The sequence below is a fragment of the Streptomyces showdoensis genome (assembly GCF_039535475.1).
In the GTDB taxonomy this organism is placed as follows: Bacteria; Actinomycetota; Actinomycetes; order Streptomycetales; family Streptomycetaceae; genus Streptomyces; species Streptomyces showdoensis.
Genome location: NZ_BAAAXG010000024.1, coordinates 1 through 56,523 on the forward strand (window position 1 = coordinate 1; position 56,523 = coordinate 56,523).

47 protein-coding genes and 7 pseudogenes (1 of these 54 only partly in view) are annotated in these 56,523 nt (G+C 73.6%); 25 read left to right on the forward strand and 29 right to left on the reverse strand.

The annotated features are described in order from the left end of the window. Positions 1–3,408 precede the first annotated feature (3,408 nt). Positions 3,409–3,603, forward strand: a pseudogene (locus ABD981_RS11920) (MFS transporter); the annotation flags it as partial. Between the two features lie 119 nt (positions 3,604–3,722). Here ABD981_RS11920 and ABD981_RS11925 read toward each other — a convergent pair. The 5 genes and pseudogenes from ABD981_RS11925 to ABD981_RS11945 all read right to left on the reverse strand — a co-directional run bounded on the left by ABD981_RS11925 (position 3,723) and on the right by ABD981_RS11945 (position 10,185). After that, positions 3,723–5,160: pseudogene (locus ABD981_RS11925) on the reverse strand (cellulose binding domain-containing protein). Between the two features lie 123 nt (positions 5,161–5,283). Then, positions 5,284–6,928 (reverse strand): annotated as a pseudogene (locus tag ABD981_RS11930) (beta-N-acetylhexosaminidase). A 121-nt stretch (positions 6,929–7,049) separates the two neighbouring features. Beyond that, complete coding sequence (locus tag ABD981_RS11935) at positions 7,050–7,916, reverse strand: carbohydrate ABC transporter permease (protein ID WP_046910999.1); 867 nt, start codon at positions 7,914–7,916, stop codon at positions 7,050–7,052. Next, on the reverse strand, positions 7,913–8,872 hold the full coding sequence (locus ABD981_RS11940) for a carbohydrate ABC transporter permease (protein ID WP_046911025.1): 960 nt from the start codon (positions 8,870–8,872) through the stop codon (positions 7,913–7,915). The genes ABD981_RS11935 and ABD981_RS11940 overlap by 4 nt, the downstream gene beginning before the upstream one ends. Positions 8,873–8,913: 41 nt before the next feature. After that, positions 8,914–10,185 (reverse strand): extracellular solute-binding protein, encoded by a 1,272-nt coding sequence (locus tag ABD981_RS11945; RefSeq protein WP_046911000.1) that lies wholly within the window; start codon positions 10,183–10,185, stop codon positions 8,914–8,916. A 320-nt stretch (positions 10,186–10,505) separates the two neighbouring features. Here ABD981_RS11945 and ABD981_RS11950 point away from each other — a divergent pair, with 320 nt between their 5' ends. Beyond that, positions 10,506–11,348, forward strand: a complete 843-nt coding sequence (locus ABD981_RS11950) for a GntR family transcriptional regulator (protein ID WP_046911001.1) — start codon at positions 10,506–10,508, stop codon at positions 11,346–11,348. 105 nt (positions 11,349–11,453) lie between these two features. Here the strand turns inward: ABD981_RS11950 and ABD981_RS11955 are convergent, their stop codons facing one another. After that, the gene (locus ABD981_RS11955) at positions 11,454–12,101 is read right to left on the reverse strand and encodes a TetR/AcrR family transcriptional regulator (protein ID WP_046911002.1); all 648 of its coding nucleotides are present in this window, start codon (positions 12,099–12,101) and stop codon (positions 11,454–11,456) included. A 160-nt stretch (positions 12,102–12,261) separates the two neighbouring features. Here ABD981_RS11955 and ABD981_RS11960 point away from each other — a divergent pair, with 160 nt between their 5' ends. After that, complete coding sequence (locus ABD981_RS11960; RefSeq protein ID WP_046911003.1) at positions 12,262–13,761, forward strand: MFS transporter; 1,500 nt, start codon at positions 12,262–12,264, stop codon at positions 13,759–13,761. A gap of 41 nt (positions 13,762–13,802) precedes the next feature. Here ABD981_RS11960 and ABD981_RS11965 read toward each other — a convergent pair whose 3' ends face one another. From ABD981_RS11965 to ABD981_RS11980, 4 genes are all read right to left on the reverse strand, one after another. Continuing rightward, positions 13,803–15,254 (reverse strand): MFS transporter, encoded by a 1,452-nt coding sequence (locus tag ABD981_RS11965; protein WP_046911004.1) that lies wholly within the window; start codon positions 15,252–15,254, stop codon positions 13,803–13,805. Between the two features lie 338 nt (positions 15,255–15,592). Then, entirely contained in the window at positions 15,593–15,976 is a 384-nt protein-coding gene (locus tag ABD981_RS11970; RefSeq protein WP_046911005.1) for a DUF6479 family protein, read from the reverse strand. A 16-nt stretch (positions 15,977–15,992) separates the two neighbouring features. Next, a complete protein-coding gene (locus ABD981_RS11975) occupies positions 15,993–16,172 on the reverse strand; it encodes a DUF6480 family protein (protein WP_046911006.1) in 180 nt (59 codons plus the stop codon). A gap of 127 nt (positions 16,173–16,299) precedes the next feature. Then, positions 16,300–16,917 carry a hypothetical protein gene (locus ABD981_RS11980; RefSeq protein ID WP_046911007.1) on the reverse strand — a complete coding sequence of 206 codons (618 nt, stop codon included), beginning with the start codon at positions 16,915–16,917 and terminating at the stop codon, positions 16,300–16,302. Positions 16,918–17,313: 396 nt separating this feature from the next. On the opposite strand from ABD981_RS11980, the gene ABD981_RS11985 reads away from it, so the two are divergent. Continuing rightward, positions 17,314–18,147: an SAM-dependent methyltransferase gene (locus ABD981_RS11985; RefSeq protein ID WP_046911008.1), complete on the forward strand. Its 834-nt coding sequence runs from the start codon at positions 17,314–17,316 to the stop codon at positions 18,145–18,147. A gap of 191 nt (positions 18,148–18,338) precedes the next feature. Beyond that, positions 18,339–18,605: a GlsB/YeaQ/YmgE family stress response membrane protein gene (locus ABD981_RS11990; protein WP_046911009.1), complete on the forward strand. Its 267-nt coding sequence runs from the start codon at positions 18,339–18,341 to the stop codon at positions 18,603–18,605. A 94-nt stretch (positions 18,606–18,699) separates the two neighbouring features. Here ABD981_RS11990 and ABD981_RS11995 read toward each other — a convergent pair whose 3' ends face one another. The 3 genes from ABD981_RS11995 to ABD981_RS12005 form a co-directional block, all read right to left on the reverse strand. Next, on the reverse strand, positions 18,700–19,086 hold the full coding sequence (locus ABD981_RS11995) for an STAS domain-containing protein (protein WP_123955051.1): 387 nt from the start codon (positions 19,084–19,086) through the stop codon (positions 18,700–18,702). A 120-nt stretch (positions 19,087–19,206) separates the two neighbouring features. Then, a complete protein-coding gene (locus tag ABD981_RS12000; RefSeq protein ID WP_046911010.1) occupies positions 19,207–19,572 on the reverse strand; it encodes a helix-turn-helix transcriptional regulator in 366 nt (121 codons plus the stop codon). A 577-nt stretch (positions 19,573–20,149) separates the two neighbouring features. Continuing rightward, positions 20,150–20,278: a hypothetical protein gene (locus ABD981_RS12005; RefSeq protein ID WP_276205608.1), complete on the reverse strand. Its 129-nt coding sequence runs from the start codon at positions 20,276–20,278 to the stop codon at positions 20,150–20,152. Positions 20,279–20,365: 87 nt separating this feature from the next. On the opposite strand from ABD981_RS12005, the gene ABD981_RS12010 reads away from it, so the two are divergent. Next, positions 20,366–21,013 carry a fasciclin domain-containing protein gene (locus tag ABD981_RS12010; protein WP_046911027.1) on the forward strand — a complete coding sequence of 216 codons (648 nt, stop codon included), beginning with the start codon at positions 20,366–20,368 and terminating at the stop codon, positions 21,011–21,013. Between the two features lie 97 nt (positions 21,014–21,110). On the opposite strand, the gene ABD981_RS12015 is transcribed toward ABD981_RS12010, so the two are convergent. Beyond that, positions 21,111–22,610: a cryptochrome/photolyase family protein gene (locus tag ABD981_RS12015; protein WP_046911011.1), complete on the reverse strand. Its 1,500-nt coding sequence runs from the start codon at positions 22,608–22,610 to the stop codon at positions 21,111–21,113. Positions 22,611–22,906: 296 nt separating this feature from the next. Between ABD981_RS12015 and ABD981_RS12020 the strand changes: the two genes are divergently transcribed. Further along, positions 22,907–23,824, forward strand: a complete 918-nt coding sequence (locus tag ABD981_RS12020) for an SDR family oxidoreductase (protein WP_046911012.1) — start codon at positions 22,907–22,909, stop codon at positions 23,822–23,824. Positions 23,825–23,940: 116 nt separating this feature from the next. Here the strand turns inward: ABD981_RS12020 and ABD981_RS12025 are convergent, their stop codons facing one another. Further along, a complete protein-coding gene (locus ABD981_RS12025) occupies positions 23,941–24,696 on the reverse strand; it encodes an anti-sigma factor (protein ID WP_046911013.1) in 756 nt (251 codons plus the stop codon). Continuing rightward, positions 24,693–25,217, reverse strand: a complete 525-nt coding sequence (gene sigK / locus ABD981_RS12030; RefSeq protein WP_046911028.1) for an ECF RNA polymerase sigma factor SigK — start codon at positions 25,215–25,217, stop codon at positions 24,693–24,695. Before sigK ends, ABD981_RS12025 begins: the two co-directional genes overlap by 4 nt. A 486-nt stretch (positions 25,218–25,703) precedes the next feature. Here sigK and ABD981_RS12035 point away from each other — a divergent pair, with 486 nt between their 5' ends. The 5 genes and pseudogenes from ABD981_RS12035 (at position 25,704) to ABD981_RS12055 (ending at position 30,812) form a co-directional block, all read left to right on the forward strand. Further along, positions 25,704–26,366 (forward strand): RNA polymerase sigma factor, encoded by a 663-nt coding sequence (locus tag ABD981_RS12035; RefSeq protein WP_046911014.1) that lies wholly within the window; start codon positions 25,704–25,706, stop codon positions 26,364–26,366. Positions 26,367–26,614: 248 nt separating this feature from the next. After that, on the forward strand, positions 26,615–27,871 hold the full coding sequence (locus ABD981_RS12040) for an NAD(P)/FAD-dependent oxidoreductase (protein ID WP_046911015.1): 1,257 nt from the start codon (positions 26,615–26,617) through the stop codon (positions 27,869–27,871). Beyond that, positions 27,868–28,624 (forward strand): annotated as a pseudogene (locus ABD981_RS12045) (DUF1365 domain-containing protein). The gene ABD981_RS12040 and the pseudogene ABD981_RS12045 overlap by 4 nt, the downstream one beginning before the upstream one ends. Then, positions 28,621–29,982: a class I SAM-dependent methyltransferase gene (locus ABD981_RS12050; protein WP_046911017.1), complete on the forward strand. Its 1,362-nt coding sequence runs from the start codon at positions 28,621–28,623 to the stop codon at positions 29,980–29,982. Before ABD981_RS12045 ends, ABD981_RS12050 begins: the two are co-directional and overlap by 4 nt. 65 nt (positions 29,983–30,047) lie before the next feature. Next, positions 30,048–30,812: a DUF1295 domain-containing protein gene (locus ABD981_RS12055; protein ID WP_123955055.1), complete on the forward strand. Its 765-nt coding sequence runs from the start codon at positions 30,048–30,050 to the stop codon at positions 30,810–30,812. A 17-nt stretch (positions 30,813–30,829) separates the two neighbouring features. On the opposite strand, the gene ABD981_RS12060 is transcribed toward ABD981_RS12055, so the two are convergent. The 3 genes from ABD981_RS12060 to ABD981_RS12070 all read right to left on the reverse strand — a co-directional run bounded on the left by ABD981_RS12060 (position 30,830) and on the right by ABD981_RS12070 (position 33,067). Next, positions 30,830–31,927: a MerR family transcriptional regulator gene (locus tag ABD981_RS12060; RefSeq protein WP_046911029.1), complete on the reverse strand. Its 1,098-nt coding sequence runs from the start codon at positions 31,925–31,927 to the stop codon at positions 30,830–30,832. A 61-nt stretch (positions 31,928–31,988) separates the two neighbouring features. After that, entirely contained in the window at positions 31,989–32,426 is a 438-nt protein-coding gene (locus tag ABD981_RS12065) for an SRPBCC family protein (protein WP_046911019.1), read from the reverse strand. Positions 32,427–32,545: 119 nt separating this feature from the next. Beyond that, positions 32,546–33,067, reverse strand: coding sequence for a DUF427 domain-containing protein (locus ABD981_RS12070; RefSeq protein WP_205628285.1), 522 nt, complete (start codon positions 33,065–33,067; stop codon positions 32,546–32,548). A gap of 267 nt (positions 33,068–33,334) precedes the next feature. On the opposite strand from ABD981_RS12070, the gene ABD981_RS12075 reads away from it, so the two are divergent. Continuing rightward, positions 33,335–33,928 (forward strand): DUF4383 domain-containing protein, encoded by a 594-nt coding sequence (locus tag ABD981_RS12075; protein ID WP_046911020.1) that lies wholly within the window; start codon positions 33,335–33,337, stop codon positions 33,926–33,928. Continuing rightward, positions 33,925–34,614, forward strand: a complete 690-nt coding sequence (locus ABD981_RS12080) for an SDR family NAD(P)-dependent oxidoreductase (protein ID WP_240495427.1) — start codon at positions 33,925–33,927, stop codon at positions 34,612–34,614. The genes ABD981_RS12075 and ABD981_RS12080 overlap by 4 nt, the downstream gene beginning before the upstream one ends. A 26-nt stretch (positions 34,615–34,640) precedes the next feature. Here the strand turns inward: ABD981_RS12080 and ABD981_RS12085 are convergent, their stop codons facing one another. Continuing rightward, positions 34,641–35,768: a ferrochelatase gene (locus ABD981_RS12085; RefSeq protein WP_345529068.1), complete on the reverse strand. Its 1,128-nt coding sequence runs from the start codon at positions 35,766–35,768 to the stop codon at positions 34,641–34,643. A gap of 222 nt (positions 35,769–35,990) precedes the next feature. Here ABD981_RS12085 and ABD981_RS12090 point away from each other — a divergent pair, with 222 nt between their 5' ends. From ABD981_RS12090 to ABD981_RS12100, 3 genes are all read left to right on the forward strand, one after another. Then, positions 35,991–36,593, forward strand: coding sequence for a lipocalin family protein (locus tag ABD981_RS12090; protein ID WP_046910412.1), 603 nt, complete (start codon positions 35,991–35,993; stop codon positions 36,591–36,593). A gap of 151 nt (positions 36,594–36,744) precedes the next feature. Next, on the forward strand, positions 36,745–37,914 hold the full coding sequence (locus ABD981_RS12095; RefSeq protein WP_046910411.1) for a lycopene cyclase family protein: 1,170 nt from the start codon (positions 36,745–36,747) through the stop codon (positions 37,912–37,914). Between the two features lie 34 nt (positions 37,915–37,948). After that, entirely contained in the window at positions 37,949–39,520 is a 1,572-nt protein-coding gene (locus ABD981_RS12100; RefSeq protein ID WP_046910410.1) for an FAD-dependent oxidoreductase, read from the forward strand. A 24-nt stretch (positions 39,521–39,544) separates the two neighbouring features. On the opposite strand, the gene ABD981_RS12105 is transcribed toward ABD981_RS12100, so the two are convergent. From ABD981_RS12105 to ABD981_RS12120, 4 genes and pseudogenes are all read right to left on the reverse strand, one after another. Next, entirely contained in the window at positions 39,545–40,564 is a 1,020-nt protein-coding gene (locus ABD981_RS12105) for a DUF5914 domain-containing protein (protein WP_240495389.1), read from the reverse strand. Next, positions 40,561–41,602: pseudogene (locus ABD981_RS12110) on the reverse strand (phytoene/squalene synthase family protein). The gene ABD981_RS12105 and the pseudogene ABD981_RS12110 overlap by 4 nt, the downstream one beginning before the upstream one ends. Continuing rightward, a complete protein-coding gene (gene crtI / locus ABD981_RS12115) occupies positions 41,599–43,131 on the reverse strand; it encodes a phytoene desaturase family protein (RefSeq protein WP_046910408.1) in 1,533 nt (510 codons plus the stop codon). Before crtI ends, ABD981_RS12110 begins: the two are co-directional and overlap by 4 nt. Next, a complete protein-coding gene (locus ABD981_RS12120) occupies positions 43,128–44,372 on the reverse strand; it encodes a polyprenyl synthetase family protein (RefSeq protein ID WP_046910407.1) in 1,245 nt (414 codons plus the stop codon). Before ABD981_RS12120 ends, crtI begins: the two co-directional genes overlap by 4 nt. Positions 44,373–44,581: 209 nt before the next feature. Between ABD981_RS12120 and ABD981_RS12125 the strand changes: the two genes are divergently transcribed. From ABD981_RS12125 to ABD981_RS12130, 3 genes and pseudogenes are all read left to right on the forward strand, one after another. Beyond that, entirely contained in the window at positions 44,582–45,283 is a 702-nt protein-coding gene (locus ABD981_RS12125) for a class I SAM-dependent methyltransferase (RefSeq protein ID WP_046910406.1), read from the forward strand. A 316-nt stretch (positions 45,284–45,599) separates the two neighbouring features. Next, positions 45,600–45,797, forward strand: a pseudogene (locus tag ABD981_RS38890) (RNA polymerase sigma factor); the annotation flags it as partial. A 127-nt stretch (positions 45,798–45,924) separates the two neighbouring features. Next, on the forward strand, positions 45,925–46,143 hold the full coding sequence (locus ABD981_RS12130) for a sigma factor-like helix-turn-helix DNA-binding protein (protein ID WP_345529092.1): 219 nt from the start codon (positions 45,925–45,927) through the stop codon (positions 46,141–46,143). Here ABD981_RS12130 and ABD981_RS12135 read toward each other — a convergent pair. Continuing rightward, a complete protein-coding gene (locus tag ABD981_RS12135) occupies positions 46,076–47,479 on the reverse strand; it encodes a glycosyltransferase (RefSeq protein WP_046910405.1) in 1,404 nt (467 codons plus the stop codon). The two genes, ABD981_RS12130 and ABD981_RS12135, sit on opposite strands and share 68 nt — an antisense overlap. Before the next feature lie 208 nt (positions 47,480–47,687). On the opposite strand from ABD981_RS12135, the gene ABD981_RS12140 reads away from it, so the two are divergent. After that, complete coding sequence (locus tag ABD981_RS12140) at positions 47,688–49,805, forward strand: glycosyltransferase (protein WP_123954940.1); 2,118 nt, start codon at positions 47,688–47,690, stop codon at positions 49,803–49,805. Positions 49,806–50,003: 198 nt separating this feature from the next. On the opposite strand, the gene ABD981_RS12145 is transcribed toward ABD981_RS12140, so the two are convergent. Continuing rightward, on the reverse strand, positions 50,004–50,894 hold the full coding sequence (locus tag ABD981_RS12145; protein ID WP_131723918.1) for a hypothetical protein: 891 nt from the start codon (positions 50,892–50,894) through the stop codon (positions 50,004–50,006). A gap of 205 nt (positions 50,895–51,099) precedes the next feature. Between ABD981_RS12145 and ABD981_RS12150 the strand changes: the two genes are divergently transcribed. Together ABD981_RS12150 and ABD981_RS12155 are read left to right on the forward strand one after the other, a co-directional pair. Then, a complete protein-coding gene (locus ABD981_RS12150) occupies positions 51,100–51,291 on the forward strand; it encodes a hypothetical protein (RefSeq protein WP_123954947.1) in 192 nt (63 codons plus the stop codon). Positions 51,292–51,293: 2 nt separating this feature from the next. After that, positions 51,294–52,322 (forward strand): DNA topoisomerase IB, encoded by a 1,029-nt coding sequence (locus tag ABD981_RS12155; RefSeq protein ID WP_046910403.1) that lies wholly within the window; start codon positions 51,294–51,296, stop codon positions 52,320–52,322. Between the two features lie 38 nt (positions 52,323–52,360). Here ABD981_RS12155 and ABD981_RS12160 read toward each other — a convergent pair whose 3' ends face one another. From ABD981_RS12160 to ABD981_RS12175, 3 genes and pseudogenes are all read right to left on the reverse strand, one after another. Next, a complete protein-coding gene (locus tag ABD981_RS12160; RefSeq protein ID WP_046910402.1) occupies positions 52,361–53,167 on the reverse strand; it encodes a metallophosphoesterase family protein in 807 nt (268 codons plus the stop codon). Next, a complete protein-coding gene (locus ABD981_RS12165) occupies positions 53,164–53,409 on the reverse strand; it encodes a hypothetical protein (RefSeq protein WP_046910401.1) in 246 nt (81 codons plus the stop codon). The genes ABD981_RS12160 and ABD981_RS12165 overlap by 4 nt, the downstream gene beginning before the upstream one ends. Further along, a pseudogene (locus ABD981_RS12175) lies at positions 53,406–54,031 on the reverse strand (nucleotidyltransferase family protein). Before ABD981_RS12175 ends, ABD981_RS12165 begins: the two are co-directional and overlap by 4 nt. 540 nt (positions 54,032–54,571) lie before the next feature. Between ABD981_RS12175 and ABD981_RS12180 the strand changes: the two are divergent. Together ABD981_RS12180 and ABD981_RS12185 are read left to right on the forward strand one after the other, a co-directional pair. Next, positions 54,572–55,756, forward strand: a complete 1,185-nt coding sequence (locus ABD981_RS12180) for a zinc-dependent alcohol dehydrogenase (RefSeq protein ID WP_046910400.1) — start codon at positions 54,572–54,574, stop codon at positions 55,754–55,756. A 32-nt stretch (positions 55,757–55,788) separates the two neighbouring features. Further along, positions 55,789–56,523 carry the 5' portion of an SDR family NAD(P)-dependent oxidoreductase gene (locus ABD981_RS12185; RefSeq protein ID WP_046910399.1) on the forward strand. Its footprint extends 243 nt past the window's final position, so the window shows 735 of its 978 coding nt (coding positions 1–735); the start codon lies at positions 55,789–55,791; the stop codon falls past the right edge of the window.

A 56,523-nucleotide genomic window follows, 5' to 3' on the forward strand; every position in this document is an offset into this window, starting at 1 on the left:
TGCACATAGTGCAAAAGGATGGGAGGAACTCAAAAAACAAACAGCACGCGAAAACCGACAGGAGCAAACAATGTCCTCTGTCGCCTGGGTGACCAAAACGGAGTGGAAGGGGGAAGGTCGAGCCTTGCGCCCCCCTTACCCCCTTTCTCAAAAAACAGGAACAACCAACACACCCCCGTAAAGGCACGACACCAGGCGGATAACCGGAGAGACCTCCGTGAGGGCGGAGTGTGCCGCAATAAGGAGGGAAGCTGGCAAAAACGAGTTGTGATCGAAAGGGACTCAAAGGCCGGAAGAGCCACAAACGAGCCACGGGACCAAACGAAAGCCACATATCCCTGATAAACTATAGACCCTCAAAAAGCGACAAAACAACAAGATAGACAAAAAAGGGAACAAAGAACAATACAACCGCCCGAACGAAACACAACGTGAGGTAGGAAGGAAGAGGAGAGACACTCACGTGTGATATCCCTTCGTTTCGTGTCGCGGCAAGAGGTGTCCTTGTGGGGCACCAATACTCACAATATCTTATTTGCGACCGGCAGGGGCGTTACTGATCACATCAACTTGTCAGGTAACCTACAGGCCTAACAAGGACATTAGATCATCAAAAGGAACATTTCGGACTCCTCGTGAGTAGGATCCGGCGGAGCGGCAGCCGGAACTGCCCTGACTCCGTCCGAGGAATCTCCTCGCCGTGGAACGATCACGCCCCGGCGGGACGAAAGGTCCACGCCGCCCAGCGTCCCGGGTGGAACTGAGCGCCGCCAGGGCCGAAAGACCAATCCAGGGGCGCGTCGGGAACGTGGTGCACCTGCGGTCGGTCGGCGACTCCTCGGATATCTCGGGGGCGTGTATCGACGCGCGGACATCGCCGCGACTCCGACCGTTCTGGACACGACTGCGTGATCCGCGACCCCCCCGCGTTCTCGGATTCTCGCCGACGTGAGAGGGGAACGAGGTCGCTGAGCACTACGACATGGGCGAGACGCCTGATGCCCACCTCGAACCTCAGGCCACCGCACGCGTTGACGGCTGCCACCACACGCTGGGCCGTAACCAACGACGGGCCGCGGAATACGCCCGCACTCACCGCTCCGCGCGCCGAACGTGCGCAGACACCACGGCGGATCAGACTGAACAGAGTGACCAGCTGACGAGACACCGGTCCCAGCCGCGCCCGCCGGCAGAAGGCTCGGCCGGCTCCCAACCAGACTGTGGGCGGGGCTGCTCGCGGCATGATTTCGCTGGTGGCGATGACCTTGGATCGACCATACCATCGTCTCCATCGCCTCTCCCGCATCCGTGGCCGAAACTGGGCGCTCTCCAGCTCGGAGCATGCAGTGGTGGTATCAACGCCTACCTGCTCGCCCTTCGCCGCGGTTCTTCCGCCCTCGAGCGGCCGGGGCCCCCCCTGGCCGACCTGTACGGGCCACGCCGCGTCGTCGTCGTCGGGACGCTCGTCCACCTCGTCCATCGACTCGGGCTCCTCTGCGGGTGCGTCCCTCGCGAAACTACGCCATTCCTGGCTCATCGCCTTCGGCCGTACCGGGGCTCGGCGCGGGCGCTGCTCTTCCCGGCGCGCTGACATGCACGCGTTGGTCCAGTCAGGCGGCAGATGGTCTTCATGTCACTTCCCCGGTCGAAGTACGGACGGCGCGAGAGCGCAGGGCGACAAGTCGGGTGTGGGGCCCTGGAACGCGCCGGCGAACCATCGCCTGGTCTTGGGTTTACCCGATCTCCGGGCGCTGTCACCGGAACACCCAGGACCCGCTCCGGGGGGCCTGGTGGGCGTGGGGGCGGGGGGTCCCTCGTGCAGCGGCAAGGCGTGACGACATTCGTGGAATCGCTCGTGGGCGCCGGGACAGGAGCCTATGTGGCCCTGCTCACGGCCACCTCCGGATTGCAGGGGGAAACACTTAATCGAGTAGGCCGATCCGCCGCTAGCTTAACGGAGCCTGCGGGGCGTAGCTTATATCTGTTCTTGGCCGGGTCGCCGATCATCGGAGCCCTTGATACCTGCCGGCCTCCCTCTTCGCTCCGCACCCAGGCGCGCAAGGGCGCCCGCGCTCGCCGCCCGCCGCTCTCGCTTCCTGCGTGCCCGCGGGACGGTACGGGGCCGGGCACAGACAAGAGAAAGCCCCTCGGCTTCCCAGCGCTGGGACCGTCCCAGGCACGCCCCACGGGAAGAAGCAAGGCTCCCGACCGAGAAAAAGTCAGGCCGCCGCGGCCTCGCGGCCCGGGCGGCTCGTGGCGATCGCGTTCGGTACGTGGCATGGAGGGCGTTGGTACGAGCGAGTCCCCTCGGGCTTCCTAGCAGGCGTGGGGGGGACGTGGGGCTGGGGGAGCCTGGGCCGCACCTGGCTGTGTCGTCGTCGTGCGGCCTGGCGAATCCTGTTACGCCTGTTTCCTCCGCGCGTCAACGCTCCCCCGCCTCCACCGTGGTCGCGGGGGCGAGCGGGACCTCCGGCCACCGCGCGTGATCGAGCCTGCCGGTTCTTCCGGGGACAAGGCGTGATCGCGGTCGGAGGCGGCGCGGGGACCCGGGTGGCGGTCTCTTTCGCCCGACTCCGTCGGGCCCTCTGCGTCGCGTCTGCGCGGTTAGCTGCTCTTGCCTGTGCTCGTCCGTCTACGGCCCAGGTTCCCTCAGCGCCTCACGCAACCAGGACGGGTCCGGCTTCTTCCTGGCTGCTACTGTGCGTTCGTTGGCGAAGTTCGCCAGGATCGCATGCGCGGTCCGCCGTGGGGCCGGCAGGGATCCTCGACAAGCGGGTGGCCAGCGGCCGCGCCGCCGGCCTGCGAAAAGCGGGGAACCGGATCACGGCTGGGGGGCGCGGCGTGGTGGGGGCGGCTTCGGGGCGTACCAACTCCATACAGGCCGTGCGGCTCAGCCTGCCCTGCTGACTGCTGGGGTGGAGCCTGGGCCCCACCCTGAGCCTCACAGCTTCGCACTAGCGGGGAGCTGCGTGGCCTTTGACCGAATCCGGCCATGCACGCCCTGGCATCACATAACCAAGCCGCGACGACTCAGGAGTCCCGACCTCCGTGCACCGTGGTCGCGGCAGGCAGGCTGTGCCACCTGCGCGCCTCCGGCACCGAGTTCCGGGCCGGCCCGGAGCTGCTCCCGGGAGACACGTCGGTCTGGACCGGGTATGCTCCCAGTGACTGGCCGGTAAGTGTCGCACCGGCTTGCTGTCACCGGTCTAATGACTGAGAGAACTGGAGCGACAGAAACAACAAAAGCTCCTTGACGGGGGGGGGAACCGCACGCGCGGACCAGGTCCGCCGACGGACTCGCAAACGAGCAGCATAACACAACACCCGACTTCCGTCCTCAGAGGCGACGACCAGCTAGCGACGCCAACCGAATAGACAAAAAAAAAACGCAAACGAACACCAAACCCAACAAAGCCGCCGACCGGCACCGGCCAGGTCGCCGAAGCCACCCGCGACGCCATGTCGGCCATCCAGATGGACTTCGCCCAGGCCAACCAGTGGGTCTTCTACGGCATGGCCGTCGCCCTCGCCCTGGGCTTCCTGTGCGCCGTCCGCCATCCGGGCGACCGCGCCACCGCCAAGGCTCCGACACCTTCGGAGTGACCGCGCGGAGGGGGCCCGGGCCGAGGGGACGACCGACGTCCCGCCCGCTCGCCCTGACGGCCCCTCCGCGGGGCGCGCCGCCAGGGTGAGCGGCGGGGTCGGCCGTGCGCCTCGGACGCCTAGGAGGCCGGGACCTCGTCGACGAACGACGTTCCGGCGCCCGCGCAGGGCGGCGACCTTCGCGGCCACCTGGGCCGGGGTGAGCACCTGGTCCTTGACGTGCAGGACGTAGTCGACGCGCTGGTCGTAGGCGCGCGCGGCCGTCGACGTCTGGCCGTTGAGGTCGATCAGCCACTGGTTGAAGTTGATCGACATCGGGCGTTCGGGCAGGTACTGGGCGCCGTGGGTGCCGAACAGCGCGCCGTCGATGTAGTACGTGACGGCGGTGTCGTCGATGGTGACGACCAGGTCGTGCCAGCCGGCGAAGCTCTGCCGGCTCTCGCTGTGCTGGTTGACGGCCTGCCAGGGGTCGGGGTTGTAGGTCTCCCAGGAGGTCGTGTAGAGGATGTTCGCCGGCTCGCCCCAGCCGCCGTTGGGCAGGTACTCGAAGTCGTACTCCGCGTAGTCGTCGGCCATCGGGGCCTTGAGGTCGTTGATGGTGAAGAACGTCTGGACGATGTGGTCGCCGTCGGGTCCGTACGTGGGCGCGTCGGAGAACTTCACGCGCGCGGCGTAGGTGCCGTTCCTGAACTTGGTGCTCTTGGTGAGGACTTCGGTGTGGGTGGTGCTGGAGCCGGTTCCGGCGCTGGAGGTCTGCAGGTTCATCACCGAGCTGCCGCCCTCGGTGGTGAACGTGACCTTGGACGGGTCCCAGGTCGCGCCCGGCACTCCGGGGCCTCCGGCGTTGGACCGGACGTTCCAGCCGTGCGCCGAGAGGGCGGGGTCGGTGGAGGAGGCGTAGCCGAAGTCGTCGAAGAGGGTGGCGCCGGACGGCCCCGGGTCGGTCGGTGTGGGCGTGGGGGTCGGGGTCGGGTCGGGGGTGTTGCCGCCGGGTGCGGTGCCCCAGAGTGTGGTGCCCGCGAGGCGGGCGGTGACCTTGGTCCAGTCGGCGTAGGAGGTCTGGGCGCCGCCGAAGGAGTAGTCGTCGCTCTGGTTCAGCGTCTGCCACGTCGACTGGTAGAAGCGCAGCTGCATGTCTCCGGTGTCCGCGCCCGCCGCGAGCGATCCCGCGGCCGGTGTGAAGCCGATCTCCAGGTAGCGGTCCGCGGTGGCGGTCGGACTGCCGAGCGTGCCGAAGGTGCCGGTGATGACGGAGCACCCCTTGACCGCCCAGGAGCAGGCGAAGCGGTACTGGGCGGTCGGCGAGTCGGCCTTGAAGTAGTAGCGGATCTTGACCTGGCTCAGGTCGACCGCGGCCGAACCGGTGTTGCGCAGCTTGAGCCAGGGCTCGCTCTGGTCGGCGGTGGCGCCGGACGCACTGGTGCGGTACTGGACGGCGAGCCCTTCACCGGCCGCGGAGGCGGAGGAGACGGGGAGGGCGGCCAGGACGCCGCTGCCCAGGAGGGCCGTCACGGCCAGGGCCGCCCGGGTACGGCGGCGGGTGGGACGAGTGCTCATGCCTGTTCCTTTCCTATCGGGAGGACTCCCGCTGCCTGCGGGAGAGTCGGGGGTCGCGCACGCGGAGCGACAGGAGGGTCGCGAACGGGGCCGCCGTCCACGCGCGCGGACGGGGGACGGACGTCACGTGCGCGGCGCGCCGTGCGGGGACGGCCGCGGCCGTGACGACGCGGCCGCGGCGTCGTACGGGAGGGGCACGGCGGCCGAGTCGACGCACGGGACCGGCACGGCGGGCGGGGTGTCGTGCGGGACGCGCAGGGCGTCCAGGCGCGCCTGATGTCCGGTCAGGCGCCGGCGGAAGTCCTGCCAGGTCCGCGACGGGCCCCACACCTGGTCGGCCAGGGCGCACAGGCGGGGGAAGGCGAGGTACTCGATGTGGTCCGGCGTCCTGACGAACTCGGTCCACACCTGCCCCTGCGCGCCGAGGACCCGCCGCGCCGGCGCCGGGTCGGGCGTCGACGGGGTGAGGTCGATGCCGTGCACGGTGCGCAGGTCGACGACGGGACCGGGCTGGGCGGGCGGTTCCAGCGGGCCGGCGGTGCGGGCGTAGTCGAAGTACGTGGCACGGTGATCGGCGTGGACGACATCGTGCCCGCGCCGTGCCGCTGCCCAGGCGTGGGCCGGTTCGCGCCAGCTCATCACCGTGCACTCGCGGGGGAGCTCGGTGCCGGTCTCGGCCCAGGCGACGGGCCGCCGGTCCGCGCGTACGACGTGCTCGGCCATCCTGGCCATGAACCATCCGTGCAGCCGGTGCGGTCCGGGCAGCCCCAGACCGCGGGCGCGGGCGCGGGCGACGGGGCTGGCCTCCCATTCGTCGGTGGGGACCTCGTCGCCGCCGATGTGGAGGTACGGGGAGGGGAACACGTCCATGACCTCGTCGAGGACCGTACGGAAGAAGTCCAGGACGTGGTCGCCGACGCCGAGGACGTTGCGGCACACGCCCCCACCGCGTCCACACCTCCAACCGCCGGCCGGGGTCGTTGCCGAGCTCGGGGTAGGCCGCGAGCGCGGCCCGCACATGACCGGGGGCGCCGATCTCCGGCAGCACCGTCACGCCGAGGCCGGCCGCGTAGGCCACGAGTTCCGAGAGTTCGGCACGGGTGTAGTGGCCGGCGTGCGGGCGGCCGTCGAAGCGGTCGCTGCCCGACGGGCCGATCATCGACTCGGAGCGGCGGCCGCCGACCTCGGTCAGCCGGGGATACGCGGCGACCGGCATCCGCCAGCCCTGGTCGTCGGTGAGGTGGAGGTGGAGCACGTTGAGCTTGTGCAGCGCCAGCAGGTCGACGTAGCGGCGCAGGTAGTCGGCGGGCTGGAAGTGGCGGGCCACGTCGAGCATGGCGCCGCGCCAGGAGTGGCGGGGGACGTCGGTGATCTCCACGCCGGGCAGTTCCCAGCGCACGGCACGCCGGGGCGCGTCGGACAGGGCCTCGTACGGGAGGAGCTGGCGCACCGTCTGGACTCCGCGCAGGAGTCCCGTCGGCCGGGCCGCTCGCAGCAGCACCCCGCCGCTGCCCACCGTCAGGCCGTACCCCTCGTCCCCGAGGCCGCTGAGGCCGGGGTCGAGCGCCAGGACGAAGGAGCCGTCGTCGGCGTGATCCAGACGCAGTCCGGTCGCGGGAGCCAGGGAGGTCCGCAGGAGCGCGGCCGCGGCCTCGGCTCCGGGGGTGACGCGCAGGCGTGTGGTGTGGTCGAGCCGGAAGCGGCCGGGACGCGGGGCCATCTTGCCGGGACGGGGGATCAGGGCGCGTTCGGGACGCGGCAGGTCCACGAGGATGCCTCTCCGGTAGCGGTGTCGCTCGTACGGGACGGTCGCGTGGCGGTGTCGCTCGTACGGGACGGGGGGGGCGGGATGGGGGAGCGGGGCGGGGAGCGGGGCGCGTGCCGGCCGGTCAGCCCTTGACCCCACCGGACGCGAGGCCCGAGGTCACATGGCGCTGCAGCACGACGAAGATGATCAGCGCGGGCAGCGCGAAGAGGGTGGCCGCCGCCATCGTGGCGCCCCAGTCCGTGCCGAAGGTGGACTGGAAGGAGGCGAGCCAGACCGGCAGGGTGCGGCTGTCCTGCTGCTTGATGATCAGGAAGTTGGCGTAGGTGAACTCGTTCCACGCGGTGATGAACCCGAACAGCGAGGTCGCCATCAGACCGGGTGCCAGGAGCGGGAAGGCCACTCTGCGGAAGGCGCCGAGCCTGGTGCACCCGTCGACCTGAGCCGCCTCCTCCAGCTCGGGCGGGATGCCGGCGATGAAGCTCCGCAGGACCACCAGCGTGAAAGGCAGCGTGATCATGAAGTAGACGAGGGTCAGGGTGGGCAGCCGGTCGAGCATGCCGGTGTCACGGGAGATGATGTAGACGGGGATGACCAGCGACTCCCACGGAGCCATCTGCGCGGTGAACACCGCCAGCATGAACTGACGCCGGCCGCGCCAGCGCATCCGGGCCACGGCGTAGGCGGCGCCGAGCGCGACGACCAGGGAGAGCAGGACGGCGCCGAGCGTCACGAGGACGCTGTTGCGCCAGAACAGCGCGAACCCCTCGGCCCGCACCGCGTGGCGGAAGTGGTCGAGCGTCCAGGTCGCGGGGACGAGGCGCGGGTCGTAGGACTGGATGTCCCGGGACGGCGTGAAGGCCGTGACCACCATCCAGTACACGGGGAGAAGGCAGATCAGGACGGTGAGCGCGGCGGCCGCCTGCAGCGGCAGGCGTCGTACCGCCCCGCGCACCGCGGCACGGCGCGGGACGGGGACCGTGACGGTCACAGGTTCTCGCCCTCCTGACGAAGGAGCTGACGGAAGTACAGGACAAGGACGCCGCTCATCAGCAGCACGGTGACGATCGAGGCGGCCGAGCCCAGGTCGTAGCGCTGGTTGGCGAGCGCGGTCTGCACGGCGTACACCGGCAGGATGGTGGTCGCGTCACCCGGCCCGCCGCGGGTCATGACCCAGATCTGGACGAACGCCTTGAACGTCCAGATGACCTCCAGCGAGATCACCAGCATGAAGATCGGCCGGATCAGCGGGAACGTCACGGAGCGGAAGACGCGGGCCGCGCCGGCGCCGTCCAGCCGCGCCGACTCGTACAGCTCTCCGGGCACGGTGGTGAGCGCCGAGTAGAGGGTGATCGCGGCGAAGGGCACGGACTGCCAGACGATCAGGACGACCACGATGGCGAACGCGGCGCCCGGGTGCGCGAACCAGGGGTACCCCTCGAAGGAGGCGAAGCCGAGGCCGGTGAGCGTCTCGTTGACGATGCCGAACTCCGAGTGGAACAGCCACTGGAAGACGGTGGTGGCGGCGACGACGGGCATCGCCCAGACGAGCACGAGCGAGCTGAGGACGATCGTCCTGCCGGTCCGCCCGAGCCGCTCGGTCATGAGCGCCACCAGCGTCGAGAGCACCATGATGGCCACCACGTTGACCGACATGAACCAGAAGGTGCGGCGCACGACCTCCCAGAACCGGGGGTCCGACAGCAGGGTGCGGTAGTTGCGCAGCCCGACGAAGTCGGCGTCCCCCAGGATGAGCTGGCGCAGCCGGAAGTCCTGGAAGGAGATGACCACGGCGCGGGCGAGCGGATAGAGCAGCAGGTAGAGCATGCTGAGGATCGCGGGCGCGATCAGGACGTACGGCCACGGGGACGCGCCCGGGCGGACCGAGGAGGCCGGGCGGACCGGGGGCCTTGGGCGGACCGGGCGGACCGGGCGGGTCGAGCGCAGCGAGCGGGCCGCCGATGCCGCCCGGGAGGACGACGCCACCTTCACGAACCGCTGTTGAGCGCGTCGCCGATGGTCTTCGACGCCTTCGCGGCCTCGGTGGCCGGGTCGCGGCCGGTGAGCACGGCCGTCATGTACTCCTTGATCGGATTCTTCGCCTCGACCGCCGCCCACTGGGGCGTGTTGGGCGTCGCGTGGCCGTTGGCGGCGCCGACCGCCATGGCCGCGGCACCCGGATCCGAGGCGACGGCACCGGCCAGGGTGGTCTTGTTCGGCACGTAGCTCATCGCGAGCGCGAGCTTCTTCTGCCAGGCGTCACCGGTGAGTTCCTTGATGAACGTCAGCGCTTCCTTCTGGTGCGCGGCGACGGCCGGCACCACCAGGTCGGAGCCGCCGGTGAAGACGGCACCGGGAGTGTCCGCGCTCTTGCCGGGGATGGGGAAGAAGCCCAACTTCCCCTTGAGAGAGGGGTTCTTCTCCTCCACCACCTTGGCGCCGCCGGGAGCGGCGATGATCTGCGCGATCTCCCCCTTGGCCATCACTTCCGCCTGCGGCGGCTGCGCCTCGTCGGAATCCCGCGGCCCCCTGCCGAGCCCCTGGAGGCGCTGGTAGAAGGCCATGGCCCGCAGGGCCTCGGGCGAGTCGAGGCCACCGCGCCACGTGCCGCCGGTCCGCACGGCCAGGTCGCCGCCCTCGTCCCAGATGAAGCCGGACAAGGCGAACCAGTTCTGCCCCGGCAGGTAGATGCCCTGGGTGCCGCCCCGGTTGAGCTTCCGGGTCGCGGCGATCCACTGCTCACGCGTCTTGATCGTGCTCGCGTCCACGCCGGCCCGCGCGAACAGGTCGGTGCGGTAGACCACGACGCGGTTGGCGGCGTAGTACGGGATTCCGTACTGCTTGCCGTCGTACGAGCCCGGCTCCGCCAGCCCCTTCAGCCAGTCACCGCCCCCGAGTCCGGCGACCTCGCCGGTGAAGTCCGCCAGGCCTCCGCTCTGCGCGTACTGGGCTACCTGGGTGTTGCCCACCTCGATGACGTCGGGCGCGTCGTTGCTGGCCAGGGCCGCGGTGACCTTCTCGCCTATCCCGTCCCACTCCTGGATCTGGATCCTCACGTCTAGTCCGGGATGGGCCTTCTCGAAGCCGGCCTCGAACTCGCCCTGGAAGGCGGCCGAGACGCTGTCCCGCATCAGCCACACGTCGAGGACGGTCCTGCCGTTCCCGGTGGCGTCCGGCGAACCACCGGACGAGGAGCTGCAAGCGGTGAGCCCGGCACACAGCGCCACGACGCCGAGCAAGGCGGAAGAGCGGTTCTTCACGGTTCACTCCTGGAGAGCTGGAGAGCTGGAGAGCTGGAGAGCTGGAGAGCGGGAGGCGGAGCGGCACACGACGACCGAACCTCGACCTGACCAGTTGGCCTTACCAGTCGGTGCCGGGATGAAGGTGGCATGGACCAATGCCGCCGTCAACCCTCCGAGAAAAAAGCGCACTTGACCGCATCGCGCACGCCGGCAGTCGTCAACAGTCCGCCCCGGTCGTCGAATTCGATACCTGACCACCCAGCCAGTCACAGGCTGACCAGCTAGGATCAGCACCGAACCAGTGCCCGCCGCCGTCCGACGAGGAACGAGAGCCCTCCATGGAGATCGACGCCGCCGCCTCCGGTGCGCTGCTCAAGCGGGAACGCGTCCGCGACGCGATCCTCGAACTCATCGAGGCGCGGCGCCCCGGTGACGCCATCCCCTCCGAGCGCACCCTCTGCGCCGACCTGGGCGTCTCCCGCCCCACCCTCCGTGCCGCCGTCGACGAACTCGTCGTCGCCGGCCTGCTCGTCCGGGAGCACGGGCGCGGCATGTTCGTCGCCGCCGAGAAGATCAGCCAGGAACTCCTGCCGGACCAGCACGCCTTCACCCTGCCCCAGGCCTCGGGCGTCTGGACCAGCAGACTGCTGGAGCTGCGCACCCTCCCGGCCGGAGCCCGGGTGGGCCGCAAGCTCCGCGTGTCGCCGGCGGCGGAGATCCACTACGTTGCCCGGCTCCGCCTCGTCGACGGCGCACCCATCGCCATCGAGCACATCCACATCCCTGCGGCCCTCGCACCCGGCCTTACCAGTGACGAACTGGAGCAGGGCGACCTGTACCAGCACCTGGCCGGACACGGCGTCCACGTCAGCGAAGCCGTCCAGTCCATCGAGCCCACCGTGCTCACCGCCGCCGAAGGCGACGTTCTCGGGGTCCCGGAACTCTCGCCCGCCCTGCTCTTCGAACGCCTGACCCGCGACACGGGCAACCGTCCGGTGGAGTACGTGCACTCCCTGTACCGGGGCGACCGCTACCGCATCGTCTCCCGGCTCGCGCTCAGCCCCCAGCCCGCACCGCCGGCCCCGCGCGAAGGGCACCACCCCGGCATCCCGCCGAGCGACTTCACCATCGGCGACCCGGTCACCTTCTCCACGAGCGGGGTGGTCCAGAACACCCACTGAACCCGAGGGGCGCTTCCACCGGATCCGCCCGGGTCGTGGGGACGGGGCCCGCGACGGGGACGGGGCCGGCGACGGGTACGGGGCCGGCGACGGGTCCGAGGTCGGTCAGCGTCCGGCCTGGAGGCGGAGGCCCGCCAGAGTGAGGTCGAGGGCGGAGCGGAACTGGTCGACGTCGTCGTGACCGTCGAACTCGTCGACGATCTCGTGGACGAACGGAAACTCCTCCGGGGCGAGCTCGCGCCAGGTCCGGGCGAAGCGCCCGAGGAACGCGTCGCGGTCGACCGCGCCGTCGAGCACCTCCTGGGGCGGTTCCTGCCCCATGTCGACGGCGGATCCGACGACGACCCCGACGACGGCGGAGACGGCGTGGAAGCGTTGGCGGGCGGTGAGGTCCAGGCGCAGGGTCTGCCGGCCGAGCAGGTCGTAGATCCGTAGTGAGTTGCTCTGCACGTCGGTGTTGCGCATGAAGTACGCCCCGAGCCAGGGTCGGTGGACGACCGCCTCGAAGAGGGTGACGGCCATCGCCCGCAGGTCGTCGATCGGGTCCTCGCTCGGCGGGAGCTTCTCGAGGTCGGCGAGGACGCCGCCCATGACGTGGTCCGTGGCGAGGTCCAGCAGTTCGTCCTTGTTCGCGACGTACCAGTAGATGCTGGCCACGCCCCCTCCCAGGCGCTGGGCCAGGGCCCGGAACGTCAGCGCCGGCGCTCCCGCCTCGTCGAGCAGGGCGACCGCCTCGCCGAGGACGGACTCCATCGAGTGCGAAGCCCGTCGGCGACCCGCGCCGGGGCGGTTCTGCTGGCGTGCCATGACGTGTGCACCCCTCACCTTTGCTTCGGATCGAACGTTGTTCTATCGTAACGGATGGAACAGCGTTCGATACTCGAACCATGTTCGATCGAAAGGAGTGCGCGCCATGACCACCGCCACGCTCACCACCCCGCCCCGTACGTACCCGTCGCTGCGCGCGGCGTGGATCCCCCTGGCCGCGCTCTGCCTGGCCTTCTTCGTCGAGATGGTCGACAACACCCTGCTGTCGATCGCGCTGCCCACCATCGGCCGCGACCTGGGCGCGGGCACGACTGCGCTCCAGTGGGTGACGGGGGCCTACTCGCTCACCTTCGGCGGGCTCCTGCTCACCGCCGGCTCCATCGCGGACCGCTTCGGACGTCGGCGCGTGCTCCTGATCGGCCTCGCCGCCTTCGGCACGCTGAGCCTGGGCGTGCTCCTCGTCCACTCCGCGGGCGGACTCATCGCCCTGCGTGCGGGACTCGGCATCGCCGCCGCCGCGATGGCGCCGATCACGAACTCCCTCGTCTTCCGGCTCTTCGACGACAAGGCGCTCCGCATGCGCGCCATGACCGTGATGATCGTCGTCGGCATGTCCGGATTCGTCCTCGGCCCCCTCCTCGGCGGCACGGCGCTGGCGCACGTGTCCTGGGAGTGGCTGCTGCTCGTCAACGCCCCCATCGCGGTGATCGCCTGCGCCGGTGTGCGGCTCGGCGTTCCGGCCGACCGCCCGGAGGACCTGACCGAGGACACCCTCGACGTGCCCGGCGCCGTCCTGAGCGTCGCCGCCATCGGCCTCGCCTGCTACTCGCTGACCAGCGGCGTCGAACAGGGCTGGCTCTCCACGATCACCCTGGCCTCGGTCGTCGGAGCCCTCGCCGCGGCGATCTGGTTCGTCCGGCACGAGCGCCGAACGGCCGCGCCCATGCTCGACCTGAGCCTCTTCTCGCGCGGTACGGTCCGCGGCGCCGCCCTCGCGCAGACCGGCACGTCCATCGCCATGGCGAGCGTGATGTTCGGCCTGATCCTGCACTTCCAGTACGCGTACGGGTGGAGCCCCGTCCGGGCCGGCCTCGCCAACCTGCCGATCATCGCGACGATGCTCCTGGCGACTCCGCTGTCCGAGTGGCTCGCCCGCCGCTTCGGCCACCGCGTCGCCTGCCTGGTGGGGGCGGGCTTCCTCGCGGGCTCGCTGGCCGGGCTCGCCTGGGGCGTCGAGCACGGGTACGCCGTCATCGCGGTGTGCATGGTCCTGATGACCATCGGCCTGCGCACCGTCATGACGATCTGCGCGGTCGCCCTCGTCGACGCCATGCCGAGCAACCGCACCTCCATCGGCACAGCCCTCAACGACACCGCCCAAGAGGTGGGCTCCAGCATCGGCACGGCCGTCATCGGCACCCTCATAGCCGTCCTGGTCACCACACAGCTCCCCGCGGATGCCTGGAGCGGCGACCTGATCGCGACCTTCTTCCACGGCGAGCGCATCACCTACGCCCTGCTCGCCGTCGTGGTCGGCCTGATCGCGGCGGGCGGCGCGCTGGGCCTCACCGACTCCCACTCCGTGGAGGAGCACGCCATGCAGGAGACCGCCATGCAGGAGACCGCCATGCAGGAGACCGCCTGAGCCCCGCGACGTGCCTGCGCGCGCCGATCGGACACGAGGGGTCAGCGCCGGGCGGCACGGCGGCCCGCCACGACGTCGGCGAGCGCCGCGACGAGGGCGGCGCCGACGAAGGCGATGGAGACGAGGAGACCGTGGTCGAAGGCGGCGGCCCAGCCGTCCCCGAGGACGTGGTCGAAGAAGACCGATCCGACGGCGGCGATACCGATCGCCGAGCCGACGCGCTGACCGGTCTGGAGGGTGCCGCCCGCGCTGCCCGCGCGCTGCACCGGCACTTCGGAGAGCGTGAGGGTCTGGTTCGGGGAGATCACCAGCCCGCTGCCGAGCCCCGCCAGGAGCAGCGGGGCCAGCAGGGCCCAGCCCGCGCCGCGGCCGGGTACCAGGTGCACCGCGAGCGCCGCCCCGGCGAGCCCGACCGTGACCATGACGAGGCCGACGACCACGAGCGGCCGGCCGAAGCGGTTCACGAGCCGGCCGCCGATCCCGGCCGCGAAGCCCGAGCCCAGGGCGAAGGGGGTGATGGCGAGCCCGGCCTGGAGCGGGGTGTAGTGCAGTCCGTTCTGCAGGTAGAGGGTGCTGACGAAGAAGATCGAGGTGAAGCCCGCGAAGTAGAGCAGGATCAGCAGCGAGCCGAGCCAGTAGGAGCGGAGGCGGAAGAGGCTCAGGTCGACGAGCGGCTCGGTGCCCGACCGCGCGCAGCGGCGCTCCCACCCCACGAAGGCCGCGAGCAGCAGGGCGGCGACGGGTACGAGCAGGTACTTCGCGTTCCCCGGCCACTGCTGGGACTGGACGAAGGGCAGCAGCAGGGCGAGGACGCCCGCCCCCAGGAGCACCACGCCGAACGGATCGAGGCTGCGCAGCCGCACCGGCTTGGCGTCGGGCGTGTCGGGCAGCAGTCGCCGGGCGAGGACCAGGCACACGATCCCGATCGGAAGGTTGACGTAGAAGACCCAGCGCCAGCCCTCCTCTGCCCCCGCACCCTGGATGAGCAGCCCGCCGAGGAGGGGACCGACGGCCGTGGAGATGCCGACGACGGTGCCGAACATCCCGAAGGCCCGCCCCCGCTCGGCACCTCGGAACATCTGCTGGATCAGCGCGGAGATCTGCGGGGAGACCAGGCCGCCGGCCGCGCCCTGCAGCAGCCGCGACACGACCAGCCAGGTGCTCGACTGCGCGGCTCCGCAGGAGGCCGAGGCGAGGGTGAAGAGCGCGAGGCCGACCATGAACACGGTCCTGCGTCCGCGCGCGTCGCCGAGGCGTCCCGCCGGGATGAGGACGAGGCCGAAGGCGAGCGCGTACCCGGAGACCACCCACTGGAGGTCCGACTCGGGAGTGTCGAGCCCGGAGCGGATGGAGGGCAGCGCGACGTTCACGATCGATACGTCGAGCAGGGTCATGAAACCCGCCACGAGACAGACGCCGAGCGCCTTCCAGCGATCCGGGCCCGGCTCCTCGTCCTGCCGTCGCGGGGCCTTCGCCGCCTCTTGCCCGGTCACGTGTCCTCCTCGATCTGTCGGATGCGGCGCGATGGACGACGTGCGCCACCGACCGCGCGCCTCCCGGCCTGCGAACACCGGGTACCCGGCGCACGCCTCCCCGATGCCTCCACGGCCCCGGGACCATCCGTTGACGTCGGCGAACAACGCGATTCGCCCACAGCGGAGGGCGCACACCGTGGGCGTCACCGCCCGGCTTCCCACCGGCTTCCCCGGGGGCGCCTTCTCGACTGGGCGCCCACGCGGATCAGCGCTCGCCCCGAGCGTCACCTGAGGGCCTCGGGATCCGAGGCCCTCAGGTGACGGGTGGTGACGGGTCCGGGTCCGCCGACCACGGCTCAGTCGCCGTGCCCCGTTCCGCCGCTGCCGAAGGCGCCGCTGGAGATGCCGCGCCACTTGCGGCTCTCCTCGCTCTGCGGATCACGGTCCGCCTCGCCGGAGTTCGACAGGTTGTACGGCATGAGACGGTGTTCCCCGTCCGTCAGCGGCACCTCGGAGGGCTTGCGGTACTCGGTCACCTCGCCGGGCGGCTGGTCCGTGGCGGGCCGGTGCGGCTGTGTCTCCGGTTCCGGCGGCGGAAGCTCGCGGTTCCTGACGCGGATGCCCAGCGCGAAGGCGCCGATCAGTACCGCGACCAGGACGAGCCCGCCGACCACCTGCGCCAGGCCGGACTGCCAGACCCCGGCCGCGAGGGTGGGTGCCACCTGTGCGTACGCGTACATGGACGCACCTCCTCTCTCAGAACCCCGCGATGCGGAAGGCGAAGAACAGGGCCACCAGGACGGCGCCGGCGCCGATGAGGGCGACCCACACCATGGGGTGGTCCCAGATGCCGCCGTCCGGCCGTTCCGGATGCGCGGACGACGTGGAGCCCTCGGCGGGTGGTGTCTCCTGGGGCGGTACGAGCCGGTCGGCCATGACGCCTCCTGTGGGACGTGAGCAGCGGATGCACTGCCTGTTCCTCCAATCTCCGTCCCCGCCCGCGGGCCGACCACTCGCATCGTTGATGCAGCGAAACCGTGCCCGGGCCGGGCGCGGCCTCCGGTCATGAAGGCCGGGTACGGCCGCCCGTCCGGCGCCCCGGAACCGGCCCGGCGGAGGGCGGCCTGGCGATCGCGGAGTCGATCAGGGAGCACACGGCGGCCAGTCGGCCCCGATGGAGGACGCCGTGCGGGTCGTCGGCCAGAAGGCGGGGGACTCCGCGGACGCAGGACACGACCGCGAGGAGACCGGTCCTCTCCCGGGGCGACAGGATCGGCGCGGCATCCGCGAGGTACCGGAGCAGGCCGTCGAGGACCTCTCGCGCATGGTCCTGACCGCACCCCCGGACGTCGCGGTCCGCACCGGTCGGGTCGAGCGTGGTCATCACCTCCTCGACCGCTTCGGCGAGCGGTCCCCGCACCCAGTCGCCGGGCGGCAGAGGCAGTCCGCGCATCCACGCCGCGGCGCGCCGGCCGGCGGCGGCGGCCCCCGCGAGGACCCGCTGCTCGTACTCGGCTTCCTCGGCGAGCACGGCGGCCTCTTCCGGATCGGGCGGCGGTTCGAGAAGCCCGCCGTGCTCGGCCGACGCGCGCGCGACGGGAACGAACCCGTCTTCCTCCGCGTCGGATGAACTCGCCGGCACGTCCGCTCGGGACGGTTCGGCCAGGTGATCGTTGGTCATGACGGGTGAACGAGCGGACCCCGGGCCGGTCGCGGGCGCGGCCCGGCCCAAGTCGCCGTCTCACCGCCGCAGAACTGCACGGGACTGGCGCGGCAGGACGATGCGCCTCTCGATGCCGAGGTCGCCGAGTTCGCCGAGGCCGACGGGGCCCCCGAGGCCGACGGGGCCCCGAGGCCGACGCGCCACCGACGGCGCCGCCCACGGTGGCGCGTCGGCGGGGGTCGCACGATCGGGTGGGATGTGCGCCGTACCGGCCGTCGCGGGCCCGGCCGGCGGTCTCGCCGCAATAGGTTCGGTCGGTCGATGCAGACCATCCGTCAGCGCGTGGCGCCGTGACGTCGGCTCCGTGCCGTGCGGCGACGCCCGTTCCGCCCTCGAAGCCGCCTGTGAGGCCCCGTGTACCGTGCGACGTCCGACGACTCCGCTCCCGCGTCCATCGATCCGACGAAGCCGAGCATCGCCAGGGTGTACGACGCGTTCCTCAACGGGACGGACAACTACGAGTCGGACCGTCAAGTGGTGCGAGGCGTCCTGAAGGCCGCTCCGGAAGCGCGTGACCTGGCCGTGGAGAACCGGAACTTCCTGATCCGGGCCTGCCGGTTCCTGGCCCGGCAGACCGGCGTGACACAGTACCTGGACTGCGGGTCCGGCCTGCCGACAGCGGAGAACGTGCACCAGGTCGTGCAGCGGATCGATCCCGGGTCACGCGTGGTCTACGTGGACAACGACCCGACGGTGCCGGCCCACGCGCGGGCGCTGCTGGAAGGGAACGAGAACGCGGTCTTCGTCGCCGAGGACATCTTCGAGCCGGAGCGACTCCTGGCCGACGACACCGTGCGGTCCACGCTCGACTGGAGCGAGCCGATCGCGCTGCTGCAGCTGGGCACGCTGCACCACTACAACGGCGAGGCGACCCGTACGCGCAAGGACATCATGCGCGCCTACGTCGACGCGCTGCCCTCCGGCTCGTACGTGGTGATCAGTCACTTCCTGGATCCGCAGGACGAGTACAGCGCGACCGCCCGCAAGATGGAGGAGCTGTTCCTGCACAGCATGATGGGCAGTGGCACCTTCTCCACCCGGGCCGAGCTCCAGGAACTCTTCGACGGCCTCGACATGCTCCCTCCGGGTCTGGTCCGCTGCGCCGACTGGTGGCCGGACGGGCCGCACCTCAGGGAGCTGAACGCGGCCCAGCGCAGCATCGCCGGCGGCATCGGGCGCAAGCCGTAGGCTGCGGGGAACGAGCCGGCACCGCGGGCCGGCCGTCGGCGCGGGGCGCCGGTACAGGGACTTCGGTCCGGGTGTGAAGTCGCTGTGAACGGATATGCGTACGAAGCCGGTCACCCGCACGGAGGGACCGGCGGACGCCAAGCCCGGCGGACATCACGTCGGGCGCACGCCTACAGCAAAGGACGCACACCGTGGGCATCATCGCCTGGATTCTCATCGGCCTGATCGCGGGCGCCATCGCCAAGGCACTCACGCCCGGCAGGGACCCGGGCGGCTGCCTCGTCACGATGCTCATCGGCATCGTCGGCGGTCTGCTCGGCGGCTGGCTCGGCAAGGTGATCTTCGGCGTCCACTCGATCAACGGCTTCTTCCACCTGTCCACATGGATCGCCGCGATCGTCGGCTCGGTGATCGTGCTCCTGCTGTACCGCCTCTTCACCGGCCGGAGTTCGCACTGACCGGTGGTCGGGTGGTCGCCATGACGGCGGCCCGTCGCAGCAGACGGGAGTCCCCGGTCGGCACGATCGGGGACTTCCGTCGTGCCGGGGTCGCTCACGATGTCCGGACGTGCCGGAAGAGGTGCTCGGTGCCGGTGAGTTCGAAGAGCTTCCGCAGATGGCGGGGGGAGTCGCCGACCAGGACGAGCTCCCCGCTGCGATGGGTCCGGATGAGCACGTTGAGAAAGGTCGAGTCGCCGAAGGTGACCCCGCTCAGGTCGAGCATGACCCGGGTCGCGCCCTCGTCGCGGGCGTCCGCCAGGGCTTGCACCAGGCCCGACACGGACTCCATGTCGAACTCTCCGCTGGCCCGCACCCGGGCGGTGCCGTCCGGGCCTGTCGGCTGCCGGAACACGTCGGCGTCGCCGGGACCTCGGTAGAAGGAGTGGCCGTCGTCCGTGCGCGTGCAGGCGACCTGGCCGGTGCGGTCCTCGCCAGTCATGACGATGTACTCCCTTCATGCGGGACACGGAACCCCGAGGGCGTCCACCCGGACCCGGCCCGAAGGGCGGCGGGCACAAGGAGCCGTGAGTGAGCGGGCGACGCCGTCCCACCGTACGGGTCAGCCGGGTGGTGGGCGTTCATGCCGGTCACCGTCGTCCCCGGCGGGGCGGGGATCCGTTTCGGCCACCCGGTCGAGGTCGACCAGCAGGCGCAGCAGCTGAGCGATCTCGTGACGGCCCTCAGCCGGATGGCGGAACAGTGTCCCCGGCGTCACCTCGTAGTGGTTCCGGCGGCCGTGACGCTCCCGGGTGAGGTAACCGGCGGTCTCCAGATCCGTGACGATGGCCTGGGTGGCGCGCTCGGTGAGCCGGCACTCCGTGGCGAGGTCCCGCACCCGGATCTCCGGATCGCGCAGGATCATGGCGAGGATCCGGGCGTGCTGAGTGACGAACGTCCAGCTGGTGCGTGGCTCCACCGGCTCCATGTCCGAAATTATACGATTCGCGAATCCGGCTTCACCAGACCTGAATCGGCATGCAGGTAAGCGCGATCGTCCGCCCTCGGCGATCGCGCTCCCTCGGCGATCGGGTCCGGGCCGCTTCGGGCGCCTGTCGGCGCGGCGGCCTCGGGTCAACAGGGCAGTGCGGTGACACTCGTTCGGAGGATGGGCCCATCCGTCGGGCGGTGGCTGCCGAATACCGGGCGTGAGCAACTTCCGCAGCGATCTCCTCCGTGCCGTCTTCGGCGCGTCGGCCGGTCTCCTCGCGGCCTTCACGGCTCCGGCCGTGGCCGGACCGGGCCGGCCCGGTCCGCGGCGGGGCCGGTGACCATGGCCGGCGGTGCGGTGACCGACCGCACGCCCGCTGCGGTCAAGGACTCCGCCCGCATCGGTGATGCGCCCCCCTCCGCCGTCGGAGCGCTTCCGGGGGCGGCCGCTCCGTTTCTGCTCGCCGCGCAAGCAGCACCCGCCCCCGTACCGGCCGACGCGGGCGTGGGGACCTGCGTCGCCGGATGGGACCGGCGCGCCTTCCTCACCGCGGCCGGTGCGCTGGGCAGCCACGTCACCGCCCGGCGGACGCCACACCGCCGTCCGCGTCACCGACGGCGCCGGCCGGGTCCGGGCCGAGCGGCGGCACCCGCGCCATCCCCGACGGAGCGAGCGGCCCGCACAGCGCCTTCGTGACCGTCACCTCGACCACCGGACGGCCCAGGGCCGCACCGGGAGCACCACCACCCACCCGTACATCCGAAACGCCTCGCTCAAGGAGCAGCCGATCATGATCAGCACCAAGACCCGCCGTACCGCCGTCGCCGTCGCCGCGGCGGTCCTGTTGCCCTTCTCCCTGGCCGCCTGTTCCGGCTCCGACGCGGGCGACACGGCCGCACCGCCGAGCGCGGCGGGCAACGAGGCGCAGACCGGCGCGACGCCCACCAAGGACCCGATCACGGGCGACCAGCCCTTCGGCCCCGCCTGCGCCGGCGTCCCGAAGGACGGCGCGGGCTCCTTCGAGGGCATGGCCAAGGACCCCGTGGCCACCGCCGCGTCGAACAACCCGGCCCTGTCGACGCTGGTGGCGGCGGTCAAGCAGGCGGGCCTGGTCGACACCCTCAACAACGCCCAGGACATCACCGTCTTCGCGCCGACGAACGAGGCCTTCGCCAAGATCCCCAAGGCCGACCTCGACAAGGTCCTGGCCGACAAGGCCACCCTCACCAAGATCCTCACCTATCACGTCGTGGGCCAGAAGCTCACCCCGAAGCAGCTCGAGAACGGCTCCTTCGAGACCCTCCAGAAGGGCATGATCACAACGAAGGGCTCCGGCGAGGACTACACCGTCAACGACACCGCGAAGGTGGTCTGCGGCAACGTGAAGACCTCCAACGCCAACGTCTACATCATCGACACCGTCCTGATGCCGAAGTAATCCCGAGCACGGGGCGGGGGACGGCCGGCGGTGGGAGGGCCGGGACCCCGGGGCGGGATGCCGGACCCGGGGTTCCCGGGTCCGGCATCCCGCCCGCTCAGGGCGGCCCCGCCCCCCGCCCCCGCTCCTGCTCCAGGAGGCCGGGCAGATCCCGCAGCCGGTCGAGGCCCCGTACCGGCTGCGCCATGCGGTGGTTGCGGGCGAGGCGGTCGCGGTGCCGGTGGAGGAAGGCCCAGTACCCGGCCGTGAACGGGCACGCCTCCTCGCCGACCCGTCGGTCCGGGCGGTAGGGGCAGGGCCCGCAGAGGTCGCTCATGCGGTCTATGTAGGCGCCCCCCGAGGTGTAGGGCTTGGTCGTCATGCGGCCGCCGTCCGCGTACTGCGACATGCCGACGACGTTGGGCAGCATGACCCAGTCGTAGCCGTCGACGAAGCTGCGGTGGAACCAGTCGGTGACGGCGGCCGGGTCCCAGCCGCGCTGGAGCGCGTAGCTGCCCAGGACCATCAGGCGGGGGATGTGGTGGGTCCAGCCCGTGTCCCGGACCTGGCGCAGCGCCGTCGCCAGGCACCGGGCCGACACCGCGTCCGCGTCCAGCTCCTGCCACCAGCGGGGGAGTGCGGCGGTGTGCCCGAGGGCGTTGCTCGTGCGGTACTCCTCGCCGAAGTACCAGTAGAGGTGCCACACGTACTCGCGCCAGCCGGCGACCTGCCGGACGAACCCCTCCACCGAGTTCAGCGGGGCGCCGCCCGCCCGCCAGACGGCCTGCGCCCCCTCGACGCACTCGGCCGGGTCGAGCAGGCCCAGGTTGAGGGAGGTCGACAACAGGCTGTGGCTCATGGTGCCGTCGGCGGCGAGCACGGCGTCCTCGTAGGCGCCGAAACCGGCGAGCCGGTGGTCCAGGAAGCGCCGCAGGGCGGCGAGCGCCTGCCGTCGGTCGGCCGGGAACATCCGGGGGCCGTCGCGGCCCACGAAGGAGACGTCTCCGTCGCGTTCCCAGCGGTCGAGGTCGTTCCGGACCTCCTCGTCGATCGCGTCCTCACGTGGGCGGTACGGCGCGGGGGCGCCCAGTGTGCGGGCTCCGCGCGGTGGTGGGCGGCGGTTCTCGTGGTCGAGGTTCCAGGTGCCGCCGGCCGGTTCGCCGCCCTCCATCAGGAAGTCGTGGTCCCGCCGGACGTGCCGGTAGAAGTTCTCCATGCGGAGCGTGCGCTGGCCGTCCGCCCACGCGGCGAACTGCTCGGGGCTCACCAGGAACCCGCGCGGCGGCAGCACGGTCACGTTGCCGAGCGAGCGGACGAGACGCAGCGCGGCCCGCGAGGTCGGGTGGTGCACCGTCACCCGGCCGTCGCCCACGGCCTTCCGCAGTCCCTCCGCGTAGGTGTCCGCCCGTACGTACGTCACCCGGTCACCGAGTTCGGCGGCGCGGTGCCGCATGGCCGACAGGACCAGGTGGGCCTTGGCCCGGTGGAAGCGGCGGCGGCGGAAGACGGACCGGGCCTCGATCAGCACCACGGGGGCGTCGCGGGCCGGGCCGCGGTCGCCGGGTTCCAGGAAGGAGGGGCCGAGCTGGTCCCCGAAGAGCCAGTGCGCGTCGGTCATCCGTGGTCCGTCCTCATCCGTGGTCCGCCTTCATCCGTGGTCCGCCTCATCCCTCGTCCGTCCTCATCCCCGGTCCGTCCCTCCCGCGTCGGGCGCGGGGCGGCGCGGTCACCCGGGGCCCGAGCGCTCAGCAGGGGATTCGATCCCGGCGCCTCGGCCGGATGCGGTCCGATCGGGTGGGACAGCCGCGAGGTCACCGGCCCCGCATCCGCCGTGCGGGTGTCCCGCGAAGTACTCAGGGCACGTGGCGAGACGTCGGTCCCGGCACCAGCCCCCTCTCCTCATCGGAGGCCCTCATGCATCGTTCCCCGGAACCCCGAGGCCGTGTCGTGGTCATCACCGGCGCCGCCCGAGGGCTGGGCGCCGGCCTGGCGCGACTGCTGGCCGCGCGCGGCATGCGCGTGGCCCTCCTGGGGCGGGAGCATTCCAGGCTCGCCGCCGTGGCCGAGACGCTCGGCACCGAGACCCACATCGTGGAGGTCGACGTCACCGACGACTCGGGCATGGAGCGGGCCGCCGAGGAGGTGACGCGGATCCTCGGCCCGCCGTCGGTCGTCATCGCCAACGCGGGCGTCGCGGAGGGCGGCCCCTTCGAGAGCTCCGACCCCGACACCTGGCGCCGGGTCGTGGAGGTCAACCTGGTCGGCAGCGCGATCACCGCGCGCGCCTTCCTGCCGGGGCTGCGGGCCACCCGCGGGTACTTCCTCCAGGTCGCCTCCACCGCCGCCTTCGGCGCGGCCCCGATGATGAGCGCGTACTGCGCGTCCAAGGCGGGCGCCGAGGCGTTCGCCCGCTCCCTGAGGGCCGAGGTGGCCCACCTGGGCGTCGGCGTGGGCGTGGCCTACCTGCACTGGACCGATACGGACATGGTCCGCGACGTCGACCGTCACACGGTCCTGCGCGAACTCCGCGGGCACATGCCCGCCCCCGCCCGCCGCGTGTATCCGGTGGACCAGGTCGCGTCCTGGCTGGTGCGGGGGATCGAGCGGCGCCGTGCCTCCGTCTACGCCCCTCCCTGGCTCCGGCTCGCCCAGGCCGGGCGGCCGTTCTTCCCCCTGGCGGTGGACCTGCTCTCCCGCCGCGAGCTTCCCCGGCTCCTGAGGGAGAACTCGTTCGAGCAGACCGGTCTGCTCGGCACGGGCGGCCACATCGAGGAGAAGCTGATCGACCGCTCGGCCGCCCGGGCGGCGAGCCGTCCCGGCCGAGGCGAGTGACCGGGACCGGAGGGCCCCGCCCGGCCGGCGCTCCGGCCCGGCCCTCTCGGGCCGAGGCGGAGCGTCGGTTCGTGCCGTCCTCGGGGCTCGGGCGTCCGACCCGACGGGGGAGGGGGTCAGGCCGGGAGGGCCAGCAGGAGCAGGGGCCGGGTGGTGGGCCGCACCGACCCCCCTGCCGGTTCGAGGGTGAGCCCCACGCCCGTCGCGTCTGCCGGGTCGCCGTCGAGGAGGACCGTGCCGTCGGCGTCGATGAACCCGGCGGGCCGCATGGTTCCCTCGTGGTCGAGCCACAGCTGGTACGTGTGGCCCTCCGCCGGGACCGGAAGCCCGGTGGCCGTGAACACCGCCCGGTTCTGCCGGCCCGACGAGACGACCGTGGTCACCGCGCCGTTGGTGGTCCGCCCGTGCACGGTCCGCGCGTCGGGCGCGGCCAGCACCCCGCTCACGGCCTCCAGTCGTTCCTGGGCCTGCCGGGCCTGCTGCCGGGCGTCCTCGTTCTGCACGTGCTGCCAGGCGGCGAGGCCGGCGAAGGACGCGGCGGCGGCCAGGCTCGCGGCGAGCGCGAGCGGGACCGCCCTGCGCCTGACCGACCGGGTCAGGCCCGCCGTCGGGCCGACGGCCCGCACGTGGGGCGGCAGCTGGCGTACGCCCTCGACGGCGGCGAGCGTCCGCCGCTTGAGGGGCTCCGGCGGCGTCCGGCCGACGGAGGCCGCGAGCCGCGCGGCGGTCGCCTCGAATCCGCTCACCTCCCTGCGGCAGTCCTCGCAGTGCGTGAGGTGGGTGGCGAACCCGTCCCGTTCCACGGGGTCGAGGGCGTGCAGGGCGTACGCGGCCGTCAGCGCGTGGAGGTCGGAGTGGTGCTGCCGGGTCACGAGGTCACCCCCATGCAGTCGCGGAGGCGGATCAGTCCGTCGCGCATGCGTGTCTTGACGGTCGGAAGCGGGGTCCCCAGGCTCTGGGCGACCTCGCGATAGGTCAGGCCCTGGTAGTAGGCGAGGGTCACGGCCTCGCGCTGGAGTTCGGTCAGTCCGCGCAGGCAACGGCGTACCCGCTCGCTCTCCAGCCGGGTCTCCACCTGCTCGGCGACCTCGTCGAAGGCGGTGGTGTGCTCCCGCGCCGCCTGGGCCTGCTCCCGGTCGTACGCGGCCTGGGCCGAGCGCACGCGGTCGACGGCCCGCCGGTGGGCGATCGTCGCCGCCCAGGTCGTCACGCTTCCGGCCGTCGGCTCGTACCGGGCGGCCTGGCGCCACAGCTCGATCATGACCTCCTGGGTGACCTCCTCGGACTGGGCCCGGTCGCGCACCACGCGCAGGACGATGCCGAAGACCAGCGGGGAGAGGGCGTCGTAGAGCGTGGAGAACGCCTGCCTGTCGCCCCTGGCGACCTCCCGCATCACGTCCGCCAGGCCGCCCCGCGCGTCGGTTTCGGCAGCTCCGGAAGGGAGCGGCCGGGTCACCTTGCCGGCCCTCGACGTCGGGAGGGGACGGAGCCGCCCGGAGGGGTCGTCCTCGGAGTGGGGAGCCATCGCATGCTGGTCCTTCGCGGTTCGGCGGGCCGGCGTCCGCCCTTTCGGCAGCCCGGCGGAGAGCGTGCGGGAAGCTCCCCGGCGTTACTTCGGCGCGGATGCCCCGCCGGATGGGCTCCGAAGGTCACGATCTCGTCGCGGTGACGCCGCGGTGACGCCGCCTGAGCTGCGAGGTTCCTCGCGTGCATCGATATGCGAAGAATTCCGATGCGTAAACGATGCGAGTTGTGGCCGGTGAGGTGCCGGGCGGAACGTGATGCCACGGGGTCATCGAGGTCCCGGACCAGCCGCTCGCGAAGCGCGCGCGGCGTACCCGGTGGGACGCCCGAGCCACCACCTGGAGGAGGAAGTGCCATGACCGCACCCCGGCCGACCGGAGCCACTGCCCCCGCCCCTCCCACGACAGTCGTCCACACGGACACCGCCACGGACACCACCACCCCCGTCGGTGCCGCCGACGACACCGCAACCGACGACCGGATCGCCCGGGGCCTGGTCGACGGCGACGAGCACTGCCTGGCCGTCGCCTACCAGCGCTGGGGCCGCCTGGTGCAGACCCTCGCGGCCCGCGCCCTGGGTGACCCCCGGGAGGCGGAGGACGTCACCCAGCAGGTGTTCGTCGCCGCCTGGCGCGGCCGGGCCAACTTCCGTCCCGAACGGGGCAGTCTGCCCGCCTGGATCACCGGCATCGCCCGGCGCAAGATCGCCGACGCCCTGACCGCCCGCACGCGGCGGATCGAACTCGCCGCGAGCCTCGGCGCGTCCCTGGAGCGCGAGAGCCAGTCGCACGACGAGCCCGAGCGCGTCCTCGACCGGCTGGTCGTCACCGAGGAGCTGTCCCGGCTGCCGCACGTGCAGCGGGACGTCCTCGAACTCGCCTTCTTCGCGGACCTGACCCAGACCCAGATCGCCGACCGGACCGGCATGCCGCTCGGCACGGTCAAGAGCCACGCCCGCCGCGGTCTCCAGCGCATGCGGCGCAGCCTCGAACTGGCCGGCGCCGGCATGGGCCGCTGACCGACCGGTCACGTCAGCCGTTCACGGCCGACCCGCCGGAAGGTCCGGCCGAGCTCCCGGCCGAACCGGGCCCCGACGTGCCGTCGACGCGGTCCCGGACCCGGTCCCGGATCCGCTCACGGTCCGACCCATCCGGGCGGCCGACGGCTCCGAACCACTTCACGGCCCGACCGTCCGACGAACGGGCACAGCACACGACACGGCGGCGCCCCCGCGCGGGAGCGCCGCACACAAGGGGATGGGGAACGATGAACGGACGCAGCGTCGCCGTGGTGGGGGCGGGGGTGGCGGGCCTCACCGCCGCCCACTACCTGTCCCGGACGCACGACGTGGTGCTGTACGAGGCGGACGACCGGCTCGGCGGCCACGCGCACACCCACGAACTGCCCGCCGCGGAGGGCGGGACGGTCCGCGTGGACACCGGCTTCATCGTCCACAACGAACGCACCTACCCCCAGCTCCTGCGTCTCTTCCGCGAGTTGGACGTCGCCACGCAGGACGCCGAGATGAGCATGTCCGTGCGCTGCGACGGCTGCGGCCTGGAGTACGCGGGCGCGCGCGGTCTCCGCGGCCTGCTCGGCGGGGGCAACGTCCGGCGGCGCGAGCACCTGCTGACCCTCGCCCACGTGCCCCGGTTCCACCGTGCCGCCCGCGGCCTGCTCGCCGCCGACGACATGACCCTCACGCTCGGCGGTTTCCTCCGCGCCCACCGCTTCTCCGCCCACTTCGTCAGCCACTTCGCGATCCCGCTCGTCTCCTCCGTCTGGTCCTGCGCCCCCGACACGGCGCTGCGCTACCCGGCCGTGTACCTCTTCCGCTTCCTCGACCACCACGGGCTCCTCTCCGTGACCGGATCCCCCCAGTGGAAGACCGTCACCGGTGGCTCCGCCGCATACGTCGAACGCCTCGCCAAGTCGATCCCCTCCGTACGGATCGACACCGCGGTGCGCGCCGTGACCCGGGGAGACGGCCGCGCCACGGTCGTCACCACGGACGGCGCGTCGGCCGAACACGCCGCCGTCGTCCTCGCGGTCCACCCCGACCAGGCCCTGCGGCTGCTCGCCGACCCCACCGAGCAGGAACGGCGGGTCCTCGGCGCGTTCACGTACTCCCGCAACCCGACCGTCCTGCACCGCGACACGAGCCTGCTGCCGCGCTCGCCCCACGCCCGGGCCTCCTGGAACTACCTCCTGCCGTCCTGCACCGCCCGCCCGGGCTCCGTGCAGGTCAGCTACGACATGAACCGGCTCCAGCGGCTCCGCACCCGCGAGCCGCACGTCGTCACCCTCAACCCCGGCGACCGCGTCGACCCCTCGACGGTGCTGTCCCGCATGACGTACGAACACCCCGTCTACACCCCGGAGTCGGTGGCCGCCCAGCGGCTGCTGCCGACCCTGCGCACGCCCGTCACCGCCTACGCCGGCGCGTACCACGGCTGGGGCTTCCACGAGGACGGCTGCCGCTCGGGTGTCGAGGCCGCCCGTCACCTGGGAGCCCGGACATGAAGACGACCGCCCCGATACCGCCCCTCGTACCGGCCCTGTACGAGACGGAGATCGCGCACACCCGCGTCACCCCGCTCCGGCACAGGCTCCGGCACCGCACCTACATGTGGCTGGTCGACCTCGACGACCCGCCGCTCCTGCCCCGTCCGCTCCGGCCGCTCGCCCGCTTCGACCCGGCCGACCACTTCGACGGCGACGCCCCCTCCCTCCGGGCCGGGCTCGACGCCCGCCTGGCCGCGCACGGCGTCCACGACGCGGACGGCCGGGTGCTGATGCTCGCCCACGCGCGGGTGCTCGGACACGTCTTCAACCCGCTCACCCTCTACTGGTGCCACGACCGTGCCGGCCGGCTGGTCTGCGTCGTGGCCGAGGTGCACAACACGTACGGCGGACGGCACACGTACCTGCTGCGCACCGACGAGCGAGGCCGCGCCGAGACGGCCAAGGACTTCTACGTCTCGCCGTTCCTGGACGTCGCGGGCACCTACCGGATGCGGCTGCCGCTCCCCCGGCGACCGCCTCGACCTGACCGTCCAGCTCCGCCACACCGACGGCAGCCGCCCCCTGACCGCCACCGTCCGCGGCACCCGGCGGCCCGCCGGCCCCCGTGGCCTCCTGGCGGCCGCGCTCCGCCACCCCTGGTCGACGGCGGCCGTCTCCCTCGGCATCCGCCGCCATGGCGTCCACCTCTACCTCAAGGGCCTCCGCGTCCGGCCCCGCACCATCCCCACCCCGCAGGAAGGCACCCCGTGACCCTCTCGTCCCCACTGCCCGCCACCCACGACGTCCGCGGGGGCCGCGTCGAGGTCGACCCCGACCGCTGGCCGGACGTCGCCCGCGCCCCGCACGCCTCCGCCGTGCGCACCGCCGTGGCGCGCCGCATCATCGGACGCGCGCTCGCCCGGCTGCCCCTGCGGACCGAGACGGCCGGCGGCACCACCGCCGTCCCGGCGCCGCGGGACGGCGACGCCGGCGCCGCACCGACGCTCACGCTGCACGACCCCGAGGCATTCCACCGGCGGATCGCCTCGGACGGGCTGATCGGCTTCGGGGAGTCGTACATGGCCGGCGAGTGGGACGCCGACGACCTCGTGGGCGTCCTCACCGTCCTCGCCCGTCACGTCGACGAGCTCGTCCCCGCCCCGCTGCACCGCCTCAGGGGAGCCTGGGTGCGGCGCAGGCCGCGCGCCGACCTCAACACCCCCGACGGGTCCCGCGAGAACATCCGCCGTCACTACGACCTCTCCAATGAGCTCTTCGCCCTCTTCCTCGACCCCGGACTCAGCTACTCGTCGGCCGTCTTCGACCCCCTCCCCAGCGCCTCCGGGGTCCTCTCCGACGCGGCCTTCACCGCCGCCCAGCACCGCAAGATCGACCGGCTCCTCGACCTGGCGGAGACCGGCCCGGGCACCGAGCTCCTGGAGATCGGCACCGGCTGGGGCGAACTCGCGATCCGCGCCGCGGCCCGCGGGGCCCGAGTCCGCACCGTCACGCTCTCCGAGGAGCAGCTCGCCCTCGCGCGGGACCGCGTCGCCCGGGCCGGCTTCGCCGACCGCGTGACCGTCGAACTCCTCGACTACCGGGCCGTACGGGGCCGGTACGACGCCGTCGTCAGCGTCGAGATGATCGAGGCCGTCGGCGCCGAGTTCTGGCCCGACTACTTCGCCGCGCTCCGCCGCCTCCTCGCCCCCGGCGGCCGGGTCGCGCTCCAGGCCATCACGATGCCGCACGAACGGATGCTCGCGACCGCCCGCACCCACACCTGGATCAGCAAGTACGTCTTCCCCGGCGGCCTCATCCCCTCGCCGGAGGCCATCGCCCGCGAGTCCGCCGCCGCCGGACTGCGCATCACCCACGACACCGGCTTCGGCGGCCACTACGCGGAGACCCTCCGCCAGTGGCGCGCCCGCTTCCGGCACGAGGAGGCGGCCGTCGAGGCCCTCGGCTTCGACCGGATCTTCCGCCGCATGTGGGAGTTCTACCTCGCCTGGTCCGAGGCCGGGTTCCGCGCCCACTACCTCGACGTCCGCCAGCTCCGGCTCGTCGCCGACGACACGGGCTCGGCCTCCTCCTCTTCCTCCTCGGCCGACCGGTACGGGGAGACGCCGTGAGCCCCGTCGACACCACGGCGCTCGGCTCCGTCCTGGCCGCCTCGGCCGCCGCCGCCCTCGTCGTCATGCTGGTGGCCTTCGCCGTCGGCACCGCCCGGCGGCTGCACCGAATCGTCGACGTCGCCTGGGGCATCGCCTTCGCCGCCGTCGCGTCGGTGTCCTGGTTCCTGGCGGACGGCCACGGCGACGACGTCCGGCGGAGCCTCGTCGCGCTCGCGACCGTCGTCTGGGGACTGCGGCTCGCCGCCCACATCGCCCGCCGGGGGCGCGGCCACGGGGAGGACCCCCGGTACGCGCGCATGCTCGCCCGCGCCCGCGGCAACCCCGCCCTCTACGCCTTGGGGAAGGTGTACCTGCTCCAGGGCGCCCTCGTCTGGCTGGTCTCGCTGCCCGTCCAGTTCGCGGTCCTGACGCCCCGGCCACCGGACGCGACCTTGTACCTGGGGCTCGCCGTCTGGGCGGCCGGAGTCGCCTGCGAGGCGGTGGGGGACCACCAGCTCGCCCGCTTCAAGTCGGACCCGGCCAACCGGGGGCGCGTCATGGACCGGGGCCTGTGGAGCTGGACCCGTCACCCGAACTACTTCGGTGACTTCCTGGTGTGGTGGGGGCTGTACCTGACGGCCTGCGCCACCTGGCAGACCGCCCTGCTCTCCCTGGTCTCCCCGCTCGTCATGAGCGGCCTCCTCATCTGGGGCAGCGGCAAACGGCTCCTGGAGGCCCACATGCGGGACCGGCCGGGCTACGCGGAGTACCGGGCCCGGACGAGCGGCTTCGTCCCCCTGCCGCCCCGCCCGCGGCGGCCGGGGACGCCGGGGCCGCCCCGTCCCTGAGCCGCCCGGGGCCGGCGTCACGAGCCGGTCCCGATGGCCCCGCCGACCCCCTCGGCGCCCTCGCCCTCCCCGTACAGCCGGGAGATCAGGGCGAGGGCCTCGCGCAGCCCGGTGGGACGTACCGTGCCGGGCACGGGCGTCCGGCCGGGCCAGCCGGGGCCCGCGAGGAGGACCTGGGGCGAGGTGCGCGCTCCCCGCACCCCGAACGCCGCCCGCGCGATGTGCTGGGCGAGGCCGGGGTTGGCGGTGGACCGGGATTGGGACCAGAGGACGACGGCGGCGGGCCCCGAGTGCCTGACCGCCGCGTCGAGGGCCTCGGCGGGCACGGCCGCGCCGAACATCCTGGTCGGCACCCCGCGTTCGGCCAGGCCCGCGGCGAGCGCTTCCAGGGGCAGCGTGTGCTGCTCCGAAGGGACGCACGTCAGCAGGACCGGAGACGCCTGGGAGGTGACCACGGGTCCGGAGACGGCGGCCCGCCGCAGCGTCGTGGAGATGTGCCAGGAGAGCAGGTGCTCCACCTCGACGTAACGGTCGTCCGACGACTCCCACTTGCGGCCCACCGCGCGCAGGGTCGGCGCCATGATCTCCTCCCAGGTGGTGACCAGGCCGTACTCCGCGAGCGCCGCCCGGAGCAGCTCCTCCATGGCGGGCGCGTCGAGCCGCACGGCGGCCCGGGCCAGACCCCGGCACTCCTGCCGCACGTCGCCCAGCGGCAGTCCGCTGCCGGCAGCCGACCGCCGGGAGGGCGCCGCCGGTGCCGGCCGGGGTTCCGCTCCGGCCTCCGGTCCGGCTTCCCCTCTGGGTGCGGCCTGCGCGGTGACGGGGGCCCGGGCCGGAGCGGCGGCACGCACGTCGGGGGCGTCCCGCGCGTCCGGTGAGGAGCGCTCCTGCCGGGCGGCCCGCGCCGCCTCGGCCGGCGGGACGCCGGAGGCCGTGAGACGGCACATCTCCTCCAGCATCGCCACGTCCGCGCGGCTCCACCGCCGGTGGCGTCCCTGCCCGCGCTGGGCCGGGCCGATCCCGTACCGCCGGTCCCAGGAACGCACGGTGGTCGGGGAGACGCCGAGACGCCGGGCCAGGGCACCCGTGGTGATGCCGGGATCGGTGTCGTGCATGGTCACCACCGGGGGGTGCGGGAGCGGGACGGGCAGGTGCGTGCGGAGCCGGGGCACATGGTCAGGGACGCCAGGCCGCGGCCGCCGGGGGAAGGCGCTCGGCCACGCCGTCGGCCAGCCCCTCGAACTCCCCGCGCAGGAACGGCGCGGCCAGTCGTGCGAGGCCCTTGAAGGTGAGCGACGCACGGTACGTCAGCCGTGTCGCCGTGCCCTCCTCGGCGAACCGCAGGTCGTCCAGCGCCGTCACGGTCTTGTTCTCGCCGCGGAACACCAGGCGGAAGGGCTCCCGGACGAGGAGTTCGTACCGCAGCTCGGTCGTCCGGCCCCGGAACCGGGACGTGTTGTGCCACCGGGCGCCCCGCCGCACGGGCCCGTCGTCGAGGCGCACGCAGCGCACGGTGCCGGGGTCCCACTCCTCGGCACGGGTGAAGTCCTCCAGGTAGGCGATGACCTCCGATACGGGCCGTCGCACCACGAGCACCCGCTCCACACTGATCACCGTACGGCCTCCTCCGCCTCGCACCGGTCCGCGCTCCGGCACCGGTCGTCCTGGTTTCCGGCGTGGCCCCCGGACCGGATGCACCCGAGGATCCGGCCGCGCGGGGGACGGCGTCCGGCTCACCAGCCCCACGTGCCGGGACCGCCCTTGAAGGGGCCCTCGATCTCGCGGGTGATCCACCCGCCGTAGAAGTCGCCGTCCTGGGCGGTCACCGGCTCCCCGTCGACCGCGCATCCCACCGCGGACGGATAGAAGGCGAGGTGGCCGCGGAGCGCCTCGTACGGACCGAGGGGTTCCTCGTAGCTCCACGCGGCGCGGGGGACGACGAGCCCGCCGACGACGACGTCCCAGTAGGAGGCGGCGCCCTTCCACTCGCAGTGGGTGCGTCCGGGCCGGGGGCGCAGGAACTCCGCGCGCACGTCGCGGCGGGGCAGGTAGTACGTCGGTGGGTGGCTGGTCTCCAGGACCCGCAGGGCGGCGCGGGTGTCCGCGACGATCCGGCCGTCCACCGTCACCGTCACGCGGCGGTCGTCGCCGACCAGGAGGGGCGGGCGCGGGTAGTCCCACACGCTCTCCGTCGGCCGCTCGCCGGGGTGAGCGGGCCGCCGGACGCCGTCCGCCGCTTCGTCCGCGCCGTCCATGGGCCCTCCTCGGCTCTCGTCATGGCTCCGCTGCCCGTTCTTCCGCCCCGCACCGGTCCGCGGATGCGAGGGGGGCGCCCGGCTGGGGCGGACGGGTGAACGGCTCGCCACCGGCCGTGAAGGCGCATCCGGGCGCTCTTCGGGGCGAGAAAAAGGCATGGAAGCACCACAAAAGGTGCCTCGGTACAGGTCCGTTCGCGCGGAGACCGATCCCCACGGCGGTCGCCCGGGCGACGGACGGAACCACGGACAGGCAGGGAAACCGCTGTGCGACTCAAAGACGAACTTCCTGTGGACCACCACCTCGCCACCGTGTACCGCTGGGGCGCCGCCCTCTGCGGCTGCGTCCTGCTCGTGTTCGGCTGCCTCGGCTTCGCCGACGCGCTGAGCCCCTTCGACACCTCCGGCGCGCAGATCGCCGGAATGACCACCAACACCGCGCTGAGCTGGATCTCGGTGCTCACCGGGCTGCTCCTCCTGGCCGGCGCGGTCGCGGGCGGGAACACCGCCTCCACCATCAACCTGGCCGTGGGCGGCGCGTTCCTGCTCAGCGGCTTCTACCACCTGTTCGTGCTCGACCGGCCCGCCAACTTCCTCGACTTCGGCATGACCAACGTGATGTTCAGCTTCCTCATGGGGCTCCTGATCCTCACGTTCGGCATGTACGGGCGGGTGTCCAGCAAGCTGTCGCACGACAACCCCTACTGGCGCAGGCGCCACCCGCGCGAGGCCGCCGCGGAGTCGCTGGCACGCCGCCGTCGCCTCGCCGCGGCGTCCCTCCCGCCCGGGGCCGCGCGCACCACGGCTCCGGCGCTCCCCGGATCGGCCGGTGCGGCGGTTTCCGAAGGGCCCCCGAGGTGACCGCGGTCCTGGTCGTGGGGGCGACGGGGATGGTCGGCGGGCTCGCCGCGCGGGCCCTGCACCGGCAGGGCGCCTCGGTGGCCCTGGCCGGCCGGAACGCGGAGCGGCTCGCCGACCTGTCACGGCTGCCCGGCGACTGCCCCCGGCGTCGCTTCGACGCCTACGACCTCGACGGCTGCGCGGCCCTCGCACCCTGGGCGGCCCGCTCCCTCGGGCGCCTGGACCGTGTCGTCGTGGCCGTCGGCGTGGCGGGCTTCGGCCCGGCCGAAAGCGTCGACGAGCCCGCCGCCGAGCACCTCATGACCGTGAACGCCCTGGCACCCATGGCGGTGGTCCGGGGCGCCCTGACGGTCCTGGAGGCCGGAGGCGCGATCGGCGTCGTCACCGGCGCGGTCGTCGACGCGCCCCCGCGGGGCATGGCCGACTACGCCGCGGCCAAGACGGCCCTCGCCACCTGGCTGGCCGTCGTCGGCAGGGAACAGCGGGCGCGCGGCGTCCGGATCGTCGACGCGCGCCTGCCGCACCTGGAGGGCGGGTTCGCCGCCCGGGCGGTGACCGGGGAGCCGCCGAGGCTCCCGCCCGGAGCCGACCCGGCGGCGGCGGTCGAACGGCACCTGCTCGCGCCCTTGGCCGGCGCCCCGGAGCGCCCGCACAGCGTCCCCGGCGCCCCGGAGCGCCCGCACTGAGCGGCCCCGGGGCGCCGGTGCGTCCCTCAGGCGTGCGGGCTGTCGGCGCCGGCCGCCGCGGGGCGCTCCGCGCGGGCGGGGCAGCAGCCGATCGGGCAGAGGTCGTGCGAGGGGCCGAGCGCGCCCAGGGCGCAGCGCTCGGCGCGCTGCCCGCGTTCGGTGGCGGCGCGTTCCAGGACGAGGTCGCGCACGGCCGCCGCGAACCGCGGGTCGGCCCCGACGGTCGCCGAGCGGCGGACCGGGAGGCCGAGCTCGGCGGCTTTGGCGGTGGCCTCGGTGTCGAGGTCGTAGAGGACCTCCATGTGGTCGGAGACGAAGCCGATGGGGACCATGACGACCGCGGGCGCCCCGGCGCCGTGCAGCTCCTCCAGGTGCTCGCAGATGTCAGGTTCCAGCCACGGGACGTGCGGGGCGCCGCTGCGCGACTGGTACACGAGCTGCCAGGGGTGTGCGACGCCGGTCTCCTCGCGGACGGCGTCGGCGACCAGCCGGGCCACGTCCAGGTGCTGCTTCACGTAGGCGCCGCCCTCGCCGTGGTCGGCGACGGGGCCCGAGGTGTCGGCGGCGGAGTCGGGGATGGAGTGCGTGGTGAACGCGAGGTGCGCCCCGGCCCGCACGGACGGGTCGAGCTCGTCGAGCGAGGCGAGGACGCCCTCGACCATGGGGCGGACGAAGCCGGGGTGGTTGAAGTAGTGCCGCAGCTTGTCGATGCGGGGCAGCGGGAGTCCCTCCGCTTCCAGCTCGGCGAGGGAGTCCGCCAGGTTCTCGCGGTACTGGCGGCAGCCGGAGTAGGAGGCGTAGGCGCTGGTGGCGAGGACGGCGATGTGACGCCGGCCGTCGGTGATCATCTCGCGCAGGGTGTCGGTGAGGTACGGCGCCCAGTTCCGGTTGCCCCAGTAGACCGGCAGGCCGAGGCCGGCCTCGGCGAAGTCCGCGCGCAGGGCGTCGAGCAGCGCGCGGTTCTGGTCGTTGATGGGGCTGACGCCACCGAAGAGGAAGTAGTGCTGCCCCACCTCCTTCAGCCGTTCCTTGGGGATGCCACGGCCGCGGGTCACGTTCTCCAGGAACGGGACCACGTCGTCCGGGCCCTCGGGGCCCCCGAAGGAGAGCAGCAGCAGGGCGTCGTACGGGGCGGGATCGAGCTCGTCGGACATCGGGGGTTCCTCGCATCGGGCGGACGGTTCGCTACGGGTCCTTCGGCGCGCGGCCCGGCAGGGATGCGGTGTGCCCCGTACGGGCGACCGCCGGCGCGGCCGAGGCCGCCGGGGGCGGGCGGGGAGGACGAGGGCCCGGAGCACCGGCTGCGGAGCGCGCATCCGCCGGAGCGCTCCGTACGGAAGAGCTTCCCACCGACACCCTCGAGGAGCGTCCAGCCCATGCGACGACGTCCGTCCGCCGCGGAGCGCGTCTCCGCCGTCCTGCTCACCACGGCCCTCGCCTCCCTCGCGCTCGTGCCCACGGCCACGGCGCACTCCGACGGCCCGGCCCGTGCCGTCGGCACCGTCGACCTCGCCCGCTACACCGGAACCTGGTTCCAACTCGCCGCCGTGCCGCAGCTGTTCGAGCTCCAGTGCGCCAAGAACGTCAAGGCCGTCTACGGCGCGACCGGCCGCGGCGGGGTCGCCGTGGCCAACAGCTGCACGACCTGGCTGGGCACCTCCAGCCGGATCAGCGGGGAGGCGCTTCCCCTCGACGCGACGAACACCCGCCTCAACGTCTCCTTCCTGCCCGGCAAGGACGGCTACCGGCACGGCACCGAGGCGAACTACGTCGTGGCGGGCCTGGGGCCCGCGTACGAGTGGGCCGTGGTGACCGACGAGAGCCGCGCCTCCGGCTTCGTCCTCTCCCGCACTCCCCGCCTGGATCCGGCGCGGACGGCCGACGTCCTCCGCGCGGTCCGGGGAGCGGGACTCGACCCCGGGGCCTTCCGCACGACCCGGCAGGACGGCGGTGACCCCGCCTGGCGGCTCGTCCCCTGACGTCCGGCCCCGCGCGGCGAGCCGGCGGGCGCGTTGCTCCCACCGGAGCACCGGTGGATAGCCCGCCCCCGCCCGGGGGTAGCCCTCACCCCGGCGTGCGCCCCCGGCGCGCCGCCCCTTCCTTCCGGACGACGAGAGGAGACCCGTACCCGTGCGCTGCGACGTCGCCATCATCGGGGCCGGGGCGGCCGGGCTGTCGCTGGCCTGGCGGCTCCTGTGCCCGCCGCGCGGAGCCGCGGTCCCCTCCGTCGTCCTCGTCGACGCGCCCCCCGGCCCGCTCCGGCCCCCACCGCGCACCTGGTGCTACTGGGAGCGGGGGACCGGCGAGTACGACGCCCTGCTCACGGCCTCCTGGCCCCGGGTACGGCTCCACGGCGGCGACGGCCGGCCGGTCCGGCGCGACCTGGGCGCACTGCGCTACAAGATGCTCACCTCCGAGTCGTTCACCCGGGGCATCCGGCCGCGGCTCGCCGGACTCGTCCGTGTCGAGGCCGTCGCCGAGCACGTCGCCGACGGCCCCGGCGGCGCCACCGTCTCCTGCCGCACCGCCGCCGGCCGCGAGCGGCAGGTCCACGCGCGCTGGCTCTTCGACACCAGGCCGCCCGCCCCCCTCCCGCCCAGCCGGGTGAGCCTCCTCCAGCACTTCAAGGGATGGTTCCTGCGCTCCGAACGACCCGTCTTCGCGCCCGACACCGTCGACCTCATGGACTTCCGCACGCCGCAGCCGCCGCAGGGGCTCTCCTTCGGCTACGTGCTGCCGCTGTCGCCGAACGAGGCCCTGGTGGAGTACACCGAGTTCAGCCGGGAGCCGCTGCCCGACGAGGCGTACGAGCGGGCCCTGCGGCACTACACCGCCACCCTCCTCGGGATCGGCGCGTTCGACGTGCGCGGCGTGGAACGGGGACGCATCCCGATGACGGACGCGCGGTACGACCGCCGCACCGGGCGGAGCACCTTCCGCATCGGTGCCGCGGGCGGCGCGGTGCGACCCTCCACCGGTTACGCCTTCGCGGCCATCCAGCGCCAGACACGCGCCGTGGCGGCCCTCCTGCACGCCGGCCGCGACCCCCTTCCCCCGCCCGCCTACCCCCGACGGTCGCTCCTCATGGACGCGATCCTCCTGCGCGGCATCGACACCGGCAGGATCTCCGGGCCCGACTTCTTCACCCGGCTCTTCGAAGAGGTCCCTCCCGAACGGCTGCTGCGTTTCCTCGACGGGGACACCCGGCCGTCCGAGGAGGTGCGCATCGGCCTGCGCACCCCCGTGCTCCCCATGCTCCGCACCACCGCGGAGCTGCCCTTCCTCGCCCGCCGGGCCTGAAGCCGCCCCTTCGTCACGAGAGTGGATCCCCGCCATGCGCCACAGCCGGAACGGCACCCCCGCACGAGGCCGCGACCGGAGGGCGGTCGTCCTGCCCGCCGCCGACGGACGCCTCAGGCCACCGGCAGGACAGCGCCCGACCTGCGCCGTCGTCGGCGGCGGGATCGCGGGTATCGCGGCGGCCACGATCCTCGCCGAGCGGGGCGTCGCCGTCACCCTCTACGAACGGCAGCCCACCCTGGGCGGACGCCTCGCGGGGTGGGCGGACCGGCTGAGCGACGGATCGGAGGTGACCATGAGCCGTGGCTTCCACGCCTTCTTCCGGCAGTACTACAACCTGCGCGGTCTGCTGCGCCGGGTCGACCCCGGCCTCGACCGGCTCACCGGTCTGCCGGACTACCCGTTGCGGCACGGCTCCGGTCTGTACGACAGCTTCGCCCGCGTGCCCCGTACACCGCCGTGGAGCGCGCTCGGCTTCGTCGCCCTCAGCCCCAGCTTCGGGTGGCGGGACCTCGGCCGCATGAACGCCCGTGCCGCGCTGCCGCTGCTCGACGTCCGGGTGCCCGACGTCTACCGGCGCTTCGACGGCGTCAGCGCCCGCGCCTTCCTCCACGGCATCGGCTTCCCCCCGGCGGCCCAGCACCTCGCCTTCGAGGTGTTCTCGCGCAGCTTCTTCGCCGACCCCGACGAACTGTCCGCCGCCGAACTGGTGCTGATGTTCCACGTCTACTTCCTCGGCTCCTCCGAGGGACTGCTCTTCGACGTGCCGGACGAGCCCTACCCGCAGGCCCTGTGGGACCCCCTCGGCGCCTATCTGCGCGGCCACGGCGCCCGCGTCCTCACCGGCACCGGCGTCCGGGAACTGGCACCGGCACCCGGCGGCGGCCACACCGTCCTGTCCGACGACGGGCCCCGGCACGCCGACGCCGTCGTCCTCGCCACCGACACCGACGGCCTGCGCGCGATCGCCGAGGCGTCCCCCGCCCTCTGCGACGCCCCCTGGCGCGCCCGCATCGGCGCGCTCCGCACCGCGCCCCCCTTCCTCGTCTCCCGGCTCTGGCTCGACCGGCCCGTCGCCCCGCACCGGCCGGGTTTCCTCGGGACCAGCGGATTCGGCCCCCTCGACAACATCAGCGTCCTCGACCGGTGGGAGGGCGAAGCCGCCCGCTGGGCCGCCCGCACCGGCGGGGCGGTGGTGGAACTGCATGCCTACGCCGTCGACCCCGCCGCACACCCCCGCGAGCTCTCCCGCGAACTCGTGGCGCAGCTGCGCCGCGCCTGGCCCGAGACCCGGGCCGCCGCGATCCTCGACGAACGGCACGAACTCCGCTCCGACTGCCCGCTCTTCGAGGTCGGCGGGCACCGGAACCGGCCGACGGTCCACACCCCCGATCCCACCGTCACGGTCGCCGGGGACCTGGTCCGCACGGAACATCCCGTGGCCCTCATGGAGCGTGCCGCCACCACGGGCTTCCTCGCGGCCAACGCCCACCTGCGCAGGTGGGGGCTCCGCGGACAGACGCTGTGGACCGTGCCCCCGGCCGGCCGTTCGGCCGCCCTCCGGTTCCTCGCCAGGGCGGCCGGGGAACCCCGGCCGGCCGGCTGAGCGGGCGGCGCCCCCCCGCGCCCCCTACCCCGGGAACCGCCCCGTGCTCCGCAGCAGCCAGCGGCGCTCCGCGTACGCCAGGTCGTCCCGCCACAGCCGCGCCGACGCCGACCGCATCGCCGGGCGCAGCAGCGGGGCCAGGGCCCGGGCCGCCGCGAAGCCCGTTCGGTCCGAGGCCGCCACGACGGCCTCCACCACGGCGGTCCGCGGGCGGGCGGCCCCCGGGGCGGTCAGCGGAGTGGCGTGGGTCTCGACGACGGACCCCACGCCCTCGCCGCCGGTGATGCGCATGGTGACGGTCCGCGGCTCCGGCGCCGTGAAGGCCGCCGTCACCGGCACCACCACCCGGCCCGCCACCTTGAACGACACCCGGACGACCAGGGCGTCCTCCTCGTCGCCCACCCCGTCCGGCGGAGCGGAGAGCACCTCCAGGTCCACGAACGAGTACGGGTGAAGCCACGCACCGTGCCACGGGTCGAGCCGGTTGGCGACGACGTCCTCGGCCTCGCACACGCCCACGCCCGTGTGGACCGCCGCGACCGCCTCCGCGACGGGCGGCCTCGGCGGCACCACCGGCCGGTCCGTCGGAGCCTCGCCGCCGACCTCGTCGAGGCGCACCCAGACCAGCACCCCGTCGTCGTACGCGGGCCACGGCTCCCAGCCCGCGGTCGGGGAGCCGTCCAGCGCCAGACCGTGCCAGCGGCAGATGAGCGTCCCGCACCGCACCACGCCGTCCTTCAGGGCGGCCCCGAGGTGGGGGCAGACGCCCGAGCCCGCGCGCACGCCGCCGCCGGCGTCGCGCCACAGCACGACCTCCGTCCCCGCGACGGTCCTGCCCGCCGGCCGGTCGGCGCGGAAGTCCCGGCTCGCCCCCACGACGTACCAGTTGCCGGACGGCCGGGCCGTCGCCCGCTTCAGTGCGGCGGCGATCCCCGCCGGACGCGCCTGTCGCCAGGTCGCCCGCTGCTCCTCCCAGGGCACCGGCGCGCGGCGCAGGCTCAGGGGCAGACGGCGCCGGTCGCCCCGGCGGATCGGTTCGCTCACCGGGCGTTCCTCCTCGTCGTCCCGTGCGGTCCGCCCGCCCCGCTCCGGCCCACGGACTCCTCCGGCCGGCCGCCGGGACGGCCGGGGCCGTCCGTCCCGCCCGCCCGGCGTCCGCGGCCGCGCGCGGCAAGTGCCCTGGTGAGGCCGGGCAGCGCGATCGACGCCCGCCGTCGCGCGCCGACCACCGCCCGCCGGTGCAGCACCGCGTACCCCTCCTTTTCGATGACCGTCAGGATCTCCCGGTACAGGACGAAGGCCGTGCGCACGCACGGCGCCGAGACCGGGTCGAGCAGGGCGATGCCCGGTTCCGCCTCGCGGTACACGTCCCGGGTGAGGGCCGCGGCGGCGCGCAGCGCGTCGGTGATGCGCGGGTCGCGGCAGCCGGTCAGCCTGCTCCACCGCAGCAGGTCCCGGTCCACCCCGGACGCGGCGAGCAGGTCCGCCGGCAGGTACACCCGGCCCCGGTCCAGGTCCTCCCCGACGTCGCGGAGGAAGTTCGTCAGCTGGAAGGCGATGCCGAGCGAGGCCGCGTACGGCTCGGCCTCCTCCCGCGGGCAGACGGTGCCGAGGACCGGCACCATCTGCAGGCCGATGACGGCCGCCGAGCCGTGCATGTAGCCGCGCAGGTCCGCGTACGTCGCGTACTCCCGCACGAAGAGGTCGCTGCGCATCGACCCGAGGAAGTCGTCGAAGTGGACCGCCGGGATCCCGAGGCGCACGCGGGTGTCCGAGGCCGCCGCGACGGCGGGGTCCGTGACGGGTTCGCCCCGCAGGGCGGCGTGCCACTCGCCTTCCAGCGCGTCGAGCGAGGCCGCCCGCTCCCGAGGCGTCGTGCCGGCCGTCTCGTCCACGATGTCGTCCGCGCGCCGCGCGAAGCCGTACAGGGCGTGGACCGCGCTGCGGCGGTCCAGCGGCAGGAGGCGCGTGGCCAGGAAGTACGTCCTGCCGTGGCGCGCGTTCAGCCGGCGGCACTCCGCGTAGGCCGCCCGCAGCGCCGGGTCGCGCACCCCCGGCGGCGTCGAGCTCCCGGGCCGTCACGAGCCCTCCAGGTTCGCGGCGGCGGGGGCCGCGCGGCGGACGGCGGCCCGTCCGGCACCGGTGATCCGCCGGGCGGCCAGCTTGCCCGAGACGATCACGGGGGGCACGCCGACGCCCGGGGTGGTTCCGCAGCCCGCGAGCACGACGTTCTCCGTGCCCCGGACCAGGTTCCGCGGCCGGAACGGCCCGGTCTGGGCGAAGGTGTGCGAGAGCGAGAACGGGGTGCCCGCGCTGTGCCCCTGACCGGCCCAGTCGGCGGGCGTCACCAGGCACTCCTCCTCGATCGACGCGCCGAAGCCGCTCAGCCCGCGCCGCTCCAGTTCGCCGACCAGGGAGTCCCGGTAGGCAGGGGCCAGCTCGCCCCAGTGCGCGGGACGCGGACCGATCTCCGTGTTCGGGCAGGGCGCCAGGACGTAGTGGAGGTGACGGCCGGGTGGCGCGAGCGCGGGGTCCGTGGCCGTCGGGCGGGTGACGAGCAGGGAGGGGTCGGTCATCAGCTCTCCGGTTCGGGTGAGTTCGTCGAAGGTGCGGGACCAGGCGGAGCCGAAGAGCAGGGTGTGGTGGGCGAGCTCGGGCCAGGTGCGGTCCGTCCCCGCGTGCAGGATCACCGCGCTGGGGGAGTGCCGGGACCGCAGCGGACGGCGGGGCGCACGCCCCAGGAGCCGGTACGCGAAGGGGAGTTCCGTGGTGAGCACGACCGCGTCGCACGGAATCCGTCCCTGATCGGTCCGGACCGCCGTCACCCGTTCCCCCGACCGTTCGAGGGCCGTGACCCGCTCCCCGAACCGCAGGGCGGCGCCGGAGCGGCGGGCCGCGTCCGCCATGGCCGCGGGCACGGCGTGCATGCCGCCGCGCGGGAAGAACACCCCGGCCACGGTGTCCATGTAGGCGATGACCGCGTAGGCGGCCAGCGCCCTCGACGGGGGGACTCCCGCGTAGAGGGCCTGGAAGGAGAAGACGCGCCGCAGCCGTTCGTCCGACAGGAAGGACCCGATCGCCCGGTCGAGGCGCCCGAGCCCTCCGAGGGCGGCCAGCCGGGCCAGGTCCGGATGGAGCAGCTGCGCCGGCGAGTCGAAGTTCGCGTCGATGAAACGGCGCTCCTGCACCGCGTACAGCCTGCCCAGCCAGGCGCGCAGGCGCAGGTAGGCGTCGGCCTCGCGGGCCCCGGCGAAGCGCTCCACCTCGGCGGCCATGACGTCCGCCTCCGTGTGGACGTCGACGCGGCTGCCGTCCCAGAACAGGGCCCGGTACGCCGGGTGCAGCGGTACCAGCTCCACCCGGTCGTACAGCGAGTCCCCGACGGCCGCGAACGCCTCGTCCAGCAGGGCGGGCATCGTCAGGACGGTGGGCCCCGTGTCCACCCGGAAGCCGCCGAGTTCCATCCGGCCGGCCCGCCCGCCCGGCACGGGTTCCCGCTCGACGACCGTCACCTCCCGCCCGGCGCCCCGCAGATGGAGCGCCGCCGACAGGCCCGCGAAGCCGGCTCCCACGACGACGACGTGGTCCGTCCGGCCCCGCACCCGCCTCATCGGCCCGCTCCCGACACGGCCACCGCACGCCCGGCCGCCGCACGCCCGGCCGCCGCTCCGGTGAACGCCCCGTCCTCCGCGGCGGCATCCCCGGCCCCCGCGCCGCTCCCACCGCCACCCTCGCCGTCCCCACCACGATCCGCGGCAGGGAACGCGACACCGCCGGCGTCGAGGAGGAGCCGTGCCACGCGCGCGGCAGGTCCCGGCACCAGCTCCGTCTGCCGGAGGGTCCGCAGCGTTCGCGAACAGAGCCGTTCCGCGCGCTCGGCGACGTGGGCCCGGGCGCCGCAGGACTCCAGCAGCCCGATCACGCGGCGCAGCTCCCGTTCGGTGGCGGTGGGGGAGCCCACCACGGCGTCGAGGAGGCGGAGCCCCTCGGTGTCCCCGCCGCGGACGCACAACGCCCGTGCCACGGCCATGAGATAGGTCGCCTTGCCCGCCCTGAGGTCCTCGCCGGCCGGTTTGCCGGTGCGCCGCGGATCGCCGAACACCCCCTGGAGGTCGTTCTGCAGCTGGAAGGCGATGCCCGCGCACAGCCCCGCCCGGTTCAGGCCCCGCAGCGTCCGCGCGTCGGCCCCCGCCAGAAGGGCTCCCAGCAGCAGGGGATGCACCGCGGAGTACCGCGCCGTCTTCAGGACGGCCGTCCGCATCGCCCGACCGGCGGACCGCGAGCCGGTGGCCTGCGTCTGGAGGTCCAGGTACTGGCCGGCGACCATCTCGGTCCGCATCGCCCGCCACCGCGCGCCGAGACCGGCGGAGTGCGGGGTCGTCAGGAGCACCTCCGCGAACGCGTCGTCCGCCCAGGCGAGGGCCAGGTCACCCGCGAGGACGGCGCCGGAACCGCCGAAGCCGCCGAACGGCCCGTCGAGGCCGTCCGTTCCGTACTGGCGCTCCAGGGAGACGTGGACGGAGGGGCTTCCCCTGCGGATCCGGGAGCCGTCCATCACGTCGTCGTGGATGAGGGCGCAGGTCTGGACGAGCTCGACGGCGGCCGCCATCCGCAGGGCCGCGTCGGCCTCCTCGGCGCCGCCTCCCGCCGCGCGCATGGACCACCACAACAGCTGCGACCTTCGGCGTCCGCCACCGGCCGCGAAGGCGGCCACCCGCCCGGCGATGTCCGCGGCGAAGGTCCCGTCCACGGTCCGGGCCTCGGCGACCCGCCGCCGGAGGAGGTCGTCGATCACGAGGGTCAGGGCCGCGGGGACGTCCCTGTCGATGGAACGGGGGTCGAGAGTGCGCATGTGGTTTCCCTTGCTGCCGTGCGTCGGGCAGTGCGGTGCGTCTGGATGTTCCGTACCGCGGTCGCGCGCGGATGCAGCAGACCATGGGCCGACCGGGGGTTCGCACGGGCCCGCGAACGGCGTTCCCGGGGAGCGCGGCGCGTCCCGTGGCCCGGACGGACCCGGTGGGGAAGCCTGGGGGTCCGCACCGACCAGGGAGGTTCACGACCATGCTGCGTGACGGAGACCTCGCCGCCGCGTTCGACCACGCCTCACCGACCTACGACCGCATGACGTCCGCCAGCCCGGGATACCGCGCGCAGCTGCGCCGGTCCGCCCGGCGGCTCGGGCTCCCCGGCGAAGGCGCCGGACTCACCCTGCTGGACCTGGGCTGCGGCACCGGCACGTCCACCGGGGCGCTGCTCCACGCGGCGCCGCGGGCGACCGTGGTCGGCGTCGACGCGTCGGCCGGCATGCTCGCGCGCGCCCGGGCCAAAGCGTGGCCGGAGCGCGTCTCCTTCGTCCACGCCCCGGTCGAGCGCATGGCCGAGGTCGAGGCCCGGGGACCGTACGACGCCGTCCTCGCCGCGTACCTGCTGCGCAACGTCGCCGATCCCGACGCCGTGCTGCGCCTCGTCCACCGGCTCCTGCGGCCCGGCGGCCGCCTCGCCGTGCACGAGTACAGCCTCGGCGGACGGCCCGTCGACCGGCTCGTGTGGAAGGCGGTCGTGAACGGTTTCGTCAGGCCCTGGGCCCGGCTGCACGGGGACGCGGAACTGTACGGACACCTCTACCGCAGCGTGCTGGCCTTCGACACGCCGGACGCCTTCACCGCCCGGCTCCGGCGCGCCGGGTTCACCCGGGTGCGCTGCCTTCCGCAGCCGGGCTGGCAGACGGGCATCACGCACACCTTCGTCGCGCAGCGCCCCTGAACTCCCGCGCCGCGCCCCTCAACTCCCGGGCCTCCCCGGGCGGGGGAAGGGGCGGCGGGGCGGACGGCGCGGGGGAGGGGCGCGCACGGCCGGACCGCGCCGGATGGCGACCGGCGGACACCCGTGGTCGGCTGACGTCGTGGGCACCCTTTAGCTGCCGCCTCGTCCCGAGGGACCCGTCACGGCGGTCAGCATCGCGACCCCCTCCCCTTCCCCCGGAAGTGTCCGGAGACGACTGGTGTCCGAAAGACCGCCCTCGCCCGCGTGCGCCCACTGCCAGGACCGGAGCGACGACGGGCCGCCTCACGGCGACCTCGTGCGCGAGACCTTCGAGGCCCTGTTCAGCGCCTGGTATCCCCGGGTCCTGAGGTGGGCCCGGTACCGCTGCGTCGACCTCCACGACGCGGAGGACGTCGCCCAGCAGGTGTTCGTGGACGTCTGGCTGCACTCCCGCAGGTACTGCCCCCGCCGCGGCGGCCTCGGGCCGTGGCTGTACGGCATCACCGCCCACAAGGCGGCCGACGCGTCGGGGGGCCCGGCTCCGGGACCGCGAAGGCGTCCGCCGCCTGGCGCGCGGCCCCGCCCCGGAGAGCCCGGACGCCTCCGCGCGCGCCGTCGAGCGCCTGAGCCTCGCCCCCCACCTGGCCGCACTTCCGGCCGACCGCCGCGAGATCCTCTTCCTCGCCTACTACCTGGGGCTCACCCAGCCGGAGATCGCGCACCGCCTCGGCCGTCCGCTCGGCACGGTCAAGAGCCACTCCAGGAGGGGACTGCGCGCGCTCGCCCTCGACGTCACCGAACGCGGGGGACCGACGGCACGGCGGAACGCGCGCCCACCGACCCGGACATCTCCCGGATGAGCCCGCGCGCCGTCCAGTCCGGACCCCGGCGCCCGACCCACCGCGACCACCGGCCGAGACCCGGGGACGGTGCGTCGAGCAGCCGCCGCAGGGCCCGCCCGGCCGAGCGCTCGTCCAGCCGGGAGGGGTCGACGCACCGGGCGACACCGGCCCGCTCGGCGTCGTGGGCGATGGCGAACTGGTCGCTGGAGAAGGGCAGGACGAGGGCGGGCACGCCCGAGGCCAGACACTCCGTGAAGGAGTTGTTCCCGCCGTGGTGGACCATCGCGTCCACCTTCCCCAGCAGCCATCGCTGCGGCACCGTCGCTGCCACGTGCACGTCGGGCCCCGCGAGCGAGGACAGGGCCGCCGCCCGGTCGCCCGCCGCCACCACCGCGGCCGCTCCGGGGACATGGGCGCGCAGCCCCTTCACGAGGAGCGCCAGGACGTCGTCGCGGGCGGAGAGGAAGGTGCCGAGGGCGATCAGCACCAGGCGGTCGTGCCCGGCCCTGAGCCGCCGCACCACCTCCTGCCACTCCGGGCCCGGCTCCGGCTCCGCTGCGGGCACGGAGTGCCCGCCGTACAGCACCGACGGCCCGTTCTCCGGGTGGCTCGGCAGCCACGGGAACTCGGGGTAGGTGAACGCCACGGCGTACGGGGAGGCCAGGGCGAAGGCCCGGCCCGTGGGCCGCGCCTCCGGGGCGTGGACGCGCGCCACGTCGGCGAAGCGCCGGGTGAACGCCGTCTCCACGGCCCCCGCCGCCGCGTGCAGCTCCGCCAGCTGCTCCGCCCCGGGCCGGATCCCCCGCGGCCACGCGTAGGGCACGCCGAACGGCACGTCGTCGGAGGACGGCACGTACGTGGGATGGCCGGGGCAGAACGTCGCGTAGCGCAGCCCCAGGCAGTGCAGGGCGAGGGTGACGGGGTAGCTCAACTGGTCGACGACGTACCAGTCCGGGCGCAGCCGCGCGTCCAGGGCGCGGAGCGCGGCCAGCGTCCCCTCGGGATCGGACAGCATGTCCCGGCCGCGGTGCCGGGCCTGCGTGAGCAGGGCGGACACCGGCCCGCGCCGCGTGGAGTCCAGGAACTCCTCCAGGCGCTCGGCCTCCCCGGGCGCCTGCCGGGTGCCGCGCGCCACCCCGGTGTTCGCGTTCCGGGTCACGGTCAGCGGCTCGAACGCCACCCCCGCGCGAGCCGCGAACCCCTCGAACGACGGGCCGGACGCGAAGACCACGTCGGCCCCCTCGCGGGCGAGCCCCCCGGCCAGCACCGAGAGCGGCTGCGCGTGGGAGGCGAAGGGGGGACTGACGACGACCACGCGCGGTGCGCGCTCCAGGGTGACGGTTGATGACTCCATGCCGAGCGCTTCGCCCCCGCCGGGCCGGTCGGATGCGCCGGCACCGGACGGGACCGGCCGGCACCCCCTGTCTCCCCGGCGTCCCCCGCTTCCCCGTCGCCCCCCGCCTCCCCGGCACCCGTCGCCCCCCGCGCTCACGGCTCCTGCATCCGGCGGGCGGACCGCGGGCGAAGAACAGCCCGCCGACCGTCGTCGACGAGGAGAAGCGATGAACCGTTCCCACACCGCCCGGACAGGCGCCGTGCCCGCGGGTCACCACCCCCTGCGCGCCGCGCGTACGGCCGCGGGGGAACCGTCCGAGCCGTTCCTGGCCGTCCGCGCGGCGCACTGGCGAGCGCCCCTGACCGGCGACGCCCCCGGCTGGCGGGGCACCCCGCACCTGCTCGCGGAACTGGTGCGCGCCGAGTACCGGGGAGGCGGCTCCGGGACGGACCCGGCGGGCTTCGCGACGCCCCGTGACCTCCGGCTGGCGCGGCTGCGGCGGCTGGTGCGCGCGGGAGGCGTTCCGACACCGTCCGAGTGCGTCCGGCTGCTGGACGGCGGCGAGCACGCCCGCGCCGCCGTCTTCGACGCCTGGCAGGACGTCGTCCGCCGGTCCGGCCCGACGAGGGCGGAGGCCGCCCTGCGCGCCGGCCTCCGGGCCGGGGCCGCCCCGGAGCCGGCCGCCGCGGCGATGCTGGACCTCGCCGCCGCGGCCACGCTGCGCCCCCTCACCCGGCCGGAGCTCCGCGAGGCCGCGAGCGCGCCCGGCCGCCAAAGGCGGCACGCCGCGTGGCGGCTGCTCGCCGCGACGGGCGGGCGTTCGCTCATACCCGACGTCGGCACGGCCGGGGACGCGTACGAGCGGACGCTCCTCACCCTGCTCGGCCGGAACCCCCCGGCCGAGCGGGTGCGGGGCGGACCGCGCCGGGGCATCGTCGTCGCCCAGTCCATGCTGCTGGGGCGCCTCGACCGTCCGGGCGAGGGCATGAGCGGCGGCCTCGGAGTCCTCCTCAGCTCCCTCGGGGACGCCCTCGCGGGCACCGGGCCCGTCGCCCGGGTGCTGACCGTCGTCACGGCCTGCACGCCGGAGCTGGCGGCCGACCCCGTCCTGCTGCGGCGGCGCTCCCCGGGGCACTGGGTCCTCAGGATCCCGGTGGACAGCGCGAACCAGCTCCGCCCCGACGAGTTCGGACGGCACCGGGAGGCCATGGCCTGGTGGGCCGCCGAGCTCTTCTCCTCGCTGGCCACGCCGGTCGACGTCCTGCACGTCCGCTACGCCGACGACGGCTCGCTCGCCCTTGCCGAGGGCGCCCGCAGGGCCGGCACGAGGGTCGTCTTCACGGCCACCCCCGATCCGCACCGGCAGCTGACCGAGCGGTACGACAAGCCCGCGCCCGACGGCACGGCCCTCCGGGACGACCTGCACCGCGTGTTCGTCGCGGACCGGCTGGTGGAGCGCGCCGACCGCGTGGTGGGCATCGCGGGCCGCGACGGCGGGGCGACGGAGCTGCTCGGGTACTTCCCGCAGCTCCTGGGCCGCGACGGCGCCGGCGTGCCGAGCGCGCCCCCGGAGGGCATCCCGCCCTACCTGCCGCCCCCTCGCGCGCAGGCGAGGCGCGCGGAACTCCTGCGAACGGTCGACGCGGCCGTCGCGGCCACCCCGGAGCCCGCCGGCGGCGGCACTCCGGCGGTGCTGCTCTGCGTGGGACGGCTCCACCCGGTCAAGCAGCAGGACCTCCTGGTCCGTGCCTGGATCGGCTCCGGGTGCCACCGGCGGGCGGCCCTCGTCCTCGTCGGCGGCAGCGCGCACGCCGGCGACCCCGTCGAACGCGCGATGCGCGCACGCGTCGAGGACGCGCTCCGGGCCTGCCCCGAGGCGCGACGGCGCCTGGTGCTGCTGCCCGCCCTCTCCAACGCGGAGGTCCGGATGCTCGAACGCGGCCTGGCCGATCCGGCGCGGTCGTCCTCCGCGCGGTACGTGTGCGCGAGCGCCAAGGAGGAGTTCGGCCTCGGGCTCCTCGAAGCGATGGAGGCGGGGCTGCTCGCCGCGGGCCCGCTGCGCGGCGGCGTGCCGCACTATCTCGTCGACGGACACAACGGGCTCCTCATCGACACCTCCCGCGCGGAGACGCTCGGCGACGGACTGGCCCGCCTGCTCGCCGTCGACGCCGGGTCGGCCGCGGCGATGGCCGCCCGGGCCCAGGCACTGGTCCGCACCACCTTCTCGTCCGCCGCCATGGCCGGGACGCTGGCCGAGCACTACGCCGCGGTCGCGGAGGCCGGCGCGCCCACGGCCACGAGCCGCGGGCCCGCCGCCCCGGCCGTACCGGCGTCCACGCACTGACCGGCCTCGGGGGCCCGGCCGTCCCTTGGTGCCTTCGTGACCACGCGAGTGTGCGTCGCCGAACCGGAACCCCCGGCGCCCTCCCCGGCGAGGTGGCAGGCGCCCGTGGGCGAGGGGAGCGCGGGCGCGTCGTCCGCGGCGTCCCGGACCCGACGGCGTCCCCCGGCACCGCCTCGCCGGCCGCCCGGGGGAGGGGGGTCAGGGGGTGAACACCTTCACGGAGTCGTCCGCCCCGTCGTTCCGGTTGATACCGATGAAGAAGTCGCTCCCGATATGGGTGATGTCCTCGATCTCGTCGAGCAGATTCCTCCCCGGAATACCGATATCGCTCTCCACGTCACCACCGGACCAGTTGTACTGGTACACCCAGTTCCAGCCGGTCTCGGGAGTCGAGCCGTTGATGGACTTGGTGTTCCAGATGTAATTCTCGGAGCAGTCGATTCCCTGGTCGGAACGATTGTCGTGACTCGTGAGATCGGTCTTCACCAGCTTCCATCCGCTCGTCAGCGAACCGGCGCCGGGGTGGGTCCACAGGTTGCCCGCGCGGCGGGCGGCGTAGCTGCCCGCCCCTCCCGCGGCCGTCGCGCTGTAGCAGAGGCCGCTGATGTCGCCGATGGGCAGATGGACGACCTCGCTCGCGCCGATGGCTCCCGCCGCGTTGAGGCGGACGATCGTCACGTCGTCGCTGGGGAACGCCGACTGGCTGCCCTGGGTCGCGATCAGGGCGGGGCCCTGGCCCTGGTAGTCGGGGTGGTAGGCGAGGTCGTTGCCGTGGCCGAGCGCCGGTATGGAGGTCGGCGCTCCGGCACAGGTCCAGCTGGTGCCGTCCCAGGTCGAGCCGTCGCGCAGCCACCGGGAGAGGACCGGCTCCGCCCCGCCGGCCTTGGTGAAGACGATGTACAGCTGGCCGCCCGGCCCCGCGACCATGCCCTGCATGACGGTGCGGCCCGCCCGGCACGCGCTGCTGGTCGGGATGGTGAGCCGTTCCTCGCCGCTCCTGTCGGTGGCGGCGGAGGCGGGCGTCGTCGCGGTGATGGCGATTCCGGTCACCATCGCCAGCGCGGACGCGAGACTCAGTAGTTTCTTCACGTGTTTCCCCCTTGTGGTTGGCGAGGAGGCTAGCATCACGCGTGTACCTTGCATCCGAACAGGCTTCGTCACCTGGGCGACGAATGTGGCGAGAATTCACCCACTCCGGAACGATCCTTCGCCTTCGCGCGGCACCGGGGCTTTCGAAAGGCGCGAAAAGGGTGAATGACGGGTGCGCCGGCCGGGGCGGGGGTACACGCACGGCATGAAACAGGTGGAACGACACAGACCAGGTGAGATCGTCACCCAGAGCGGTATCCACGCCTGCGACTGCGGCGCAGAACACCTCTGGAGCAAGAGCACCGATGTCCGCGGGCACCGCTTCCCGCCCCTGCCCTACGGCTGCGCGGGCCAGATCCGGGTCCTGCGCACCCGGGCCCATCCCGCCGCGAGCTGACGGTGGCGCTCCGGCTGCGGACCAGCGACGTGCGGGCGCCGGGCTGGCGTCGCGTGCGCCACGGCCGCGGGTTCCGCTACCTGGACCAGGACGGACGAGCGCTGTCCGCGACGGACCGGGAGCGGGTACGGGCTCTCGTCATCCCGCCGGCCTGGCAGGACGTCTGGATCTGCCCGTGGCCGAACGGGCACATCCAGGCGGTGGGAACGGACGCCGCCGGACGCCGCCAGTATCTGTACCACCCCCACTTCCGCCGGCAGCAGGACGCCGCGAAGCACCAGCACGTCCAGCGGGTCGCCCGCTCACTGCCCCGCCTGCGGCGACGCGTGGCGGCCGATCTCGCCGGACGCGGCCTGACCCGCAGCCGCGTGCTCGCCTGCCTGACCCGCCTGCTCGACCTGGGCTTCCTGCGCGTCGGCGGGGAGACCTACGCCCGTGACAACGGGAGCTTCGGCCTCACGACCCTGCTGCGGGAACACGCCACCTGCCACCGCGGCGAGATCCGGCTGAGGTTCCCCGCGAAGTCGGGCAAGGAGGTCACCCGCACCCTCGTGGACGAGCCGGCGTACACCGTGATCCGGGCGCTGCTGCGGCGCAAGGAGCCCGGCCCGAGGCTCTTCGCGTACTGGGAGCACGGGGCCTGGCACGAGCTTCACGCCGAGGACCTCAACGCCTACCTGCGGGACGGGTCGGGACAGGACGTGACGGCCAAGGACTTCAGGACCTGGTACGCCACCGTGCTGGCGGCGGTCGCCCTCGCCGTCGCCGAGGGCACAGCCGACGCCGCCCCCGCCCGCAGGGGCAAGGTCGTGGCCCACGCCGTACGGGAGGTCAGCGGCTACCTGGGAAACACCCCCGCGGTGTGCCGGGCCTCCTACATCCATCCGCGCGTCATCGAGCTCTACGAGGAAGGAGAGACCATCGCCGGCGCCCTTGACGGGCTGGGCGAGGAGGGCGTCTTCGGCCACCCGGCCACCCACGGCCGGGTCGAACGAGCCGTTCTGAGACTCCTGCGCTCACCGGCCGGATGAGAGCACCGGGGGCCTTCCGCGGGGCCGTCCCCGCCCGCTCACGGCGACGGCGGGGCGCCGGTGGCGCGCGCAGGGCCGACGGGGAGGCGGTAGAGGGCGAAGGCGTGGCGGATGACCGGCTGGGCCACGTTGCGCACGCGGACCCCGCCGGTGGTCAGGCCGTGCTCGGTGCCCAGGTGGGCGTGGCCGTGCACGGCGAGGTCGGCGCCGACGGAGTCGATCGCCTCGGCCAGCAGGTAAGTGCCCAGGAACGGGTAGATCTCCAGCGGCTCGCCGGCCAGGGTGTCGGGCACGGGCGAGAAATGCGTCAGGGCGATCCGTACGTCGCAGGCGCGGTCGGCCAGATAGGCGAGGGCCTCGGCCAGCCGGCCGGCGCTCTGCCGGGCGGCGCGGACGAACGCCTTCATCTCCGGCTCCCCGAACTCTCCGGCGCTGCGGCCGGCGAAGCCCCCGCAGAAGCCCTTGGTGCCCGCCACGCCGACCTGGTGCCCACCCGCGGACACCACGGTCGACCGGCCCTCCAGGACGACGACCCCGGCGTCGCACAGCACGCGGCCGACCTCGGCCTCCTGCCCGGAGTGGTAGTCGTGGTTGCCGAGCACGGCGACGACCGGCACGCCGCAGCCCCGCAGTTCCTCCGCCACCACGGCCGCCTCCTCCACCGTGCCGTGCCGGGTGAGGTCGCCGGCGAGCAGCAGCAGGTCGGCGCAGTCGGGCAGCACGGCGAAGGCGGGGCGCAGCAGGCCCCTGCTGTCCGTGCCGAGGTGGATGTCGCCCACGGCCGCCACGACGACGGCGTCGGAGGCCGGCGGGGCCGGCCCCGTCGGCGCGCTGCCGCCGGTCACGGCAGTTCTTCCCATCGGTCGGGCACGTCGGCGCAGGCCACCACGAGGTCCTCGACCAGCGTGAGGTCCGCGAGCTCCCGCCGTGCCGTCCGCAGGACCTCGTCCCGCCTCTGCGGGGTGGAGACGGTCCCGGTGATCACGACCACGGCGCCTCGCTGCTCGACGCTCACGCCGAGCTCGGCCAGCCGGTCACCGGCGAGCCGTTCGCGCAGCTTCGTGATCCGCCGCTCGTGCCCGGTCATGACCGGCTCCCCGGGATCACTTCGAGCAGTTCGAGCAGGTACAGGAAGGCCGCCGCCATCGGTCGGCCGTCCGTGATCTTCCGGACCTCGTCCCAGTCGACGCGTTCGCGCAGGCCCCGGGCGACCGGCAGCAGGGCGCCGAAGTCGCAGTGGTGCTCGGAGAGCGCGGCGAGACGGCTCGCCATCAGGTCCGTCGGGGCGATCACCGGCATGTGGACGGAGTCGACGGGGAGCGTCCAGGCCCGGGCGAGCAGTTCGGGGCTGACGGGCCGGCCGGCAGCGCGAAGATGAGGTCGACCTGCTCCCCTCCGGCGCGCGCCTTGATCAGCCAGTCCTCGGGCGGGTCGACGATCTGGACGCCGCGCTCCCTCAGCAGCTCGACGACGGTCTCGCCGTCCGCTCTGAGCAGGGCGAAGTCGGTGTCGTGCTGGAGCCGGACCGGGATGCCGTGCGCGTACGCGGCGACGCTGCCGACGAGCGCGAAGGGCCGGCCCGACGTCTTCAGGGCGGCGCCGATCTCCTTCGTCACCTCCAGGATCGCCTGCGTGTGGTCGGGCGGCAGACGGACCTGGCCCGACTCCGTGCCGCCGCGGTCGTCGCGTCGCTTGTCGGTGAGACGCATGGCTCCACCTCCGGAAGCGCCCGCCCTCTTCGCGGGCCGGGGGTCCGGCGTCTACCCCGCCGACGTCCGACGAACCGCCGCGTCCGGCTCCTCGACGGCGGAGTACGCGATCAGGTCGTAGCCGTGCCCGGCGGGCTGCGACGCGCGTTCGAACCCGATTCCGGCGCGGCCGATGGTCAGCTGGAAGGGCTGCTCCCCATCGGGCCATTCCTACGGCTGAAGGTACGGGGCGGGCCGGATGAGGGCCTTGTGCCCGAACTGGCGATCGCGTCCGTGTGGTCGATGTCCTCGTACGAGCCGGGCTGGATGGAGAGCGTGCGGGTGGTCGTGGAGGACCGACCCGGCGGTGTCGTGCCCCGTACGGCCGGCCCGGCGCCCCGCGTCGCAGGCTCCGGCGCGGAGCCTCCCCGGGGCGAGAGCAGCCGGCGGACGGCGTTTCCGGCCCCGCCGACCGGGCAGCCGCACCAGGGGAACGACCCCAGGGCGCGGGCACGGCAGCCGTGCGCGGGCCCACGAGTACGACCTGGCGAGGTGGCGCGGATGAAGGCCCTGACCTGGCACGGCAGACGGGACGTGCGCGTCGAGACGGTTCCCGATCCGGTCCTCACCGATCCGACGGACGTCATCGTCGAGATCACGTCCAGCGGTCTGTGCGGATCGGACCTGCACCTGTACGAAATCCTCGGACCGTTCCTGGAGGAAGGCGACATCCTCGGGCACGAGCCCATGGGCGTGGTGCGCGACGTCGGCCCGGAAGTGACCCGGATCGCTGTCGGAGACCGGGTCGTCGTCCCGTTCAACGTCTCGTGCGGCACCTGCCGCACCTGCGGCGAGGGACTGCACTCCCAGTGCGAGACCACCCAGGTCCACGCCTACGGCAACGGCGCGGCCCTGTTCGGCTACACGAAGCTCTACGGCCAGGTCCCCGGCGGCCAGGCCGAGCTGATGCGGGTCCCGTTCGGCGACACCCTGCCCGTCAAGGTGCCCGACGGGCCGCCGGACGACCGCTTCGTCTTCCTCTCCGACGTCCTGCCCACCGCGTGGCAGGCCGTCCGGTACGCCGACGTCCCCCAGGGCGGCAGCCTGGTCGTCCTCGGACTCGGACCGATCGGCGACATGGCCGCCCGGATCGCCCTGCACCTCGGCGTCGGCCAGGTGATCGGCGTGGACCTGGTGCCCGAGCGTCTGGAGCGTGCGCGGGCACGGGGCGTCACCGCGCTGAGCCTCACCGACCACGACGGGGACCTGCCCGGTACGATCCGCGAGCTCACCGACGGCCGGGGCCCGCACGCCGTCATCGACGCCGTCGGCATGGAGGCCCACGGTTCCCCGGCCGCCGAACTCGCGCAGAAGGCCACCTCGCTCCTGCCCGGCCGACTCACCGCGGCCCTGATGCAGCGCGCCGGCGTCGACCGGCTGCACGCGCTCCACCTGGCCATCGACATCGTGCGCCGTGGCGGCACGATCTCCCTGTCCGGCGTGTACGGCGGGCAGACCGACCCCCTGCCGCTGCTCACGATGTTCGACAAGCAGATCCAGCTGCGCATGGGCCAGGCCAACGTCCACCGCTGGGTGCCCGACATCCTCCCGCTGCTCGTGGACGGCGACCCGCTCGGCGTCGACGACTTCGCCACCCATCACCTCCCGCTCGCCGAGGCGCCCCGGGCGTACGAGATGTTCCAGAAGAAGCAGGACGGCGCCGTCAAGGTCCTCTTCCGTCCCTGACCGCGCCGCCCGTGACACGTGGAGGCCCCGCCATGGCACCGTTCTTCCGCGACCGGCCCCGGACCGGCCGTGCCGTTCCCCGCACCGCGCTGGTCACCGGTGGCTCCCGCGGTCTCGGCTGGCTCATCGCCCGCGAACTCACCGCCCGCGGCTGCCGGGTGATGCTCTGCGCCCGTGACCCGGACGAGCTGCGCCGGGCGGAGCGGCGCCTGACCGCCGACGGCGCCGAGGCGGCGTCCGTCGCCTGCGACCTCACCACGCCGGAGGCCCCCGCACGCGTGCTGGCCGCCGTGCACGAGCGGTTCGGCGCCCTGGACCTCCTCGTCAACAACGCCGGGATCATCCAGGTCGGCCCGTTCGAGGCCCTGTGCGAGCGCGACTTCCGCCAGGCCATGGAGCTCATGTTGTTCGCGCCCCTGCGACTGACCACCGCCGCGCTGCCCGACCTGCGGGCGTCCCGGCGCGGGACGGTCGTGAACGTCACCTCGGTCGGCGGCCGTGTCCCCGCGCCCCACCTGCTTCCCTACGTGGCGGCGAAGTTCGCCGCCACCGGGCTCTCCCAGGGGCTTCGGGCGGAGCTGGCCGCCGACGGGGTCTCGGTCACCACCGTGGTCCCGGGCCTGATGCGCACCGGATCCCACACGGCGGCACGATTCCACGGCCAGGCTCCCTCCGAGTACGCGTGGTTCGCCGCCGCCGCCTCGCTTCCCCTGCTGTCCATGGACGCCGAACGCGCCGCCCGCGCGATCGTCCGCGCCGCCGAACGC

Coding starts and splice junctions, on each gene's coding strand:
- ABD981_RS12135 (WP_046910405.1), bottom strand. CDS start 47,479: ATGGAGTCATCAACCGTCACCCTGGAGCGCGCACCGCGCGTGGTCGTC.
- ABD981_RS12140 (WP_123954940.1), top strand. CDS start 47,688: ATGAACCGTTCCCACACCGCCCGGACAGGCGCCGTGCCCGCGGGTCAC.
- ABD981_RS12100 (WP_046910410.1), top strand. CDS start 37,949: ATGCGCCACAGCCGGAACGGCACCCCCGCACGAGGCCGCGACCGGAGG.
- ABD981_RS12070 (WP_205628285.1), bottom strand. CDS start 33,067: ATGGACGGCGCGGACGAAGCGGCGGACGGCGTCCGGCGGCCCGCTCAC.
- ABD981_RS12180 (WP_046910400.1), top strand. CDS start 54,572: ATGAAGGCCCTGACCTGGCACGGCAGACGGGACGTGCGCGTCGAGACG.
- ABD981_RS12000 (WP_046911010.1), bottom strand. CDS start 19,572: ATGGAGCCGGTGGAGCCACGCACCAGCTGGACGTTCGTCACTCAGCAC.
- ABD981_RS11980 (WP_046911007.1), bottom strand. CDS start 16,917: ATGACCAACGATCACCTGGCCGAACCGTCCCGAGCGGACGTGCCGGCG.
- ABD981_RS12125 (WP_046910406.1), top strand. CDS start 44,582: ATGCTGCGTGACGGAGACCTCGCCGCCGCGTTCGACCACGCCTCACCG.
- ABD981_RS12120 (WP_046910407.1), bottom strand. CDS start 44,372: ATGCGCACTCTCGACCCCCGTTCCATCGACAGGGACGTCCCCGCGGCC.
- ABD981_RS12010 (WP_046911027.1), top strand. CDS start 20,366: ATGATCAGCACCAAGACCCGCCGTACCGCCGTCGCCGTCGCCGCGGCG.
- ABD981_RS11975 (WP_046911006.1), bottom strand. CDS start 16,172: ATGGCCGACCGGCTCGTACCGCCCCAGGAGACACCACCCGCCGAGGGC.
- ABD981_RS12090 (WP_046910412.1), top strand. CDS start 35,991: ATGCGACGACGTCCGTCCGCCGCGGAGCGCGTCTCCGCCGTCCTGCTC.
- ABD981_RS12150 (WP_123954947.1), top strand. CDS start 51,100: ATGAAACAGGTGGAACGACACAGACCAGGTGAGATCGTCACCCAGAGC.
- ABD981_RS12060 (WP_046911029.1), bottom strand. CDS start 31,927: ATGCACGACACCGATCCCGGCATCACCACGGGTGCCCTGGCCCGGCGT.
- ABD981_RS11995 (WP_123955051.1), bottom strand. CDS start 19,086: ATGACTGGCGAGGACCGCACCGGCCAGGTCGCCTGCACGCGCACGGAC.
- sigK (WP_046911028.1), bottom strand. CDS start 25,217: ATGCGGGAGGTCGCCAGGGGCGACAGGCAGGCGTTCTCCACGCTCTAC.
- crtI (WP_046910408.1), bottom strand. CDS start 43,131: ATGAGGCGGGTGCGGGGCCGGACGGACCACGTCGTCGTCGTGGGAGCC.
- ABD981_RS11950 (WP_046911001.1), top strand. CDS start 10,506: ATGGAGATCGACGCCGCCGCCTCCGGTGCGCTGCTCAAGCGGGAACGC.
- ABD981_RS11970 (WP_046911005.1), bottom strand. CDS start 15,976: ATGTACGCGTACGCACAGGTGGCACCCACCCTCGCGGCCGGGGTCTGG.
- ABD981_RS12040 (WP_046911015.1), top strand. CDS start 26,615: ATGAACGGACGCAGCGTCGCCGTGGTGGGGGCGGGGGTGGCGGGCCTC.
- ABD981_RS12085 (WP_345529068.1), bottom strand. CDS start 35,768: ATGTCCGACGAGCTCGATCCCGCCCCGTACGACGCCCTGCTGCTGCTC.
- ABD981_RS12020 (WP_046911012.1), top strand. CDS start 22,907: ATGCATCGTTCCCCGGAACCCCGAGGCCGTGTCGTGGTCATCACCGGC.
- ABD981_RS12035 (WP_046911014.1), top strand. CDS start 25,704: ATGACCGCACCCCGGCCGACCGGAGCCACTGCCCCCGCCCCTCCCACG.
- ABD981_RS12055 (WP_123955055.1), top strand. CDS start 30,048: ATGCTGGTGGCCTTCGCCGTCGGCACCGCCCGGCGGCTGCACCGAATC.
- ABD981_RS11960 (WP_046911003.1), top strand. CDS start 12,262: ATGACCACCGCCACGCTCACCACCCCGCCCCGTACGTACCCGTCGCTG.
- ABD981_RS11955 (WP_046911002.1), bottom strand. CDS start 12,101: ATGGAGTCCGTCCTCGGCGAGGCGGTCGCCCTGCTCGACGAGGCGGGA.
- ABD981_RS12165 (WP_046910401.1), bottom strand. CDS start 53,409: ATGACCGGGCACGAGCGGCGGATCACGAAGCTGCGCGAACGGCTCGCC.
- ABD981_RS12015 (WP_046911011.1), bottom strand. CDS start 22,610: ATGACCGACGCGCACTGGCTCTTCGGGGACCAGCTCGGCCCCTCCTTC.